This is a genomic window from Clostridium sp. ATCC 25772 (genome assembly GCF_001573875.1).
Taxonomy (GTDB): domain Bacteria; phylum Bacillota; class Clostridia; order Clostridiales; family Clostridiaceae; genus Clostridium_J; species Clostridium_J senegalense.
On record NZ_LFRG01000004.1, the window covers coordinates 1 to 57,671 of the forward strand.

General features: G+C 26.3%; 59 protein-coding genes, 2 pseudogenes and 1 other annotated feature. Of the genes and pseudogenes, 51 read left to right on the plus strand and 10 right to left on the minus strand.

All coding sequences use genetic code 11. The features are described 5' to 3' along the window. The first annotated feature begins 521 nt into the window (after positions 1 to 521). From AZI32_RS01890 to AZI32_RS01930, 11 genes and pseudogenes are all read left to right on the plus strand, one after another. On the plus strand, positions 522 to 1,358 hold the full coding sequence (locus AZI32_RS01890; protein ID WP_061994229.1) for a hypothetical protein: 837 nt from the start codon (positions 522 to 524) through the stop codon (positions 1,356 to 1,358). A gap of 1,374 nt (positions 1,359 to 2,732) precedes the next feature. After that, on the plus strand, positions 2,733 to 3,086 hold the full coding sequence (locus AZI32_RS18785) for a hypothetical protein (protein ID WP_061994230.1): 354 nt from the start codon (positions 2,733 to 2,735) through the stop codon (positions 3,084 to 3,086). Between the two features lie 203 nt (positions 3,087 to 3,289). Then, on the plus strand, positions 3,290 to 3,445 hold the full coding sequence (locus AZI32_RS18225) for a hypothetical protein (protein ID WP_157450823.1): 156 nt from the start codon (positions 3,290 to 3,292) through the stop codon (positions 3,443 to 3,445). Positions 3,446 to 3,615: 170 nt separating this feature from the next. Then, the gene (locus AZI32_RS01900) at positions 3,616 to 4,383 is read left to right on the plus strand and encodes a DUF2089 family protein (RefSeq protein ID WP_061994231.1); all 768 of its coding nucleotides are present in this window, start codon (positions 3,616 to 3,618) and stop codon (positions 4,381 to 4,383) included. A 194-nt stretch (positions 4,384 to 4,577) separates the two neighbouring features. Continuing rightward, positions 4,578 to 4,928, plus strand: a complete 351-nt coding sequence (locus AZI32_RS01905; RefSeq protein WP_061994232.1) for a hypothetical protein — start codon at positions 4,578 to 4,580, stop codon at positions 4,926 to 4,928. Positions 4,929 to 5,092: 164 nt separating this feature from the next. Then, positions 5,093 to 5,602: pseudogene (locus AZI32_RS01910) on the plus strand (HNH endonuclease); the annotation flags it as partial. Between the two features lie 102 nt (positions 5,603 to 5,704). Continuing rightward, positions 5,705 to 6,469, plus strand: a pseudogene (locus AZI32_RS01915) (DUF4351 domain-containing protein); the annotation flags it as partial. A 217-nt stretch (positions 6,470 to 6,686) separates the two neighbouring features. Beyond that, positions 6,687 to 6,824: a hypothetical protein gene (locus AZI32_RS18230; RefSeq protein ID WP_157450824.1), complete on the plus strand. Its 138-nt coding sequence runs from the start codon at positions 6,687 to 6,689 to the stop codon at positions 6,822 to 6,824. Between the two features lie 285 nt (positions 6,825 to 7,109). After that, positions 7,110 to 7,709, plus strand: coding sequence for a sugar O-acetyltransferase (locus AZI32_RS01920; RefSeq protein ID WP_061994235.1), 600 nt, complete (start codon positions 7,110 to 7,112; stop codon positions 7,707 to 7,709). Positions 7,710 to 8,186: 477 nt separating this feature from the next. Next, on the plus strand, positions 8,187 to 8,774 hold the full coding sequence (locus AZI32_RS01925) for a DUF523 domain-containing protein (protein ID WP_061994236.1): 588 nt from the start codon (positions 8,187 to 8,189) through the stop codon (positions 8,772 to 8,774). Positions 8,775 to 8,855: 81 nt separating this feature from the next. Next, complete coding sequence (locus AZI32_RS01930) at positions 8,856 to 10,070, plus strand: FAD-dependent oxidoreductase (protein ID WP_061994237.1); 1,215 nt, start codon at positions 8,856 to 8,858, stop codon at positions 10,068 to 10,070. Between the two features lie 435 nt (positions 10,071 to 10,505). On the opposite strand, the gene AZI32_RS18720 is transcribed toward AZI32_RS01930, so the two are convergent. After that, on the minus strand, positions 10,506 to 10,679 hold the full coding sequence (locus AZI32_RS18720) for a hypothetical protein (RefSeq protein ID WP_010297230.1): 174 nt from the start codon (positions 10,677 to 10,679) through the stop codon (positions 10,506 to 10,508). Positions 10,680 to 10,968: 289 nt separating this feature from the next. Here AZI32_RS18720 and AZI32_RS01935 point away from each other — a divergent pair, with 289 nt between their 5' ends. Together AZI32_RS01935 and AZI32_RS01940 are read left to right on the plus strand one after the other, a co-directional pair. Further along, positions 10,969 to 11,538, plus strand: a complete 570-nt coding sequence (locus tag AZI32_RS01935; RefSeq protein WP_061994238.1) for a TetR/AcrR family transcriptional regulator — start codon at positions 10,969 to 10,971, stop codon at positions 11,536 to 11,538. Between the two features lie 264 nt (positions 11,539 to 11,802). Continuing rightward, positions 11,803 to 13,596, plus strand: a complete 1,794-nt coding sequence (locus AZI32_RS01940; protein ID WP_061994239.1) for an oleate hydratase — start codon at positions 11,803 to 11,805, stop codon at positions 13,594 to 13,596. 416 nt (positions 13,597 to 14,012) lie between these two features. Here AZI32_RS01940 and AZI32_RS18725 read toward each other — a convergent pair whose 3' ends face one another. Next, positions 14,013 to 14,186, minus strand: coding sequence for a hypothetical protein (locus AZI32_RS18725; protein WP_010297230.1), 174 nt, complete (start codon positions 14,184 to 14,186; stop codon positions 14,013 to 14,015). Positions 14,187 to 14,494: 308 nt separating this feature from the next. Between AZI32_RS18725 and AZI32_RS17815 the strand changes: the two genes are divergently transcribed. From AZI32_RS17815 to AZI32_RS02080, 33 genes are all read left to right on the plus strand, one after another. Further along, positions 14,495 to 14,668, plus strand: a complete 174-nt coding sequence (locus AZI32_RS17815) for a DUF255 domain-containing protein (RefSeq protein ID WP_206406622.1) — start codon at positions 14,495 to 14,497, stop codon at positions 14,666 to 14,668. Positions 14,669 to 14,879: 211 nt separating this feature from the next. Continuing rightward, positions 14,880 to 16,022: an HNH endonuclease gene (locus tag AZI32_RS01945; protein ID WP_061994240.1), complete on the plus strand. Its 1,143-nt coding sequence runs from the start codon at positions 14,880 to 14,882 to the stop codon at positions 16,020 to 16,022. Positions 16,023 to 16,534: 512 nt separating this feature from the next. Further along, complete coding sequence (locus tag AZI32_RS01950) at positions 16,535 to 17,068, plus strand: N-acetylmuramoyl-L-alanine amidase (protein ID WP_082761103.1); 534 nt, start codon at positions 16,535 to 16,537, stop codon at positions 17,066 to 17,068. A 101-nt stretch (positions 17,069 to 17,169) separates the two neighbouring features. Beyond that, complete coding sequence (locus AZI32_RS01955) at positions 17,170 to 17,718, plus strand: hypothetical protein (RefSeq protein WP_061994241.1); 549 nt, start codon at positions 17,170 to 17,172, stop codon at positions 17,716 to 17,718. A 203-nt stretch (positions 17,719 to 17,921) separates the two neighbouring features. Continuing rightward, positions 17,922 to 18,119: a hypothetical protein gene (locus tag AZI32_RS18875; RefSeq protein WP_061994242.1), complete on the plus strand. Its 198-nt coding sequence runs from the start codon at positions 17,922 to 17,924 to the stop codon at positions 18,117 to 18,119. 30 nt (positions 18,120 to 18,149) lie between these two features. Continuing rightward, positions 18,150 to 18,437: a recombinase family protein gene (locus AZI32_RS18880; RefSeq protein ID WP_061994243.1), complete on the plus strand. Its 288-nt coding sequence runs from the start codon at positions 18,150 to 18,152 to the stop codon at positions 18,435 to 18,437. 22 nt (positions 18,438 to 18,459) lie between these two features. After that, positions 18,460 to 18,696, plus strand: coding sequence for a recombinase family protein (locus AZI32_RS18885; RefSeq protein ID WP_242865250.1), 237 nt, complete (start codon positions 18,460 to 18,462; stop codon positions 18,694 to 18,696). Between the two features lie 42 nt (positions 18,697 to 18,738). Next, positions 18,739 to 19,074 (plus strand): recombinase zinc beta ribbon domain-containing protein, encoded by a 336-nt coding sequence (locus AZI32_RS18890; RefSeq protein WP_242865247.1) that lies wholly within the window; start codon positions 18,739 to 18,741, stop codon positions 19,072 to 19,074. Positions 19,075 to 19,264: 190 nt separating this feature from the next. Continuing rightward, positions 19,265 to 19,489, plus strand: a complete 225-nt coding sequence (locus AZI32_RS01975; protein WP_061994244.1) for a hypothetical protein — start codon at positions 19,265 to 19,267, stop codon at positions 19,487 to 19,489. Between the two features lie 5 nt (positions 19,490 to 19,494). Continuing rightward, positions 19,495 to 21,393 (plus strand): hypothetical protein, encoded by a 1,899-nt coding sequence (locus AZI32_RS01980; protein ID WP_061994245.1) that lies wholly within the window; start codon positions 19,495 to 19,497, stop codon positions 21,391 to 21,393. Then, positions 21,377 to 22,243 carry a hypothetical protein gene (locus AZI32_RS01985; protein ID WP_061994246.1) on the plus strand — a complete coding sequence of 289 codons (867 nt, stop codon included), beginning with the start codon at positions 21,377 to 21,379 and terminating at the stop codon, positions 22,241 to 22,243. Before AZI32_RS01980 ends, AZI32_RS01985 begins: the two co-directional genes overlap by 17 nt. Next, complete coding sequence (locus AZI32_RS01990) at positions 22,240 to 23,334, plus strand: DUF6339 family protein (RefSeq protein ID WP_061994247.1); 1,095 nt, start codon at positions 22,240 to 22,242, stop codon at positions 23,332 to 23,334. Before AZI32_RS01985 ends, AZI32_RS01990 begins: the two co-directional genes overlap by 4 nt. Positions 23,335 to 23,505: 171 nt before the next feature. Beyond that, positions 23,506 to 24,021, plus strand: a complete 516-nt coding sequence (locus AZI32_RS01995) for a TnsD family Tn7-like transposition protein (RefSeq protein WP_082761104.1) — start codon at positions 23,506 to 23,508, stop codon at positions 24,019 to 24,021. Between the two features lie 91 nt (positions 24,022 to 24,112). Continuing rightward, positions 24,113 to 24,577, plus strand: coding sequence for a DUF4365 domain-containing protein (locus AZI32_RS02000; RefSeq protein WP_242865248.1), 465 nt, complete (start codon positions 24,113 to 24,115; stop codon positions 24,575 to 24,577). 30 nt (positions 24,578 to 24,607) lie between these two features. Next, positions 24,608 to 25,492: a hypothetical protein gene (locus tag AZI32_RS02005; RefSeq protein WP_206406623.1), complete on the plus strand. Its 885-nt coding sequence runs from the start codon at positions 24,608 to 24,610 to the stop codon at positions 25,490 to 25,492. A 398-nt stretch (positions 25,493 to 25,890) separates the two neighbouring features. Next, positions 25,891 to 26,757, plus strand: a complete 867-nt coding sequence (locus AZI32_RS02010) for a HEPN domain-containing protein (RefSeq protein WP_061994249.1) — start codon at positions 25,891 to 25,893, stop codon at positions 26,755 to 26,757. Beyond that, positions 26,754 to 26,954 carry a HEPN domain-containing protein gene (locus AZI32_RS18245; protein WP_345968949.1) on the plus strand — a complete coding sequence of 67 codons (201 nt, stop codon included), beginning with the start codon at positions 26,754 to 26,756 and terminating at the stop codon, positions 26,952 to 26,954. The genes AZI32_RS02010 and AZI32_RS18245 overlap by 4 nt, the downstream gene beginning before the upstream one ends. A 592-nt stretch (positions 26,955 to 27,546) precedes the next feature. Then, a complete protein-coding gene (locus AZI32_RS18730; RefSeq protein WP_345968950.1) occupies positions 27,547 to 27,630 on the plus strand; it encodes a hypothetical protein in 84 nt (27 codons plus the stop codon). After that, the gene (locus AZI32_RS02015) at positions 27,627 to 27,833 is read left to right on the plus strand and encodes a hypothetical protein (protein WP_061994250.1); all 207 of its coding nucleotides are present in this window, start codon (positions 27,627 to 27,629) and stop codon (positions 27,831 to 27,833) included. Before AZI32_RS18730 ends, AZI32_RS02015 begins: the two co-directional genes overlap by 4 nt. A 309-nt stretch (positions 27,834 to 28,142) precedes the next feature. Further along, positions 28,143 to 28,265: a recombinase family protein gene (locus AZI32_RS18900; protein ID WP_275934968.1), complete on the plus strand. Its 123-nt coding sequence runs from the start codon at positions 28,143 to 28,145 to the stop codon at positions 28,263 to 28,265. Positions 28,266 to 28,714: 449 nt separating this feature from the next. Further along, a complete protein-coding gene (locus tag AZI32_RS02020; RefSeq protein ID WP_061994251.1) occupies positions 28,715 to 30,496 on the plus strand; it encodes a thioredoxin domain-containing protein in 1,782 nt (593 codons plus the stop codon). 168 nt (positions 30,497 to 30,664) lie between these two features. Further along, on the plus strand, positions 30,665 to 31,519 hold the full coding sequence (locus AZI32_RS02025; protein WP_061994252.1) for a DUF4438 domain-containing protein: 855 nt from the start codon (positions 30,665 to 30,667) through the stop codon (positions 31,517 to 31,519). A 247-nt stretch (positions 31,520 to 31,766) separates the two neighbouring features. Then, the gene (locus AZI32_RS02030) at positions 31,767 to 32,669 is read left to right on the plus strand and encodes a YafY family protein (protein WP_061994253.1); all 903 of its coding nucleotides are present in this window, start codon (positions 31,767 to 31,769) and stop codon (positions 32,667 to 32,669) included. A gap of 110 nt (positions 32,670 to 32,779) precedes the next feature. After that, positions 32,780 to 33,013, plus strand: a complete 234-nt coding sequence (locus AZI32_RS02035) for a zinc ribbon domain-containing protein (protein ID WP_010297217.1) — start codon at positions 32,780 to 32,782, stop codon at positions 33,011 to 33,013. Between the two features lie 18 nt (positions 33,014 to 33,031). Beyond that, positions 33,032 to 33,916: a radical SAM protein gene (locus tag AZI32_RS02040; protein ID WP_061994254.1), complete on the plus strand. Its 885-nt coding sequence runs from the start codon at positions 33,032 to 33,034 to the stop codon at positions 33,914 to 33,916. Between the two features lie 123 nt (positions 33,917 to 34,039). Then, positions 34,040 to 36,235 carry an alpha/beta hydrolase gene (locus AZI32_RS02045; RefSeq protein ID WP_061994255.1) on the plus strand — a complete coding sequence of 732 codons (2,196 nt, stop codon included), beginning with the start codon at positions 34,040 to 34,042 and terminating at the stop codon, positions 36,233 to 36,235. A gap of 311 nt (positions 36,236 to 36,546) precedes the next feature. Beyond that, positions 36,547 to 36,927 carry a hypothetical protein gene (locus tag AZI32_RS02050; protein ID WP_061994256.1) on the plus strand — a complete coding sequence of 127 codons (381 nt, stop codon included), beginning with the start codon at positions 36,547 to 36,549 and terminating at the stop codon, positions 36,925 to 36,927. Positions 36,928 to 37,176: 249 nt separating this feature from the next. Then, positions 37,177 to 37,401: a binding site (T-box leader), on the plus strand. A gap of 432 nt (positions 37,402 to 37,833) precedes the next feature. After that, positions 37,834 to 39,741, plus strand: coding sequence for a threonine--tRNA ligase (gene thrS, locus AZI32_RS02055; RefSeq protein WP_061994310.1), 1,908 nt, complete (start codon positions 37,834 to 37,836; stop codon positions 39,739 to 39,741). 308 nt (positions 39,742 to 40,049) lie between these two features. Next, complete coding sequence (locus AZI32_RS02060; protein ID WP_061994257.1) at positions 40,050 to 40,310, plus strand: FeoC-like transcriptional regulator; 261 nt, start codon at positions 40,050 to 40,052, stop codon at positions 40,308 to 40,310. A 33-nt stretch (positions 40,311 to 40,343) separates the two neighbouring features. After that, complete coding sequence (locus AZI32_RS02065) at positions 40,344 to 40,565, plus strand: ferrous iron transport protein A (protein ID WP_010297200.1); 222 nt, start codon at positions 40,344 to 40,346, stop codon at positions 40,563 to 40,565. Between the two features lie 14 nt (positions 40,566 to 40,579). Next, positions 40,580 to 40,801, plus strand: a complete 222-nt coding sequence (locus AZI32_RS02070) for a FeoA family protein (protein WP_010297197.1) — start codon at positions 40,580 to 40,582, stop codon at positions 40,799 to 40,801. Between the two features lie 59 nt (positions 40,802 to 40,860). Further along, a complete protein-coding gene (feoB, locus tag AZI32_RS02075; protein ID WP_061994258.1) occupies positions 40,861 to 42,870 on the plus strand; it encodes a ferrous iron transport protein B in 2,010 nt (669 codons plus the stop codon). Positions 42,871 to 43,059: 189 nt separating this feature from the next. Beyond that, on the plus strand, positions 43,060 to 44,820 hold the full coding sequence (locus AZI32_RS02080) for a peptidoglycan-binding protein (protein ID WP_061994259.1): 1,761 nt from the start codon (positions 43,060 to 43,062) through the stop codon (positions 44,818 to 44,820). Between the two features lie 55 nt (positions 44,821 to 44,875). Here the strand turns inward: AZI32_RS02080 and AZI32_RS02085 are convergent, their stop codons facing one another. After that, entirely contained in the window at positions 44,876 to 45,733 is an 858-nt protein-coding gene (locus tag AZI32_RS02085; RefSeq protein ID WP_061994260.1) for a DMT family transporter, read from the minus strand. 403 nt (positions 45,734 to 46,136) lie between these two features. Between AZI32_RS02085 and AZI32_RS02090 the strand changes: the two genes are divergently transcribed. The 3 genes from AZI32_RS02090 (at position 46,137) to AZI32_RS02100 (ending at position 48,844) form a co-directional block, all read left to right on the plus strand. After that, entirely contained in the window at positions 46,137 to 46,730 is a 594-nt protein-coding gene (locus AZI32_RS02090) for a hypothetical protein (RefSeq protein WP_061994261.1), read from the plus strand. A 257-nt stretch (positions 46,731 to 46,987) separates the two neighbouring features. Beyond that, positions 46,988 to 47,485 (plus strand): GNAT family protein, encoded by a 498-nt coding sequence (locus tag AZI32_RS02095; protein ID WP_061994262.1) that lies wholly within the window; start codon positions 46,988 to 46,990, stop codon positions 47,483 to 47,485. 492 nt (positions 47,486 to 47,977) lie between these two features. Next, complete coding sequence (locus tag AZI32_RS02100) at positions 47,978 to 48,844, plus strand: hypothetical protein (RefSeq protein WP_061994263.1); 867 nt, start codon at positions 47,978 to 47,980, stop codon at positions 48,842 to 48,844. A gap of 222 nt (positions 48,845 to 49,066) precedes the next feature. Here the strand turns inward: AZI32_RS02100 and AZI32_RS02105 are convergent, their stop codons facing one another. After that, entirely contained in the window at positions 49,067 to 49,555 is a 489-nt protein-coding gene (locus tag AZI32_RS02105; protein WP_061994264.1) for a hypothetical protein, read from the minus strand. Positions 49,556 to 49,740: 185 nt separating this feature from the next. On the opposite strand from AZI32_RS02105, the gene AZI32_RS02110 reads away from it, so the two are divergent. After that, positions 49,741 to 50,544 (plus strand): M55 family metallopeptidase, encoded by an 804-nt coding sequence (locus tag AZI32_RS02110; protein WP_061994265.1) that lies wholly within the window; start codon positions 49,741 to 49,743, stop codon positions 50,542 to 50,544. 176 nt (positions 50,545 to 50,720) lie between these two features. Here AZI32_RS02110 and AZI32_RS02115 read toward each other — a convergent pair whose 3' ends face one another. Next, positions 50,721 to 51,137, minus strand: a complete 417-nt coding sequence (locus tag AZI32_RS02115; RefSeq protein WP_010297164.1) for a hypothetical protein — start codon at positions 51,135 to 51,137, stop codon at positions 50,721 to 50,723. A gap of 797 nt (positions 51,138 to 51,934) precedes the next feature. Between AZI32_RS02115 and AZI32_RS02120 the strand changes: the two genes are divergently transcribed. Beyond that, the gene (locus tag AZI32_RS02120; protein WP_010297161.1) at positions 51,935 to 52,426 is read left to right on the plus strand and encodes a deoxyuridine 5'triphosphate nucleotidohydrolase dUTPase; all 492 of its coding nucleotides are present in this window, start codon (positions 51,935 to 51,937) and stop codon (positions 52,424 to 52,426) included. 83 nt (positions 52,427 to 52,509) lie between these two features. Here AZI32_RS02120 and AZI32_RS02125 read toward each other — a convergent pair whose 3' ends face one another. The 5 genes from AZI32_RS02125 to AZI32_RS02140 all read right to left on the minus strand — a co-directional run bounded on the left by AZI32_RS02125 (position 52,510) and on the right by AZI32_RS02140 (position 57,617). Next, positions 52,510 to 52,935, minus strand: coding sequence for a hypothetical protein (locus AZI32_RS02125; RefSeq protein WP_061994266.1), 426 nt, complete (start codon positions 52,933 to 52,935; stop codon positions 52,510 to 52,512). A 130-nt stretch (positions 52,936 to 53,065) separates the two neighbouring features. Beyond that, a complete protein-coding gene (locus tag AZI32_RS02130) occupies positions 53,066 to 55,015 on the minus strand; it encodes an oligopeptide transporter, OPT family (protein WP_061994267.1) in 1,950 nt (649 codons plus the stop codon). A gap of 157 nt (positions 55,016 to 55,172) precedes the next feature. Continuing rightward, positions 55,173 to 56,150: a tyrosine recombinase XerC gene (locus AZI32_RS02135; RefSeq protein WP_010297152.1), complete on the minus strand. Its 978-nt coding sequence runs from the start codon at positions 56,148 to 56,150 to the stop codon at positions 55,173 to 55,175. Between the two features lie 194 nt (positions 56,151 to 56,344). Next, positions 56,345 to 56,512 carry a hypothetical protein gene (locus AZI32_RS18250; protein ID WP_155844777.1) on the minus strand — a complete coding sequence of 56 codons (168 nt, stop codon included), beginning with the start codon at positions 56,510 to 56,512 and terminating at the stop codon, positions 56,345 to 56,347. Positions 56,513 to 56,699: 187 nt separating this feature from the next. Continuing rightward, entirely contained in the window at positions 56,700 to 57,617 is a 918-nt protein-coding gene (locus AZI32_RS02140) for a type II CAAX endopeptidase family protein (protein WP_061994268.1), read from the minus strand. Positions 57,618 to 57,671 lie beyond the last annotated feature (54 nt).

The window sequence follows — 57,671 nt, forward strand, 5'->3', positions numbered from 1 at the left end:
ATATCTAATAAAACTAATTAGCAAAACTGTACATAAGAATATTGGCACAATCATACAAAAAAATATTGACATTAATAAACAGGGAATTTGGGTATAGAGAATATTATATTAATATTGTAGGTAAAACTACTAAAAAATAAAAGAATATATAGCAAATCAATTGCAAGAAGATAGGTTGTCTGAACAATTGAAACTTAGTGATTTTGACCAATTTACGGATAGCAAGTTATAATTAATCGCATGTGTCAAATTGATATACTGAATTTAGGCGATGCTATTAAACAAGAGATCTGTACGAAAATGAAAAATTACCGGTTAAGCTGGAAATTATGAAGTATAATATAATTATAATTTATTCAAGGAACTAATAGTAAATAGTTTATTATGTCTATAATGTAATGTTTATTATTGAGACAAACTTAATTAATTAAAGTGTTTTGTAAAAGATATAAATAATTTATTAAAGGCAGAATGCTTGTACACAGAAAATAATATTACAATAGCTACGAGGTGAAAAGACAATGCAATATTTAGAATTTGAGAGTCTCTACAAGTTTGTGATTTCAGTAGGTATTATATTAATATTATCGCCGTTTGTTGTTTTTTATTTACTATTTAATAAGAATGTTGATTTACTTATTAGAAAAGAGGAATTTGATAAGTTAACGCAAACATCACAAGAAATTATTAATATTAAACAAAAATTATTTTTAGATCTTATTAATAGTAATAAGTGTTATATGATAGCAGGATTTGCAATAATAATAGGACTAACACTAATAGCATTTGGAATTTACGGATGGAAAAAAGCTCAAGGGCAAGTAGATTTAAAATCTGTTTTAGAAAATGAAAAGTTAAAGAAGGAAATTGGCATTTCTTCAGAAGAAAAGAGAATTAAAATTGAAAAAGAAATAAGCAACGATAAAAAGATTCTTGGAAATATCAAAAGTAGCACGGTACACGAATATATGGAGATAGAAAATAAATTATTCATAAGGATTAATAAAAAATTTGGAAATACACATGAAATAGTACAAAATGTTAAAATTGGAGCTTTTGAATACGATATCATTGCTACTAGCAAATATCTTTTAAAGAAAGATTATATATTCGAGATTAAGTATATAAAAGGAAATATTAATACTGAATGGATTAATAAAGTATTGGCAAACATTGATAAACAAACTAGCAATTACTCGGAAAATACCAATCGTATACCATATCGTATATTAATAATTGTAACTGAAAATGAAAATTATAATATGGTAAATAATAAAATTAAGCAAATTGATAAAAAGAATAATTTTAAAAGCATTGTTGAACAAAAATCTAAAATTAAATATTTAAAATTAGATTAAATTTTTAAAAGAATAGTCAGTTTGATATATAAGTTTTGCTTGGGTATAAATTCAAATTTAGGGAGGTGTTGTATAAATTGTTGTTGAAAGAAAGGGACGTTTCATATGTTGAGCAGTAAAGAATCTGATCAAAAAATGTATGTTGATAACTTTTAAGAATTTAAAAATGAATTTCAACAGACAAGAAATTTTTTGAAAACTTAAATGTCAAAATGAAATATGATAAAATGCAATTAAAATTCTCCGATTTTTACTTATTTAATAAAGAAATAAGAATAAAGTTTCCAACATATGAGATTAGAATTGGTAACAATGAAATGAGTCATGACAATTCGTAGAGATTTTTAGGAAACGAATATAGATATCCAATCTATGATGAATCTAATGTTGTTATGTTTTCTTCATTAAATCCAGTAAAGTTTAATGCAATTACTTTCCTAGAAATAAATTTAGAGAGAAATACACATGACACTAAGGAAATAGAAAGAGATTGAAAGATAATAATATTCATACACAAATATGTGTGAATTTTGAACATTACTGCATTCCAATGAAAGTAGATGGAGAAGGACATAGTACAGTTACTAGAACTAAATTGTACACTGAATGTTAATGGTATTAAAGAGGGTGTTTAAGAAAAGTTGGTATAGATATTGTTATCCAAAGAATGCTGTTAGTAAAATGAAGGATGAAACAGTAAGGTTACAAAAAAATATTTTTAGTAGATAACATGTTAATAGAAGTAACGGGATTTGTTTGTGAGAATTTAATGTATATGAAATTTCCCATTTACAGAAACTTAAATGGATGAAGTTGATAATAGAATTATTATACTTTATATTCATATATGAAAAAAAATCATTAAATAAAAGTAAAATAGCTATTGTTTCAAAAGATATTGCATTTAATTTAAATGTATAGATTTTAAAAGAGCTGAAATATATATAAATCAAGGTATAAAAATAAGATTAATAAAAAATATTGGGATTTTGATATATATGGTACGGCAAGAGCAAAAGAAATTAATGGAAAAGACATCACAATAAAAATTAGAATATATAATATAGATGAGCTTTTTGGAATTTAATAAAGTTTACTCAGTATTATTTTAAAGTTTATAATATGATGTTATGAAAGTATGTCTAAAGATTGTTATCATAAATACAAAAATAATTAGGTAGATAAATCATATGTTAATTCCAGTAAAAATAAAATATTCTATAGAAATTGAAGATATTGAAATAGAAAATACAAACTTTAAATCTTTAAACTTAAGAGAAGAACATATAGAGGAGTTTTAAAGAAAAAACATATATATTATATTTGAAGATGAAATTTTTCTTGTGGTTGGAAAACAAGTTGTAAATAAAGAAAATGGAAAATTTTTATGTTGAGGTGGATAGTAAAAAGGTATCTAAATATAAGAATATAAATTATACATCTATAACTAGAACTATACCTCCTGGTATGGATAAGTTATTTCAGTGGGGAATTATTAAAAGTGGAAACATTGTAGTAATTAAGAACAGAGATAATTCAGACGCAACGGTTATTAAAAGTAAGTATGTTAATTTTAATGGTGAAAAACTTACTTTTAATAAATGGGGACAAAAGGTAACAGGGTGGTCTAGTATTAGAATTTATGACTGGGCTATGATTAAAGGTAATAATAAAACTTTGCATGAATTACGTGAAGAAAAAATGTTATATTTAGAAAGTGAAATATAAAATAACCTAGCAATTGCAATAAAATGTTTTTTTATTGTTAGGTTATTTGGCTACGGATTTCTACTTTTCAGCACTTAGATTTGTATTTAAGTATATTATTTTTACTCATTTTACTTTGAATGATAGCAATAAATCAAGAATGAAGCTATCTTGATAGCCAATCACAGAATAAAACTTTCTTTGGGAAATATGAGTTCTATAAAATGGAATTAACATTAGAAGATGAAGTTATAGAATCACTTAGTTTTTCTTCATCAAACTATGAAAGGGTTACAACAAGCAACATTTCAGATAAAACCTGTAAAATAGCTTTAATATATGATGAAGTTGTAAAGAGAATGAATAAAGAAAGGTATTGATAAAATAACAGAGATGTTTGATTTAGCAAGGCTAGTGAGTTAATTACTGGTCTTTTTTGATTAAAAGAAGATATATATTGAAAATATTAAACTAGATATTAAAAATATTAATAACTATATTGATATTTTAAAATACTAGTAATACTATATAATATATAGGAGGGATAATTATGGAAAATAAATTAATAAGATATTGTCCAAGATGCAATAATAAATTAATAACAACACGTCTAGAATGTGATAAATGTGAACTAGAGCTAACAGGCAAGTTTGAACTTAGTAAATTTGATTATTTGTCTAATGAAGATATAGATTTCATATTTCTTTTTCTAAAATATCAGGGGAATTTAAAAGCCATACAAGGAGATATAGGCATATCTTATCCAGCAGTAAAAAAGAAACTAGGAGATATTCTTACTAATTTAGGAATTGAAACTTACAAAGAAGATAAAGATGAGGTGTCAGAAATGTCTAATATTAAATCTTTATCCATAGAATCTAATGATAGTTTAATTATAAGAAAAATAAAGGAAAAACTAAATGGATGTGGTGGTAAAACATCAGTACCACTTTTTAGTGGTAAACCATGTGAGATATGGTATGATAACAATGGAAATGGATTAATTTCTCCTAAAATTCCAGTTGCTAATCATTTAACTTGGGAAGTATTTGATGCTGCTGTTGAGATAGTAATGAAAAATGGCGGTAAAGCAGAAAAAGGTAAGGCTCAATCAGGTGCTAAATTGGGTAGTGATAAACTTCCATTGAATTCCGTAGAAGGATATATTGCAAATAAAGTTCATGCAGTAGAAGAAGGTAAATCGGCATTTGGACCAGGTTTTGTAGTTTGTGCTATTTTAGACTGGGCAGGTATTTGTAAAAATGAAAGAGGGTATCTTTCAATCGAGCATAGATTTTTATTAGAATATAATAAGTAAATTTTAATTATTGTGTATTGAATTTGGTTAGTTATAGGTAAGACAACAGTCATAAAGAACACCGTAGCTGTCCATTGAAAATACTGTAAAAATCATGATATAATGTGAAATTTAGAAAGATATAAAGATACAATAATAGCCTTGAGAGATAAAGCTCTTGGGGTATTTTTTTATGAATGTATTAGGGGGGGCATATGAAAAATAATGATGAAAAAAATAATAGTATAGTGCAAAATGAGCTGAAAAATAAATTGTTAAATTGTAGCAATTCAATTGAATTTGAAAAAGTTATTAAACAGATGTATTTTAAAAATATGAATGTACAAAAATATATAACTACAACTGTATATAGAATATTAATTTTAAATAAACACGATTACAAAGGTTATGAAAGAATTGCAAAGCATTATGGAGTTTATTACCAAAATCAAGCTAAATATATAAAACAATCAAAGAAGAAAAAGAGTAAATGTACTGGAGATAGCAGGTGTACAATCATATCTGATATAAAAAAATTTGATACATTTAAAAACATAATTCGGTAGACAAACAAGAAAATATGTTCCATAATTTTAGTAAGATAGAAAAAATAAGTGAAAATACTACCCCTAATAGAAAAACTATTAAAATAAAAAAAATAGTTAGATCACAGAAATTGGTTTATAAGTTAAAAATCATATATAAAAACAGATGACAAGTTTGTGGGGATAGGATAGATATAGGTTATGGGAAATACTATTCTGAAGTACATCACATACAACCTTTAGGTTATCATGAAGATCCTGATATTTTATATAATATGATAGTTTTATGTCCTAACCATCATCTTTTATTTGATAAGGGTGTTATAACAATAAATTTAAAAGAAAGAAAAATAGTTCATTATGACAAAAATAATGTATTAAATACTAAGAATTTAATAATTAAACACAATATTAATGAAAAGTATATTAATTATCATAATAAAAATGTTTTTATTGGATTTAAAGATAATAAAGACATTAAAAGTTCTGATACTATTACTTGGGGAGCAATAGTTATATTGCAAGATATAGAAACAAATGAGAAATTTGAATTGAAATTAGAAGAATGGTATCAAAAAGAGTTTATGAATGATTTAGGAAAGAAATTAATTAATAAACAATTAAATGATATAGTTAGATTTAATGAATTCTCATATAAAATAGTTGATATATCATACGATAATAACAAAATCTAAAGTAATAAAAGATAGATATTTCAAATTAACAGGGAATTTAAATTACCCTGTTTTTTCTTGATTAAAATTCAGAAGGAGATTGATAATTTTGAAAGCATCAGAACTAAAAATATGTTTATGGACTACACCTTTCTAATGGAAGATGACACTTTTATACATTTTGAATTTCAAACAACGAATAAAGGTAAATTGGATTTAAGAAGATTCAGAGCCTATGAAGCATTATTAAGTCATCAGACTGGAAAAGATGCAGTTACATATGTTGTTTATTCAGGTAATATAAAAAATCCAGAGAGTACTTTAGAAACTGGAATAAATGAATATAAAGTTAAATCCATATCTATGGCGAGTAGAGATGGAGATAAGATATATAATGATATTGTAGAAAAAATAAAATTAGGTAAGGATATTAAAAAACAAGATGTAATATCTTTAACATTCACTCCTATTATGGGAGGAAATATAAGAATAGCAGATAAAATAATTAACGCTATACACATAGTAAAAGATATAAACAATGATTATAAGTACGATGTGGAATCAATACTATATGCTTTTGCAAATAAATTTTTAAGTGGAAAAGATTTGGAGAAAGTAAAGGAGGAATTGCGAATGACTGAATTAGGTAAAAGTTTAATAAAAGAAGGCATGGAAAAGGGAATAAAAGAAGGCATGGAAAAGGGAATAAAAGAAGGTAGAGAAGAAGGAAAATCTGAACTTTTAATTAAAATGTTAATTAAGAAATTTAAAAAAGTACCTGATGAATATAAGAAAAAAATAAAATCACTTCCAGAAGAAACTTTAGAAGTAATTGCAACGGATATATTTGAGTTGAATTCAATAGAAGAGTTAAAACAATATTTTTAGAATAAAGTAATATATAGAGTTTCAAGTTGACTTTTAGAATTATCTATTCTAAAATTTGGATACCTAAAATAGTGAGACATGATCCTAATCATCTACAATTCATTTAGATTGGATATTGTTTTCCTATATAACTAGCTTATTGTATGTATCAGTAGGCTAGTTTTTCTTTGTTTAATAAACCCGTACTTGACATATTTTTAAATTAGCTCCAGTTGTTTTGGCTATAATACAAGAAATTATGGTAGAAAAAATGACAGTGCTTGATGGAACAGATATAGAAGTAGTAAGTAAATATAAAAATGAAAATAGAAGTTATTTGTGGGTTCATAAAACAATCCTAACTGGATTTTTTTAGTTAATGTGTGTAAAATAAGAGTAATATATATAATATGTTTTTATAAGTAGAACTTTAGAATGAAATTGTATACATAATATTTTAGTGGGAAATATTATGGAACTAATGAAGTATAAAGAATAATTATTTTCTTTTTTATATATACCTAGAGCAAAACGAATTATAGAAAGTGAAGAATTTTATTTTGAGAAGGCTATTGATAAATTTATATTATTGAAAAGTAGTATACATAATGATTATTAATACAATTTTTAAACAAATATAACTTTGAAAGGAATAAGATTAATGGATTTTACAGAAATTATGAGACAAAATAAAGGATATTTTTCAAATCATAAAGATATGCCATCACAATTACAACAAAAGGCAAAAGAATTATGTTGGAGATATAATCAAACGGGACCATCTGAAGGTGAAAAGAGAAGTAGTATTTTAAAAGAATTACTAGGGACCTGTCATCCATTAACGTTTATCGAGCCATCATTTCGTTGTGATTATGGGTTCAATATACATACCCACGGACTTGCTGTAATTAATTATAATTGTGTGATATTAGATACATCTCCAGTTCATATTGGTGCTAATGCATTTATAGCTCCTGGAGTTTGTTTAGCCTGTTCTGGTCATGCTATACTTTCAAGACAAAGAGCAGAAGGAATCGGAACTTCAAAACCTATTACAATACAAGACGATGTGTGGATTGGTGCTAATGCAACTGTATGTGGTGGAGTTACTATTGGAAAAGGTAGCATTATTGGGGCAGGAAGTGTGGTAAATAAAGATATTCCAGAAGGTGTGATTGCAGTAGGTAATCCTTGCAAAGTATTGCGAGAGATTACAGAAGAAGACATAATTAACCTATCATATGAGCAAGAGAATTTCTAAATATGTAGGGAGTAGTATACTGTGCTATTCATAAGAATTCTAAAACTTTATTTAAAACTTAAACTTCTTAAAACAACCAATATTTTTTAATAAAGTAATATATAGGGTTTCAAGCTGACTTTTAAAATTATTCATTTCAAAACTTGGACACCTAAAATAGTGAGACAAGCTTCTAATTACATAGAATTCAAAATTGTATCTTTTATAAAAATATTTTAAAGTTATTGAATAAATTTAAATTGGAACTTGTTTCTCTATATAACTAGCTTATTGTATTTAACATTAGGCTAGTTTTTTATTGTTTAAAACTATTTATTTTAAAATTTCAATACACAAAATAGTGAGCCTAATTCATTATAGATTTATACAAGTTTACAATAAAAAGGTAAACCTATATTTTAGTGTTTTAAGAATATAACCATATACTTTAGGAAAAAATAAATCTTAAAATATAAATAATTAAGAAGGGATTATAATATGTCTAAAAGAAAGCGTTATTTCATAATAGTTTCACACTGTTTATTGAACCCAGCTACTAGGGTTCATTTATTAGGAAAAAACTTTATTTTTTCTCAAAAAATAATAGATTATTTTTTAGATAAACACATTAGTATTATTCAATTACCTTGCCCAGAGTTTACGGCAATGGGTTACTTGAGAAATCCACAAGGAAGAGAACAATATGACAATATATTTTTTAAAAAACATTGTAGAAAAGAACTTCAATCTTATGTGGATATGGTATGTGAACTTAGAAACAATAATAATACTCCTCTATGCTATATCGGAATACAAGGAAGTCCAACTTGTAGTATATATTGGGGTAAGCATAAAGTAAACAAATATAATACAGAGTCTATGATGCCAGATTTAAATGGTGATCAAGTAGAAGGGACTTACGGAGTAATGACGGCAGTGTTAGATGATATGTTAAAAGAGAATAAAATTAATATACCTTACTTAGAGGTTCCAGTAAAAGAGAATATTGATTCTGAAAAAAGTATTAAATTTTTTAATGATTTATATGAATTATTGGGTGTCCCTGAAAAAAGTAGAAATACTTAAGAAATTCTAGAGGATTAATTACAAAAGCATAAGAAATATATTTTTAATATTGAAATTATACATAAGGATAGGTGTTTTAATATGAATACACAATATGTACAAGGTGATTGTATATTTACAAGAATTAATAAAACTATAAAACAATATGAATATTTAACAGAAGATATAGATACAGAAGTAATAATAGTAGGATGCGGAGTTACTGGAGCAATTTTAGGACACTACTTTAGTAAAAATAATATTAATTGCGTTATTTTAGAAAAATCAAGAATAGGTCATGGTAGTACTAGTATAACAACATCATTGCTTCAATATGAACTTGATGATAATGCTATGGAGCTAAAGTCATATACAAGTATAGAAAATATAATAAGATCATATAATCTTGGAATAGAAGCATTAGATGAAATTGAAGAGTTTATAAATGAACATGGTAATAAATGTAATTTTAAAAGAGTAGACAGTTTTTTATATACAGATAAGAAACTAGAAAATAAGGAAATGAAAGAAGAGTATTATATAAGAAAAGAAGCAGGATTACCTGTAGAATTTATTGATGAAGATAATAATCCATTTCTATTTGATGTAAAAGGAGGTGTAATAGGTAAAAATGGAGGAGCTGTATTGGACCCCTATAAATTTACTCAACATCTAATTGAGGTAAGTTGTGAACAAGGATTAAGAGTATACGAAAATACAGAAGTTTTAGATGTTCAATATTCAGAAAATGATGTTACTGTAGAAACTGTATATGGTTATAAAGTTAAAGGTAAAATTATTATTGCAGCTACAGGCTACAATACAGGAATTTTTACTAAAAGAGCCTTTGGAACCAAAACTACTACATTTAATCTTGCAACTAAACCAATAGATAATATTGAGAATATTTATAAAAATGTTATTATTAGAGATAATAAAGATCCTTATACTTACTTTAGAGCAACTAAAGACAACAGATTAATAATTGGTGGTGAGGATATAAACTTTATACCAGATATATATAATAAAGAACTATGTAATAAAAGTTATGAAACGTTAGAACAAAGGTTAAAAAGTTTATTTCCAAATTTAAATATAGAAATAGAATATAAATATTGTGGAGCATTTGCATCCACTCAAGATAATTTAGGTTTTATAGGAAAAGATCCGACTAATTCTAAGTTATGGTATTGCTTAGGTTATGGAGCAAATGGTATATTATTTGCTATGTTAGGTGGAATGATGTTAAGTAAATTATATTATGGAGAAGTAGATAAAGATATAAACTTATTTAAAGTAGATAGATTTGATCAATAATATTAGAGTTAAAAAAGTACAGGATTAATAAATTTTTTGTAAAAAAGATAATATAATTATTGTAGAAAAATGGGCTGTTGCAAAACTAACTTAAGGTTAGAGGAGCAATAGCTTGTTTTGTATATGTAATTTACTTAATATATGATTAATTACAAGAAAAAATTTAATAATGTATATGAAGTGGTTTTACTATTAAATTTAGAGGGTTTAATACCAAAAGATGATTATTTTCTTAGGTTATAATGTCAGAAATAATAATGTATGAATGTTAAAATTGCAGTTATTACTAATATAAACAAAAATGTACCTAAATAAATCATAATGGTAAAATGAAGGTATATAAAAATTTAACAAAAACATATTTTTATTGAATAGCAAAAAAGGAGCGTCGCTCCTAATTATTTTAATTATTTTGCGACAGCCCCTTTTTTAGTATTAATCTTGAAAATTAGATAATTGTTGACATGCAGAATTAAGTGAATCTATTGCTGATTGAATTTTAGTCTTATTTTCTGCTTTTTCTGCTGAAGTAAGTGCTTTTTCTAATGATGAAACTGTATTTTGCACATTTGTCATACTTTGATCAACATATTGTTTAGCTTTTGCCATGAGTAATACCTCCTACATATAAATTTCACTAATAGTATGGTCATAATAATAAAAAATATGTATTCAATAAAATTAGTGTTTAACTATTAAAAGAATGTGTATTTACATTTTCAATTAGAATATAATTTAAACTTACATATAAAACAGCATAGTACCTTAGTTTTTTCGCGTTCAAAATTGTTTAGAATATAGATGATAAGGTTATAAATCATATGATGATGGATTATTTAAAAATAACCTACCCTATGTTATAATTTTCAATATAGATAAAGCATTGGGGGGTGGAAATTTGGCTAAGCAATATACTAGAAAAATGATTCGTGAGGTATTTATAAAGATGCTGAATGAACATCCACTTAACAAGATTACAGTTAAGGATATTGCTACAGCATGTGAAATAAATAGAAATACTTTTTATTATTACTACACAGACATATATGCACTTTTGTCAGAGATATTCCAAACAGAACTTCAGACAATAATTGATGAATATAATGATACACTTTCCTGGGAGGAGAGTTTTATTGTAGCTACCAAATTTGCTTTAGAAAACAAAATAGCCATTTATCATGTATATAATTCTATGCAGCGAGAAGAACTAGTGAACTATATATACAATGTATCAGGAAATGTGATGATTCGGTATATTGAAAGAGTAAGCGATGGTATCTCAGCTTCTTTGGAGGATATAAAATTGATTGCTTCATTTTATCAGTGTGCCCTTACTGAAATGGTAATACAATGGATTGCTGTGGGGATGAAAGATGACCCTGATACTATAATTAGAAGAATCGGACAGCTTTTCGATGGGAACATTGAGTTATCTCTTAAAAGAAGTGCTGATTTAAATAATGTATAGTTGGAATCAATAAGGAAAATCCTTTTTATTAGACACTTTGACGTAGATGCCTAATAATTAGATAAATAAACTGCGGTGTTTAAATTTCGAACACCGCAGTTTATTTATCTAATGAAAAAAATACAAAAAAACTATATTATAGATTTATAGAGATCTTACAGATAATAAGTATCCACAAATTTAAAGGAAGACTTATATATTCACTCTAAATATAATAGTAGCATTTGCAAAACTATTAAAAAATTAAGAAAGAGGGGGATAATAATGAAATTAAAGACACATGATGATAGACTTACCCTTACAAATGGAAGTTATCATGCTCTAGTAAATGCAAGAAAGCCTAAGGGAATTGAGGATAAAAAAGCTTATTTAATTGGTACTGGAATTGGGGCTTTAGCTGCTGGTTGTTTTTTAATTCGTGATGCTCACATGGATGGCAGCAAAATTACCTTCTTAGAGCAATTAGACATTCCTGGGGGATCTATGGACGGAGAGGTTCGTCAAAATATGGGTTATGTAGCACGTGGTGGACGTGAAATGGGTCACCATTTTGAAGTTTTATGGAGCTTGTTTAGTTCATTACCATCTACAGAGGATCCTAATATGACCGTTTTAGATCATTTTTATTATACAAACTATGATGATCCAAACCATAGCAATTGTCGTATTACTAAAAATCAAGGTAAACGTTATGACAATGGTAAATTCAATTTGGGTCAAGATTTAGCAAAAGAATTAGCTACTTTTGTAAATATACCAGATGAAGAACTTGAAGATAAATCTATTGAAGATATTTTCTCCGAAGAACTTTTAAAAACTGATTTTTGGACATATTGGAGAACAATGTTTGCTTTTGAAAATTGGCATAGTGCTTTAGAGATGAAATTATATATGACTCGTTTCATTCATCATGTTGGGGGATTGCCAAACCTTTCAGCTTTACAATTTTCAAGACATGATCAATTCACTTCATTTATAAAACCTATGGTTAAATATTTAGAAGACAATGGTGCTAAATTTCAATATGGAGTTACTGTTAACAATGTTGAATTCTCGATTTCAGATGATAAAAAGGTTGCAAAGAGAATGGTTGCAACAAATAAAGCTGGAAAAGATATCTCTATTGATTTAACAGAAAATGATTTAGTATTTATTACTAATGGTTCTATGACTGAAGGTTCAGGATATGGTGATGACAATACTCCTGCACCATTTAATAGAGAACCAAAAGGATGTTGGAAATTATGGAAAAATATATCATCACAATCAGATGAATTTGGAAATCCAGACAAATTCTGTACAAATACAGAAAAATCTAATTGGGAATCTTGTACAGTAACTTGTCATGATGAACGTGTTCCAGAGTACATTGAAAAAATCACAAAACGTTCACCATATGGTGGACGTACTGTAACAGGAGGAATAGTTACAGCACTGGACTCTTCATGGTTGATGAGTTGGACAATAAACCGTCAAGAACAATATTATGGACAGCCAGAAAAAGATGTTCTAGTTTGGGTATATGGTTTATTCTCTGATGTTCCTGGAGATTATATTAAAAAACCTATGAGAGATTGTACTGGTAAGGAAATCACAAAGGAATGGTTATATCATATAGGAGTTCCTACAGATAAAATTGAAGAATTAGCAGAATCATGTAGCTCAATTCCTGTTATGATGCCATTTATAACATCTCAATTTATGCCTCGTGCAGCTGGGGATCGTCCATATGTTGTACCAAAGAATGCAGTAAATTTTGCTTTCCTTGGACAATTTGCTGAGACATTGGATGATCCAGGCCGTGATACTGTATTTACTATAGAATACTCAGGCCGTACAGCTATGGAAGCAGTATATGTTTTAACTGGAGTTGAAAAAGGAGTTCCTGAGGTATTTTCTTCAAGATATGATATTCGTTATTTATTAAATGCAGGTGTATGTTTATTAGATGGAGAAAAACCAAAACTTGATTTACCACCAATGACTAGACGTAAAATTTTAAAACAAGTAGCAGGAACAGACATTGAAAAGTTATTAAAAGAATATGGAATTGTTTAATGACATCTACAATTAGATAATTGGACTATACTAGACATTTTTGAATTAAAATTAGTAGAGCTGGAGAGCAATATTTTTAGAATAAAGTAATATATAACTAGCTTATTATATGTAACAGTAGGCTAGTTTTTTCTTTTTAAAAAGTGTTTAAAATGGAGATGACATAGGATTGCGAATTGACCTTTAAAATTATTCATTTTAAGATTTGGATACCCAAAATAGTAAAGCATAGTTGGAAATGCTTTAAATTCAATAAAAATCTTTATGGAGAATATAATAAAGTCATTAGATAAAATTGAAGAGTGAATTACTTATGAATGGATAAGAACTCTTATAGAAAATAATAATGTTAATTGTAAGTCAACTATGAGTAGAAAAAAATCCTATGCTTATTTAAAACATAGGATTTTTTAGTATTAATCTTGAAAATTAGATAATTGTTGACATGCAGAATTAAGTGAATCTATTGCTGATTGAATTTTAGTCTTATTTTCTGCTTTTTCTGCTGAAGTAAGTGCTTTTTCTAATGATGAAACTGTATTTTGCACATTTGTCATACTTTGATCAACATATTGTTTAGCTTTTGCCATAAGTACTACCTCCTACCTATAAAATTTCATTAATAGTATGGTCATAATAATAAAAAATATGTATTGAATAAAATTAATGTTTAATTATTAAAAGAATGTGTATTTATATAAAGCATATTTAAAGTAATTTATAAAAGATTAGTGGCTGAATTTATATTAGAAAACTTTGTAGTTAAAGAATTTAATAACTAACTACTTAGAAGCCTATCAAAATATAGATAGGCTTTTTAATATTTTAAGGATCAAAGGGTATATTATTAGTGTAATAGCAAATAGAAAATGAATTTATAGTTATTGGAGATGATATTATGGTAACAAATCAGAAAGTACCTAATAATTTAATAAATGAAAAATCCCCTTATCTTCTTCAACACGCTTATAATCCTGTTAATTGGTATTCATGGTGTGATGAAGCTTTTGAAAAAGCTAAAGATGAGAATAAACCTATATTTTTAAGTATTGGTTATTCTACTTGTCATTGATGGCAGGTTCACAATGGATACTACGCATTAAGTCCAATAGTATAAATACATATATAAATAATTTATTTAAAATAAATTCAATTAATTTTAAATACAATAAATGAGTATAGTTATAAAAATATGGATATAATTAAATGATAACATTTATATATTCTTATATTAGAGTTTATATAAAATTTAAAATGATAAAATATTACGGAGAGAATAATTTGTGATTGATTTAATATTAGAAAAGATTATGTTAAACAAAAGAAAAGGTATAGATTCAAATTTATTAATGCACATATTAGTAGAAACTAAAAATTACAATGAAGTAAAATCTATAATAAATAATTTAAATCTTTGGGATAAAAAAATCAAATTGGGAATGAGTTACATTATAATTTTTTTTATAGAAGATTATAATGATGCCAGGAGGATATTTAAAAATTTCAATAACTTTAGAAATACTAAATCTACTAAAATTAGACATAGTTTAAGATATTTAAATTTACTTGAAATAGCAAATAAAGATGAGGAAGTAGAAGATATCGTTTTGGAGATGAATGATAAAGAAATACCAAAGTCAATTGCTTTTTATATTAAACTGATAGAAAAGCAAAAAAATTATAAAAATGCAAGAAAAATTTTTGAAAATAATATATTTTTAACAGAAAAAAGTAGAATAAATCAATGGACTAGAGATGATATAGATGATGGATTAAAAGAAGTCTATGGCATTATGTATTTAAAAGCTAAAGAAGAAAATGAAATAAATCAAATTGTAAGTGAATTAAAGAGTTTTAATATGTCTACTAATATAGCTGATTATCAATATCTAAAAGAAAAAAGTTATGTTAGAAGAATAGAATGTTTAAAAAAACAAATATTGAATAATCAAAATCATAAAAAAATATTAATTGATTATATTACTGAGAGTAAATATTGTACTGATGAGAGATTGAAAAAATTTTATTTCAAAAACAGTGAAAGAATTATGCAAATAAACACAGTATATAAAAGAGACAGAACTTTAGTTGAATACATTAAAGATTTCTATTCAAACACTTGTCAAATTTGTGGACAAAAAATTGATTTAGGAGATAAATTTTATTCAGAAGTTCATCATATTAAGCCTTTATATTTAGGAGGACCGGATGTATTAGAGAATATGATAGTAGTATGTCCTAATCATCATGTACGCCTTGATAAAGGTGGTATAAGTATTGATTTAAATAGTAATGTTGTAGAATATTTGAACTTAAAACGAGAAAATATTATACTAATAAAACATAATATAAGTAATGAATATATTGAATTTCATAATAAGTATATTAATAATAAAAATAATAATTTTAATTTAAATCTAAAATAATTGTTTTTGAGCAAGTAAAATTTTACATTTACATTTTAGTTTAATATATTTAAATGATATTACAAGTATAGATATTAGTGAATATTCACATGAAATAATAAAGAAAGAGTGGCTTGAAAATTAAATGTTTTAGGATTTTAAAGAAATGTAGAAATATAATTATTTTTATTCAAAAATATATACTAGGAGATTGATAATAAGTTTATTTGTAAAATTAAGGTAAGTATAGGGAAGGCATGTAATTTTCATGATTATATGTTTCCATATACACTACACGTGGAGACTGTAGTGAAGATATCAAAGAAATAGCCTGATATCAAAGGCTTTGAAGGATTTTAACTAAATATTAATGTGTATTTTATGTTCCTTTATACTACGGTTTAAGGGGATTTTAGGGTTAGGGAGTTTTACAAATACTCACAAGTAGAAGAATTGTGTTAAGGTATCAGATTTATAATAAAGTGTAGTTTGCTAAATTATTTGTATATTGGGAATAAAAGGAACTATTGTGGATGACTACAGTAAGTTTGAAAGAAAGGTGCCATCTTGAAAATAAAAACAACTATGATTATTTCATATCTTTTCATAGAAATGCTTTTAAGCTAGAAAAAGCTAGAGGTGCTAAAACTTATATTTATTTAAGTGCAAGTACAAAAGCTAAAGCACTGGCAGAAAAAATACAAGCTGGATTTGTTAATATAGGAGTAAAGACCGCTGACTATCATGTACTAAGAGAAACTAGATGTCCAACGGTTTTAATTGAAATTGGATTTATTGATAGTACAAATGATAATATTTTATTTGATGGAAAAAGAAATGAAATTATTATAGAAATAGCTAAAGCTATATTATCTCAGCTAGGTATAATTTATAAAGAAAATAAATCTAATAAAGCAATAGCTCAGCAAAAGCAGCAAGCCACAAGTGAACAAACTCTTTATAGAGTTATGGGAGGATGTTATACGGTAAGAGAAAATGCAGAAAAGCAAGTGCGGAGGTTAAAGGTATTAGATTTTGATGCAACGATTATGGTATGTAATAGATGATTCAAGTGGCAAAATCATATTTAGTATAATAACCTTCATAAGTATAATATTGAGTGTAAATACTTATTACATTTATAAAATTAATTTTATGGAGGTGCTAAATGTTAAATATAAAAAAATTCATATCAAGAAAGGAAAAAAACAAAACTAACATAGTAGAAACTGTAAATGATGAAATAGATTTAAATACACTATTTTATGTAGCTAAATATGGAGATGTAATTAATCTGAAAATCAATAATAATGATGCATATGAAGGCGGGGAATTTTTGGCTTTAGGAAGAACTTTGGAATTAGATGGTATAAGAGTAGATATATCGCAGTGGGCAGATTGGACAATTACAATAACACTAGTTCATAATGGGAAGGAATTAAAAGTTGCTGAATCAATAATAGCAAATGAATATATTAATTGGGATGAAGATAGTGATTTTGTAAAACTCTATTCAAAATTAAGGTGGGTAGAGAAAGGAAATTGGTGTAAAGAGATTTATGATAAAATTAATTATTTAAATTGTGAGATTAATAGTAAGAGAAAAGAAATAGAACGAGAAATAAATATGAAAAAAGCTAAAGAAGAAGCTATAGAGGAAGAGCAAAATAAGAAAAAAAGATCTTATTTTGAAAATATATATAATAAGAATAATTAACAAGAATAATAACTTGTTTAATGAGTTTAATAACAATTTATATTCTTATTAACAGTATAGGTATTTTTGATTAAAGGCGGTAGTGTAATTTCTACTACCTTTTTATTTTAATAAGTAGTTTTTTATAACTCTAAAAACCTTGACTTCTATCACCTTTAGAGGGATATATAGTAGTATAAATTTGATATAAAGGAAGATTTACAGTGCTTGTAAGAATTATTGAGCCTAATTTAAAATTGCAAAATCAAAAGAAAAAAGTATGTGCTTATGCAAGGGTTTCAAGTGATAGTGAAAAGCAAGGTGAGTCACTAGAAAATCGAATACAATATCATGAAAATCTTATATTGGCTAATCCAGACTATGAGTTTATAGAAGTATTTGCACATATAGGACTAACATGAACTACTGAAGAAAGACCAGAGTTTCAAAAGATGCTGAAGATTGCAAGGAATAGAAAAGTGGATTTGATTATAACGAAATCTATATCAAGGTTTGCAAGAAATAATACTATAGTTTTGAAAACTGTAAGACAACTTAAAGATATAGGTGTTGAGATGAAATTCGAAAAAGAAAATATAGAAACCTTATCAGGGGATGGTGAGTTAATGCTCACTGTCCTTTCTTCTTTTCCTCAAGAGGAAAGCAAAAATGTAAGTGATAACATCAAATGGAGAATGAGAAAGAAGTTTCAGCAAGGAGAAATGATTATAAATAAATGAAAAGTACAAGGGAGATGTACTACTGCAAAAAACTTACACAGTAGATTTTCTTACCAAGAAAAGGGCAGAAAACAATGGAGAAGTTCCACAGTATTATGTGGAGGAAAGCCACCCAGCAATTATAGATAAAGAAATGCATGCCTCAGTACAGCTTGAGATGGAGAGAAGAAGAATTTTTGCTAAAGAACATGATATTGTAAAAATAGATTATGCTACAGTAACTAATCTTTTTGCAGGAAAAGTTATTTGTGGACACTGAGGCAGTGTTTTTGAGAGAAAGGTTTGGAACTCCACAAATGAATTGAGCAGGAGAATTGTTTGGAGATGTAATAGAAGATATATTAGAAAAGGTAAGAAAGTCTGTAATAATAAACATATAGATGATAAGGTTTTATACCAAGCTTTCATAGATACCTTCAACGTAATGATTGAAAATAAGGATTACTTTATGGAAAAGTGGAAGGAACATTTAAAGAGTGATGATGTTTTAGTAAGATATAAGGCAAAGCAGTTCATTGGTATTTTAAAAAATTCAAAACCAATAAAACAATTTGATGAGGATTTATTTTTTAGGATAGTGGAGAAGATAATTGTAAACTTATTTTATGGGACGGATATTGAGGTTGTAATTGAATAAATTATTAATATGCCGGTTGGGGTGAAGTCACCTTGACCGTTTTTTTGTTTGTATAAATTCAAATAGATAAAAATTATATGGCCTATATTTTTAATATGTAAAAAATATAATAAAAATAATGTTGGCATATACATAATATATACTGTATAATAATTACATATTAAACATATATTTAAAGAAGGTGAATTTTATGGTCGAAAGTAAGCATGATAAATTTGTAAGAATAGCTGAAAATAGAACAAATAAAATAATTGATATTCTTAGACTTCTAGGGAATTGCTCTAATAAGGCAGTATATGAGTATAGTGATGCAGATATTAAAGCAATCTTTAATGCCATAGAGTTTGAATTAAGAAATACTAAGAACAAATTTCAAGACAACGAATTAAAAGAAAACAAATTTAAATTGAGGTGATTTGTATGGGAATAGGTTGGAAGTTTCCTGAAAATAATTTTGGCTCGTTAACAGGTATTAGTGAAGCTGGGATTGAAACATTTAGAGCAAATATATACAATTCATTGGCTCGTGAGATATGTCAGAATTCACTAGATGCACGTTTGAAAGATGATGAACCTGTTATAGTGGATTTTCAAAAGATATATATTGGTAAAGATAGTATACCGGGATATAATGATTTTTTAGATGTATGGACAAGGTGTTTAGATTTTTGGATTGCAAGAAATAATAAAAAAGCTGTTGATTTTTTAAAAAATGGAAGTAAAGTTTTGGATAAAGAAAAGTTGTGTGTATTGAGAATAAGCGATTTCAATACAACAGGTCTTACTGGTTCAGACAAAGAATATGACATTACGCCTTGGCAAAATCTTGTGAAATCATCTGGCGTCTCGGATAAAGGTGATTCCGATGGAGGTAGTTTTGGTATAGGAAAGTCTGCACCGTATGCCTGTTCTAATTTAAGGACTTTAATTTATAGTACTTTTGATAAAGATGGTCTTTGTGCTACACAAGGTGTTTCAAAACTTGTTTCTTTTAAAAATAATGAAGGAAATATAACTCAAGGTACTGGATATTTTGGACAAACATCAAGAAATTCAGCAATTAATTATGAACTGGGTATTGATTCTACATATTCTCGAGGAAATAATACAGGAACAGATATATATGTAATGGGATTTATTGATGAAGAAGAGTGGAAAACTGAAATTGTTAAATCAATTTTAGAAGGGTTCTTAGTTGCTATTTATAACAACAAAATAGTTATTAAAGTTGGGAATATTGAAATATCGCAGAAAACTCTTCCGCTTGTTCTAAATGATTATAAAAATCATATTAAATGGACCTATAATTATTATCATGCCTTAACTGAAGGAGAAACTTTTATTACTGATTTTTCCGGTCTGGGTGAAATAGAATTAAAAGTGTTAATATCTCCAGAATTACATCGGAGAGCCTTATTGTGTCGAAGTAGTGGAATGAAAATATTTGATAAGGCTAATATATCAAGCACTATACCCTTTGCAGCAATACTAACTTTAAAAGGGATAGAAGTTAATAAATTTTTTAGAGAAATGGAAACACCTCAGCATAATGCTTGGGAGCCAGGTTTTCATTCAGATAAAAAGAGAGCTAAAAAAATAAGAACTGAATTATTCCGGTATATAAAAGAAGTTGTAATACAGATGGGAAGAAATGAAGAAACTGATGAAATAGATGCTGATGGTGTTGGCGAATATTTGCCTGACGAGTTATTTATGGTACAAGATCAAAATCAAAATGATAAAGAGGAAACTATTACAGATAAAACAAAGAATATAGAAATTAAAGTTATTGAAAAGGTTAAGATACCTAAAGGAATATCAAAAATAAATGGGGATTCCTTAGATGAGGAAATAGATGCGTATGGAAATATAGCAATTGATAGCGACGATATTGATGGTACAGCGAGGACTCATAAAGGAAGAAAAAATAATAGTTCTGGTGGTAATGGTACACCTACAGGTGCAACCGGAAAAATTGATGGAACTAATGGGATTAAAAAATGGGTAGAGATAGGATTAGTTCAAACTCGACTTTTCAACACAGGGACAAAACCTAATGAATATAAATTGGTGTTAACACCAGAAAAAAATGCTCAGAAAGGATACGTAATGGTAAAACTTTCTGGCGAACAGAGTAATTTTAATGCTTCAATAAAATCAGCAAAATTAGAATCTAACAGAAATCAAAAATTACACTGTAATGATGGAAAAATATTTCTAAATTCTTTTATAGAGAAACAAAAACTATCAATAATATTTGAGCTAGAATATGTAGAAAGTTGCTCAATGGAGGTGGCTTTATATGGATATTCGTTATAAGTTATATCCTTATCCGGTACTTAGTTCTTTTTCGGATGATTACATAGATTGTTCATTTATCTCTGATATAAAAGTTGTGCGAGACATACGAGATATTGTTATTAAAATGAATGTGTTTATGGATAATGCTGAATTACAAAATCTTATTAAGTTAAATAAAGCTGAGTATTTATTTCATATTGAATGTTCACAAACATCATATCGTTCTATACTTAAAACATGTGATACTGAAAATATAAAAAGAATAGCTGAATCAAAATTAAACGGTAAAGTATCTATATGTTCATTTATAGTTGCTAAAGAAAATATTCCTAATTATATTAATTCTAAATTAAATGAAGATTATGCAAATATGATGTTTAATATTTCAAAAGGTAGTATATTAGGAATTGGTGGACAAACTAATATTGATATAACAAAAGAAATGAATGAAATGTCAAATATACCTTCAATATTTTCAATTTTAAGAAGAAATGCTAATGATAATCAAGGAATGCAAATAGATATTAATGGTCATAAAATCAAGATTTGGCTTTCAAACGAGGACTTTTATAATTATAAAAATGTTTGCAATAGGCCCTTGTATCTTCCAGTGTTACATTCAATGATTATTATGCCCGCTTTACTTTATGCATTTGAAATATTAAAGCAAAATGGTACAGATGAATATGAAAGTTATAGATGGTATAAATCTATCGATAGAACTTTTAAAAAATCCCAATTGAGTTTGGATAGTGAATGTTTGGAAAACATACCTACATATCAGCTTTCACAAAAATTATTAGATTTACCAATCAAGAGGGCATTATCTTCAATGATAAGTATAGGAGAGGAGGATGAAGAAGTATGAAATTGTATTTTTTAAAACAAGATGCACTAGATACACTTCGAGGTAATTTGGAAACAAATACAAGAAAATATATGAATCAAACCAATGATTGGATAATGGAATTTTTCAACAGAGAATCTCCTTTTGTGGAATATAAAAAAGAGTTTGATGAATTTACATTGGATATGTCAAGTGATAAGCCTAATACAACTGATCTTGAAAATGTTAAACGAATATATGCTGCAATGAAAACTTTAAGTGAAACAGATGCTAGTGATGAGAGATTATGGGCTGGATTAGCACATGGACAATTGTGGGAATTTATGCGTTATAGATGGCACTATGATAAAGAGATTCCCATTGCAAGGAATATTGAAACGCGTTATATGTTTGGTTATGGGATAAGAGCTAGTAATTATCGTAATACTCTTTCTAAATTATGGTGGATAGGTAAATTAACATATGATGAAAGCAGAAAAAATCATTTTGAGTTAACAGAAGTATTAAAAAGAGATTTTACAACAAGAGTTAATGATTTACTTTATAGTAATATGTATTCATCAAATCCTATGATTTGTAGGAGTTTTTTGTCCGCTATAAAGTTTCATGAAGATAGAGGTGCTTCTGTAAACGGAGAGATTTTTAGAAAAGCAACACAGTATTTAAATGTTCTTGGAGGTACATATATTCTAGATTATTTTGAGGAATATGCTTTGAAAGAGAAAATTATAAATGAAATTTATCGTTTGCTTGGAGAAAAACAAATGGTATCTAATAATAACAATATTGAAAAGGAAAAAGAAACAAGTGAAGTGTTGAATGGAGATGAAAATTTTACAGTATCAACTATTAAAAATAATAATGTTGTCCAAATTAAAATGTCGCAAATTATAGTTGATGAACATATATTTCATATAGAACCGCACATAGGTAAAGTCAATGAACTAATTGAATATTATCAAAAACATAAAACTTTAGACAAACCAATCGTAGTTATTGAAAATGAAGATAAATATTTGTTGTATGATAAATATCTTAGGTATTATGTGGCAAAAAAATTAGGATTGTCAAAGATAGATGCAATTGTTGAATTAAATAAAACAGTATCCTAATTATGAAAAAATTAAATTCTTAAATAACTCCTTAACAAATATTTAATTTAGAGTAATTACTAGATTACTATTTGTTAAGGAGGAATAGCAAAATGACGAATGAGGAACGATATCAAATAATATTATTGAGATGCAAAGATTTATATAACACCTAAATTAGATAAATATATCATGAGAGAAAAGTGGTTGAATATTATAAAAAATAATTCAAATAAAACAAGGGCTGAATTAAAAGAAATAGGTAAGAGAATACATACATGGATATATAAACATGATACAAACTGGTATCATGAATTAACACCAAGGATTAAAAGAAAACCATTAAGAGCAGAGACTATTGATTGGAAAAAAAGAGATAATAAATTTTTATTGTTGGCAAAAAATTCAGTAAAGGAACTATTAAATCAAGAAGGAAAACCAATAAGAATAACAAGACAAGCTGTTAGAAGAAAGCTTGGAACTACAATAGGGTTTAATAATAAAAAGCTTGTAAAAATACATCAATATATAAATGAAGTTGAAGAGGATATAGACTCTTATAGAATTAGAAAAATTAAATGGACTATTGATCAGATGATATTGAAGGGGATAAATATAACTGCATATAAGGTTCAACTGTATGCAGGATTTGGTGGAAATAATAAAACTATTAGAAGAATTATAGAAGAGGTTTTAGGAAACTTATAGGAAATAAAGAAATTTTATTACATTTTGTGGAAAAAGATTATATGATATAAGTATCGCAATATTAATTTATTATAATCACAGGGAGAAAAATATGCCAAATACAAATTGGAGTAATTTAAATTCATTACAGTTGGGAAGATATGCCGAATATTTTGCTAAGATGGAATTTGCTTCATATGGGTTAGAAGTATATACTACAGAAGTAGATGACCATGGTATAGATTTTATTGTAAAAGATAAAAAGGGGCGTTTTTGTGAAATTCAAGTAAAATCTAAAACTGAAAAAGGTTATGTATTTATGCAGAAAAGTAAATTTGATATAAGTAATAAAAATTTATATTTAACATTATTAGTATTCCAAGATGGAAAATCACCTGATATATTTTTAATACCTTCAGAGGCATGGGAAGTTCCAAATGAAGTATTTGTTGATAGACCATATGATAAACCAGGGCAAAAAAGTGCTCCAGAGTATGGGATTAATATTTCTCAAAGGAATTATGATATATTAGAAATATTTAAATTTGAAGAATCAATAAAAGAATTTATTAAATAGCATAAACTTTTGAAACATTAGGGAGGGAACATGCCATATAGATATAATGTTATAATTAATTTTAAACAAGATTGGATTAGTCGATTAAAAAAAGAGCTTGAATCATATGGATATATTGTAAAAGAAACTGGAGATGATATATGCTTTAGTTATTTTAATTTAAGGAAAAGATTAATACAGCCAATTCCCAGAAAAGTAATGATTTCTAACCAGTTTAAATGTCCTAAAGAATTTAAAAAAGCATTAAACTTGTTAAAAGATAAAATTGAAAAAGGCGAAAATATATACCCATATCTAAGTAAAAGGATTTTAAATTTAAGTTATCATGATGACTTACTTAATGATTGGGGCATATATCACTTACATTTGGGTACTGAAATAGATAAAAATACAAAGTTTATAAAGAGAACAGCGCCATTATTATTTGCTCGTTTTGATGAGGGACATGCATACTTTATAAATATATATAAACATGGAGCGTGGACAAAACAAAAAATGATAAGAATATTACATGAAAATTGGCCAGAGTCTATAGGACAATTTAGAATGAAAGAAATAGAGTCTGTGACTCCTAAGCTAACAGATAAACAATATGCAATGTTAAGAAAATCACATGTAACAACTATAGTTGAAGTAGAAAAAGGAGTTGTGTATTTCCCTATAGGGATGGGCTATATGTCATCAGGTCACAGTATGGAAGTAATTAGATTATGTGAACACTATTCAAATGTTTTGTATGATTATGAAAAACATATTAAAGATAATATTGTTGCTATAGTAAAACTAATAAAAGATAGGGGCGGAAATATATCTAATAAGCTTCATTTTCACCTTTGGTTAGAAAAGAATAAAATATTTGCATATGAATTATATTCAAATTCAAAGATAGAATTAGGGACATTTTTTAATGAATAGAAAAGTAGCATGAGGTGGTTTGCAAAAGTTTATGAAAATAATAGAAATTTATTATATTTTATAAAAAAAATTAATTATATAATTTAGGACATAAAAACTATGACTAATTAGAAAAAGGGGGAGAAGATTTTGGAAAACATTAAAGAATATATAGGTTACTAGTGGTTTCCATTTAATGAAAAGAATAAGTTATATGGAAATTTAAAGATTTATAATGATGATAAGTTAAAATTACAATTATATGGAGTGTTTGGAGAGTTAAAAGAACACTTTAAGCATAATAATATTAATACAATAAATGGATTTACCCAATGTGAAAAGAAAATTACATTGATAGAGTGTTGTTAAAATAATTTTAGTATGCCGGTATACCAAATAAAAGTTAGACTCTTCAATATATGATAATTGATGAACACTTTGCTTCTGTTAATGATATTAAAATTAGCTCTGCAAGTTCAAGGTATACAGATTCAAGTAAACAGATTAGAATTGCTCCTTTTGAAAGAAAAATTCGTAATGAAGATGATGATAAGGAATTTGTTTTAAGATATAAACTACTAGCGCAAAAGGTATATAGGTTAACCGACCCTACGGTTAAAATTAGTTTTAATGCAAATATGAATGGAGATTCTCTAAAACAATGTACAACGACTCAAAGTACAGATATAAAATTTGAAGATTTAAAAGAAAAATTATTTGAATCAACTTTAGATTTAATTTATGATTTTTCAGAATTTTTAACTTTATGTATAGGTGAAAAAGTTAATACATATAATATAGAAGTTCTAACTAAAAGTGGTAATAAAATTTTAATATCTTGGAAGGGCATGATATTAAATGAGGATTCTGATAAAACATTACATAAAATATTAGTCCCATACCAATTTATTCAAGATAACTTTCAACAATGTTTAGAAAGTTGGTATGAAAAAAATGAGAAATTAAAACCTATAATAAATTATTTAGTTGAAGCTTATGAAAAAGTATTTTATATACCAATGTCATTTTTAAAAGTAATACAAGCATTTGAGGCTTTTTCGATAAGAATGAGAAATAATTATAAGATAGATTCAGAGGAACATGAAAAAAGAGTAAAGTATATTATTGATAAAACTGATAATGAAGAATATAAACCTTGGTTAGAAGAAAGATTAAGATATTCTAATGAACCAAATTTAAATAGTAGAATTAAAGATTTATTTACAGAATTAGATTTTATAATACATATGAGTAGTGAAGATAAAAAAGGAATGCTAACAAAATAACACTTACAAGAAATTATTATACTCATTTTGATGATAGTAATAAGGAAAATGTAATGAGTGCTGATGAAATATTTTATATAACTAAGTATATGCCATTGGGTTTAAGAGTTTTAATAATGATGGAGTTAGGAGTGGAAAAAGAATTTATAAAATCTCAAATAGATAATGTAAATGAGTTATGGTTTTTAATCATTTAAGAGATGAATTTAAATTAAATAGTGGATATGTTGAAAATAGCACAAAGCAGTTAGAGGAGTTTATTAAAAAAATATATATAAATGAAGAAATTAAAAAATTAAGCAAACAGAATAATTAGTATATTGGATTAATTTTATCTATTAGTGTAATGAAAATTTGATTTAAGAGCTCACAGGCTATGCTAGTGGGCTTTTTGCATACCAAAAATGCAAGTGAAAAAGGTTGAGAAAATGAAGGAGAAAAGAGGTTGATAAAAAGGGTGAATTCTTTGATTTTCAAGGGGTCAGAGGGATAAAAAGGAGATGGGGAAACGAGAGGAAATGCTTGAAAAAAGTATCAAATAGAGGAGAAATGCTTGAGAGAATAAATTGAAAAAAAGTAAGAGTTTATTTTAATTGTACAGTAGTTTTAATTTGTTTTCATATTGCTGTTTTTTATGATGTTTTAGTATATTAACAAGTGTATTTCCAATTAGAATGGTTCTATGAGAACTTTTAGTTTTAAGGGTTCCAAAGACCCATTCTTTATTTTTATATGTTTTGAGTCCAAAAGCAAGGAAAGATAATAAATGCTACAGTAGTTGATCATATTATTACCAATAGAGGAGATTATAAATTGTTTTGGGATGAGAGCAACTGGCAACAGCGTTGTAAGATATGCCATGATAAAAAATAATATCAGAGGCTAATCAAAATTTTTCTAGAGTTGCAAGAATGGTAGATGAAAATGGTGCAGCTATTACATTAAAGAATAATGCACCGAGATATGTTTTAATAGAAGTTTTACAGGAGTATAGGGGACGCATCTCTAAAGAGAACATGCTAAAGATCGCAGCCCTCTCACGTGTCAATTTTAGAAGAATTAAACAATTGGGATAGGTAAAAATCGCAAAATATAAAGTTTAAATTAAGTAGCTACAAGCGTTGTGGTTATTTTTTTTATTATGTAAAAGTTTTAAGCTACGTTCAAATAAATAACTAGTCAGTATGCTAGTTTATGAGCAACTAGATATGGCTAATAGACCTACAATGAAACAAATGATAGAAAACAACATGAAAGAATAGCAAAACTAGAAGAACAGATAAGGGGGGCTTAAAAAAGGAGAAATTACAGGTTGTTTAATAGAAAAAAATATTCCGGGAAGCCCTAAATATAGATATACATATGACGAAAATGGATAACTTATTATAAATGAAAAGCAGGCTGAAATAGTTAGAAGGATATATAAAGAATACCTAGAGGAAAAAGGTATAAGAGCAATAGAAAAAGGTCTTGAAGAGGATAATATGAAGTATAGAAAGAAATTATAACAACAACAAATAAATTACTTTTGTCAATAGATTTTCTGAAAGTTGGAGGTAAGTTGGTGAGCTGATAGTAACTTGTCAGTATTTTTATGATATACTTTAAACTATGGAAATAAATAAAGCCTCGTAGTTAACTCTAGGGGGGTGAATTATTAAATGATATTATAGCTTCTAAGGATATTGCCTTGGGAGCTTTTTTTATTTGGAGCAATAAATATGGCTATTCATAAATGTAAAAAGTGCATTTGGAGTAATAAAATCAGCAACAGCCTTTTGTACTGTATTTTTCCAAGGTGCATCATGAATAGATATTAATACAGAAAAGCTAATAACTAGCTACTTAGAAGCCTATCAAAATATAGATAGGCTTTTTAATATTTTAAGGATCAAAGGGTATATTATTAGTGTAATAGCAAATAGAAAATGAATTTATAGTTATTGGAGATGATATTATGGTAACAAATCAGAAAGTACCTAATAATTTAATAAATGAAAAATCCCCTTATCTTCTTCAACACGCTTATAATCCTGTTAATTGGTATTCATGGTGTGATGAAGCTTTTGAAAAAGCTAAAGATGAGAATAAACCTATATTTTTAAGTATTGGTTATTCTACTTGTCATTGGTGTCATGTTATGGCTCATGAGTGTTTTGAGGATGATGAAGTTGCAAAAATTCTTAATGATAATTTTATATCTATAAAAGTTGATAGAGAAGAGCGACCTGATGTTGATAGTATTTATATGACAGTTTGTCAGGCATTTACTGGCAGTGGTGGTTGGCCGCTTACTCTATTTATTACTCCAGATCAAAAGCCTTTTTACGCTGGTACTTACTTTCCTAAACATGCAAAATATAATGTTCCAGGTTTTATGGATATTCTAAGTAGTATAAGTGAGCAATGGAAAAGTGATAAAGAGCTTATTACAGTTGCAAGTGAAGATGTTATGATGCAGATTCAAAATGCATTTCAGCCAACAACTACAGATGATGAAATAGGAAAAGACATTATTGAAGGTGGCTATTTATGGTGTTTAGAATTTTTTGATGTTGTAAATGGTGGATTTGATAAAGCCCCTAAATTTCCTACACCTCATAAACTCATGTTCTTACTAAAATATTATAAGTTAGAAAATGAACCAAAAGCTTTAGAAATGGTTGAAAAAACTTTAAACCAAATGTATAGAGGTGGTATTTTCGATCATATTGGATATGGTTTTTCTAGATATTCTACTGATGATAAATGGCTTGTTCCACATTTTGAAAAAATGCTTTATGATAATGCATTATTAACTATGGCATATTTAGAAACTTATGATATAACTAAAAAAGAAATTTATAAGAATGTAGCTGTAAAAACTATGGATTATGTTTTAAGAGAACTTACAAGTAATACCGGTGGTTTTTACTGTGCACAGGATGCAGATAGTGAAGGTGATGAAGGTAAATTTTATGTTTTTAATCCTCTTGAAATTTGTGAAGTGTTAGGAGAAGATGATGGAAAGTATTTTAATAATTACTTTGATATAACTACTTCAGGAAATTTTGAAGGAAAAAGTATTGCAAATCTACTTAAAAATAATTCCTTTGAAAATGATGATGAAAAAATAAATGATTTAAGGAAAAAGGTTTTCAATTATAGACTTGAAAGAACTACTTTACATAAGGATGAAAAAGTACTTACTTCATGGAATGCTCTTATGATTACAGCCTTCGCTAAAGCTTATTCTATATTAAAAGATGAAAAGTATTTAAAAGTTTGTAAAGATGCTATAGCTTTCATAGAAAACAATCTAATAAATAAAGATAATAGGCTTTTAGCTAGATATAAGGATGGTGATGTAGCTTATTTTGCTTATTTAGAAGACTATGCATTTTTAATATGGTCATTTATAGAGCTTTATGAAGGAACTAATGAGAAGGAATATTTAGAAAAAGCAATATCATTAAATAGTGAAATGATTGATAAGTTTTGGGATGAAAACAGTTCTGGATTTTTCCTATATGGTAAAGATAGTGAAAAACTTATTGCAAGGCCAAAGGAAATTTATGATGGAGCAATTCCATCCGGTAATTCTGTAGCAGCCTACGTCTTAGTCAAATTAAGCAAAATAACTAAGGATAAAATTTTAAAAGATATTACATATAATCAGCTTAAATATTTCTCAAGTACTGTTAAAAACTCTCCAATATCATACACTATGTATTTAATTGCACTTATGAATTATCTATAATAAAACCTCTACTACTTATTTATAGTGGTAGAGGTTTTTATTTTGAGTTATCATATATCTTTTATGAATAATTTATTAAAAAGTTTTTGTTTTGTTGTAAAATAAAGGATTTATTAAGAAGTCACTAGAATTTAATAAATATGAAAATTTACTAAAGGAGGGTTCGGTTTGGTTAAAACTAACAAAGATAAAGTTGTAATGCAAAGTGTTCAAGGTAAAATTCATCATCCAGCTTTTCCACCATCTCCTTATAGAATAAGTCATGAAGGGGAACCAATGGTTTTACCTGCAACCGGTGGAATTTGTTATAATGTTAAGATTGGTGACAGTGCCTTTGGTTTATCTGGAGACCATATAGAACCAGGTGTTTCAATAAAAAATCCAGATTCTAGAGAAAATAATGCTCTTACTACCCTTTCATGTATAGGAAATGTTGCAAAGGTAGTTTCTGGTGATGGAAAAGGCGGAATTGGGTATGTAACAGGAATGCATGGTGGAATAGATCATGTTTTAATACATTTTGAAGATGATATTTTAGATGATTTAGCTGTTGATGATAAAATTTTAATAAAAGCATACGGTCAAGGGCTTAAGCTTTTAAATTACGAAGATATAACGGTTATGAATATAGACCCAAATCTTTTTGAAAAATTGCCTATAAAAGAATATGATGGGAAACTTATAGTTAATGTTGCCGCTATAATACCACCTTATTTGATGGGGTCAGGTATAGGTGCTTCAACTTCTTTTACTGGTGATTATGATATTATGACAGCAGATATATCTGAAGTAAGAAAACATGGAATAAATAAATTAAAATTTGGCGATTTAGTACTTTTAAAAGATTGTGATAATACCTTTGGAAGGGGATATTTATCAGGATCAGTTTCTATAGGTGTTGTAATTCATAGTGATTGCATTAAGATGGGTCATGGTCCAGGAATCACTACTATATTAACAAGTAAAAAGCCAATAATAGAAGGTATGATAAGTGAGAATAGTAATATAAAAGATTTTATTTAATGAGTTTTTATAAAGAGTTCCTATTTACATATATAAAATGGATTATATATTTTGAACTCTTTATATTTATTGGAATTATATGTAAACATATACATTGCCTTTAGATTTAAATTTAAAGTTTACATGTTATATATACTTATAAGTGTTATTAAAAAATATGTTACATAAGTGAATAAGTTAGAAATTCAGCTTGTAACTCTATAGTTAAATTAAGTTTAAGTGTGTTAATATTACTTTAGGTGATGTTATGAGAATAAATAGATTAGTTGAAATAATTATAACCCTTTTAAATAAAAAAGTAGTTACTGCAAAAGAACTAGCAGAAAAGTTAGATGTATCTACTAGAACGATATATAGAGATATAGAAGAGCTTTCATTATCAGGTATTCCTATATATGCAAGCAAAGGTACTGGTGGTGGAATATCTTTAATAGAAGAATATACCATTAATAAAGCTATGTTATCGCAAAAGGATAAAGAAAGTTTAATGTTAGCATTAAGTACATTAAAAGCTACGAAAATTCCAAATATAGATAAAGTTTTAAATAAGCTTGGAGCTATATTTAAGAATATGAATGTGAATGATTGGGTTGCTGTTGATTTTTCTAACTGGGGAAATAAACTAAATTCAGATTATAATTTTGAGGATATAAAAGGTTCTATATTAGAAAAGAAGATAATTGAGTTTAGATATATAAATTCTACTGGAGTTAGTAGCATAAGGAAAGTACATCCATATAAACTTATCTTTAAAAGCAAAGAATGGTATTTATGGGGCTTTTCTATTGAAAAAAAGGATTTTAGAATATTTAAACTTAGTAGAATTAAAAATTTTAAGATTAAAGACGATACATTTATACGTAAGGAAGTAGATTTAAATTTATCACGTGAAATGAATTTTGAAGTTATAAATTTAAAATTGCGTTTTAGTAAAGAAGTTTTATATAAAATTTATGATTTTTATGATGAAAATTCTATAATAAAAAATCAAGATGGAACCTATGATGTTACTGTAAGCTATCCAGAAGGTGAGTGGGTTTATGATCATATATTATCTTATGGTAATAATGTTACAGTTTTAGAGCCTAAATTTGTTAGAGATGAAATTATTAGAAGATTAAAGAAAACTTTAATGAATTATAATTTCTAATATGACAAACAGTTGTCAACTATTCTTTGATAATATCATATTAAAGCAGATAATAAAATTTATAGGCTTACAAAAACAACTTATTTTATAAATTGAAAGGATGTTTTAATATGAATTTTTGTCAAAGTTGTGGAATGCCACTAGTAAATGAAAATGAGGTTAGTGATAATAAGGAATATTGTGTTTATTGTTATAGTAATGGAAAGTTTAAGGCAGATATTTCATTAGATGAAATGATAGAGGCTTGTGTTCCTCACCTTATGAATGCACATAAAGATTTTAGTGAGGAAGCTGCTAGAGAAAATCTAAAAAGTTTCTTACCTACTTTAAAAAGGTGGAAATAAATTAATTGGAGAAGAATAATGGAATCTATACCCTGTAAGACTATTATTACAAAAAATGCTCATCCAAACTATTGGTTTGGAGCAGATTATACAATGAATATATATAGAGGTTGTTGTCATGGTTGTATTTATTGTGATTCTAGAAGTAGTTGCTATGGAATTGAAGAATTTGATAAAGTTAAAATAAAAAAAGATGCACTAAAAATAATAGAGGGTGAATTAAAATCTAAAAGAAATAAAGGTGTTATTTGTACAGGAGCAATGAGTGATCCTTACAATCCTTTTGAAAGAAAATTAAACCTAACTAGACAATCGTTAAAGTTATTAAATAAGTATAACTTTGGTGTAGCAATAGCCACTAAAAGTAATTTAATAACTAGAGATATAGATATATTAAAAAATATTAATGATATTTCTCCTGTATGTGTAAAAATGACTATAACAACTTTTGATGATAATATGTGTAAAAGGATAGAGCCAAATGTTAGTTTATCTTCTCAAAGATTTAAAGCTTTAGAGGAACTAGCAAATAACGGTATATATTGTGGTGTTTTAATGATGCCAATTTTGCCCTTTATAAATGATAATGAAGAAAATATAAAAAGTATAATAAAAAGGGCAGAAAATTGTGGAGCAAAATTTATATATCCTTATTTTGGAGTAACTTTAAGAGATAATCAAAGGGAATATTTTTATAAGAAATTAGATAACAACTTTCCTCATATAAAAAATAAATATGAAACAAATTTTAGGTTAAAATATAATTGTCAATCATTAAATAGAAAAATTTTATATGATATTTTTAAAGAACACTGCGATAAGAGCAATATAATTTATAATATGAATAAAATCATTGATGATTATAAATATGACAGAACATCTCAATTAAGTTTTTTTGACTAATGTTTGATTATTTTTTAGGAATCTAAATCTTTTAATTAAATGTTGATTTTAGATTCCTATATTTTAATTTTAACCTAAAAATAAAAGATACAAATTTAGTATCCACATATTAGGAGGATTGATATGTTTAAAAAATTTAAAATGAATCTTAAAAATTATATACATCATACATATTTTGATAAATATAGATATGTAAAATTAATCTTTATGTTATTGATTTCATTAATGGTAGGATTGGAAATGGCCTTTTTAGGAACTGGTCTTCCTAAAGTTTTAGATTTTATAGTATTTACTGCCGCTACTTTTTTAGGTTTGATAATTCTTATTGTTATTTTACAGTTAGTATCTTTAATTATAAAAAAAATACCTATAAAAAATCTTCCTTTTATAATTGGATTGTTTATAATTTCTTATACATTCGTGACAAATTTCTTTATAGACACATCATTCGAGGCGGATGTTTTTATAGCTATTACTATTGGAATTATACAATTAATATTTATATATAGTATTTTAAAATTATTAAGTAAAAGCAAAAAAAATGGATTTATATGGTCAATATTTATATTTTCATTATTTATGAATATTTCTATGATATATTTTATTGGATTTAAAGGATATGATGAGAATCTTACTGAAAAGTATTTATCATTAAGGGTTGAAAATAATAACGATTCTTCTATCTTTAGTGAACTTATTAGAAAAGGGGATTATTCAGTAAAGAAGTTAAGTTATGGTTCATCTGATAAATATAATTTAAAAACTTCAAAAGTAAATTTATCACCATATGTTTCTGATGAAGAAGGAATTATAGGTAAACTTAGAAATATATATTGGGGATTTGATTCTTATTCTGTACCTATAACAGGGGATGTGCTTTTTCCTGAAAAAGGTGAAAAACTGCCACTAATTTTAATTGCTCATGGAAATCATACTATGACTACACCGTCCCATGAAGGTTATGAATATTTAGCTAACCACCTTGTAAGTAAAGGATATGTTGTAGCTTCTATAAATGAAAATTTTTTGAATTTTTATATAAATTCAAATTTAGCTGATGAAAATGATGCTAGGGCAGTTATGATGCTAAATAATATAAAAGAATTTGAAAAATTTAATAATGATAAAGAAAATCCACTTTATAATAAAATAGATATGAATAATATTGCACTAGTAGGACATTCAAGAGGCGGAGAAGCAGTAGCTATCGCTGCATTATTTAATAAATTAAGTTACTATCCTGATGATGGAGATATAAAACTTAATTTCAACTATAATATAAAATCTATAGTAAGTATAGCACCTACTTATAATCAATATAAACCTTCCGGTAAGTCAGTAGAATTAGAAAATATTAATTATTTTTCAGTTCATGGTTCTTATGACCAAGATGTAACAGAATTTGATGGAAGAGAGCAATATGATAATGTTAAATTCACTGATGGCAAAGATTATTTTAAAAGTTATCTTTATATTTATGGAGCAAACCATGGTCAATTCAATAGTACTTGGGGACGATATGATCTTAACAAACCAATGGGATGGTTTTTAAACACTAAGCCAATTATTAAAGATGAAGATCAAAAAAATATATTGAAAGGATATTTAACTGGTTTTTTTGATTGTACTCTAAAGAATAAAAATAAATACAAAGATATGTTTATAAACTATAAAAGTATTCAAAATGATTTACCTAGAACTGTATATGTAAATGAATATGAAGATAGTAATTTTAAAGTTATAGCTAATTATGAAGAAGATTTAGATTTAAAAACATCGTCTTTAGAAGATAGTTCTATATTTGGAAAGAATTTTACCATATGGCGTGAAGAAAAGGTCAGAAGAAGGGATGGTTCTTCTACTAGAAATACAGCGGTTAGACTTAGATGGTATAAGGGTTCTGGAAGCTTTTATAGTATATCACTTCCAGAGAATGATATTTATTTAGAGAATATAAATAATAACTCAATACTGCAATTTTCAGCATGTAGAATGGATAATTACGATGTTTTAAAAAATGAATTTAATGATGTAGATTTTACAATTCAATTGGAAGATGTTAATGGAAATGTTTCATCTATTTTATTAAAAGATTACTATACGTTATATCCTCCATTAAGGTCTAATTTATATAAAAACAACTTTTTAGTTAAAAACAATACAATAGAACATGAACTTCAAAATTTTACTTTTCCAATAGAAGAATTTGTTAAAAACAATTCTAAATTAAATATTAAAAAATTAAAAACTATAAAGTTTGTTTTTGATAAAGGAGTTAAAGGAGATATTCTGCTAGATAATATTGGAGTATGTATTTAGGGACATTTTTTATTATTTAAATAAAAGTTAGTTATGTTTGAACTTTCTAGGCTTACTTATTTATGTTTTAAACAATATTATATTAATTATATTTTTTAGTTGGAAATATAATAAAACCAGTACTTAATAAAATGGTACTGGTTTTATATTTAAATTTTTTAAAATTATAATCCTAAAAAGCATTAAACTTTTTCTACGTGTCCTGTAGCTTTTACTTTTTTTATTATTATTTTATACTTAATTGAAAATAATTGTACTTTTTCTCTATAGTTGGTATAATTTAGACAAATTTATTTATAGGAGGCTTTTAAATGGCTAAAACTAAAGAAGAAATGAAACAAGAACTTAATGATGCTAAGATTTATTTAAAAGAAGGTATTGAAAGAATAAATGAAGAGCAAAAAATAAAAAAAGAAGAAAAAATAAAGAATGTAGAAAAAAATGCACAAACAGGAAAGGTAAATTATTTTCATCGAAGTGCATGGGATACAATGAGTGAAAAGACTCTAAAGATATTTAACGTATTTTTTAGATGTATTGGAATATTTTGTCTTACAGGAGGTTTAATAGTTTTCTTTGCCGCAGGAGATAAAGTAGGACTTATACCTGGAATACTTGGTTTATATTTTACATTACTTGATGTTAGAAAATTTACTAGTTCATATAAAACCGAAAAAAAAGCTAGAAAATAAAGCTTGGTAATGTTTAAATACAATTACTATATAGTAATATTTATTAGTAAATCAATAAATGAAATGTTATTTTATACAGTTTTTTAAAATATTGAATAAATCATAAGTACAATTTAAAAAACTATAAAAAATTTTCAGAAATGTGTTTACAAAGTAATTTTAGTATGATACTATAAGTATAAATTATTAATCTTTTCTGAAAAGGTTATATATTTGAATTTGTGCACAAATAAATGCAAATTAAATATTAAATAAACTATGATAGGAAGAGTATTATAGGTTACAGTTTACAGAGAGGGAATATCACTGGCTGGAAGTATTCCCAAATATGACTATAAGAAAACTACCCTGGAGTTATGGCTTATTAGCTTTTAAAGTGAAATGTCATCGGTTAGATGCCGTTATTAAAACGAGAAGAATTGAATTTTAATTCAATTTGGGTGGAACCACGAATATACAGCATTCGTCCCAACAGGGATGGATGCTTTTTGTTTTACCCAAAATCAGTAATGATTTTAAATTAATAATAAAATAATAAATTAAGCTAAAGTTTTACATAAAATTATTGAAATGCAAAAACAAAAGTTCTCTTAATATTAAAACAATTACAAACTATGTGTAATATTAAAATTTATAATTAAAATATAATTTTAAAAGTGTACATAGAATTATAATATTAAGGATTTATTATCAAATGAGAATAGAAACTTTATTATAAAATAATTAAAAATGTTTTATGGCGATACTTAGAAATGACGTATTATATAGCTTTACAATAAAAAATAATAAACATAAATCTTTTTAAAAAATAAATTTATATTTTCAATTGATAAGGAATTTTTGAAAATTAAACATTAAAAGTTTGAGAATTTATATAAAAAATATTTTGGAGGGATAACAATGAAAATGATAAATATAACATTAAAAGATAATTCAATAAAAGAAATAGAGGAAAATATTAGTGTATATGAACTTGCTAAATCAATTAGCAACAAATTAGCAAAAGTAGCTATAGTAGGGAGAGTTAATGATGAATTAGTTGATTTAAGTTATAAATTAAAAGAAAATGATAAAGTTGAAATTTTAACATATGAAGATAAAGAAGCTATAGATGTTTTAAGACATTCAACTACTCATATAATGGCACAAGCAGTTCAAAGACTTTATAAAAATGCTAAATTAGCAATAGGACCTTCAATCGACAATGGATTCTACTACGATTTTGATGTTGAAAAAGCTTTTTCAGAACAAGATTTAGAAAAAATTCAATGTGAAATGGATAAAATAATAGAAGAAAATCTTCAATTTGAAAGAATAGATGTATCAAGAGAAGAAGCGATAAAATTAATGGAAGATAAATGTGAACCATATAAAATAGAACTTATTAAAGAGTTACCAGAAGGAGAAAACATTTCACTATATAAACAAGGTGATTTTGTTGATCTTTGCAGAGGACCACATATTCTATCATCAAAATATATAAAAGCTTTTAAATTATTAAGTGTAGCAGGTGCATATTGGAAGGGTAATGAAAAAAATAAAATGCTTCAAAGAATTTATGGTACAGCTTTTGAAGATAAGAAAGCCCTTGATGCATACTTAAATAACTTAGAAGAAGCTAAAAAAAGAGATCATAGAAAGTTAGGTAAAGAGCTTAAATTATTTACAGTTATGGAAGAAGGACCAGGATTCCCATTCTTTTTACCAAATGGTGTAGTGTTAAAAAATACTTTAATAGATTTTTGGAGACAACTTCATATAGAAGATAACTATATAGAAATAGAAACACCTATAATGTTAAATAAAAAATTATGGGAAACTTCAGGACACTGGTATCACTATAAAGAAAATATGTATACTTCTGTTATAGATGAAGAAGAATTTGCATTAAAACCTATGAACTGTCCTGGTGGAATGCTTGTATATAAATCAGAAGCACATTCATATAGAGATTTTCCAATGAGAGTTGCAGAACTTGGAAGAGTTCATAGACATGAACTTTCAGGAGCGTTACATGGACTTATGAGAGTTAGAGCCTTTACTCAAGATGATGCCCATATATTTATGTTACCAGATCAAATAAAATCAGAAATCAAAGGTGTTATATCACTTATTGATAAAGTGTATTCAAAATTTGGATTTAAATATAGTGTAGAACTTTCAACAAGACCAGAAAATTCTATGGGTAGTGATGAAGAATGGGCAATTGCAGAATCTTCATTAAGTGGAGCTCTAGATGAAATAAATATGGAATACAAAATAAATGAAGGTGATGGAGCTTTCTATGGTCCTAAAATAGATTTCCATCTTGAAGATAGTATAGGAAGAACTTGGCAATGTGGTACAATCCAATTAGACTTCCAACTTCCACAAAGATTTGATCTTAACTATATAGGAGCTGATAGTGAAAAACATAGACCGATAGTTATTCACAGAGTAATTTTAGGTAGTATCGAAAGATTTATTGGTATATTAATAGAACATTTTGCTGGAAAATTCCCAACATGGTTAGCACCAGTTCAAGTAAAGGTACTTCCTATATCAAATAAATTTAATGACTATGCAATGGAAGTAACTAAAACTCTTAAGGATAATAATATAAGAGTCCAGTTAGATGATAGAGATGAAAAAGTAGGATACAAAATTAGAGAAGCTAGCAATGAAAAAGTTCCTTATATAATAGTTATAGGTGAAAGAGAAGTTGCTGACAAAACAATTTCACTTAGAACTAGAAAAAACGGTGATCAAGGAACTGTTGCTTTAGAAGAATTTATTAAAAATATTAAAGTTGAAATTGAAAATAAAGACATATAAAATTTAATTTATAATAACTAAAATGTGCTATTAACAACTTAAAAAGTTTGTTAATAGCACATTTTTATTCAATGAAACTTCAAATCAAATATTATTGATAATCACTTGCAATTAGAATATGAATGTGTTAATATTACTTTGGAAAGCAAATATGTAATATAAGTAAAATATTTCATTGAAATGTAATTTTAGATATATTGTATGATTTAAAAATTAAGTTTATTTATACGTCGTATTTTTGAAAATCAGAATAAGTAGTACATGCTTAACTGCTTTAAATATATATAATTAAAGAAAGAGGTGATATTATGTTATATAAAGTTTTGAACTTTTTACATAAGGAAGGAAATTTTTCAACTAAAGCTATATCTAAATCACTTAAATTGCCTGAACCTATTATTGATGATTTAAAAGAAAAGCTGATTAATATGGGGTATATAAAAAAAGCAATTTGTGATGTATCTATGTGTGAAAAATGCTCCTGTGGATGTAACAGTAAGAAACTAAATGATAAAACTGATTGGGAAATAACTGAAAAGGGAATCAATTTATTAAAAAAAATTAGTTAATATATTTAAAAGTAATATACTAGGGAGGTTATTATGAACACATTGGATCAATTAAGCATTGGTGAGAAAATTAAAGTGAAAAGTATAGAAAAAGATAGTGCTGTAAAAAGAAAGCTCTTAGATATGGGTATAACACCAGGTGTAGAACTTAAAGTAACTGGTAAAGCGCCTTTTGGTGATCCACTTGAGATTTTAGTAAGGGGATACAAATTAACCCTTAGAAAAGATGAAGCTAAAGTTATTAGCGGAGAATAAAAAGAGGTGATTTTATGATAGTACCTATGAATTTAGCAACAGAAGGTAATACAGTGGAAGTGAAATCTATATCTATGAAAGATGGACTAAACAAAAGACTTGGAGAATTAGGAATTATATCAGGTAATAAAATAAAAATAATTAAAAATGATGGAAGAAGTCTTATAATTTCCATAGAGGATAGTAGATTTGCTTTAGATAATAATATAGCTAAAAATATTATGATAGCAACTTAAAGAAAATTTTTTTAAAATTTTATTGATAATAACTTTCATTATCAAAGAGGGGGATTAAAATGAAGACAATAGCATTAGCAGGTAATCCTAACTGCGGAAAGACTAGTTTATTTAATATATTAACTAAAGCTAGACAACATGTAGGAAATTGGCCAGGAGTTACTGTAGAAAAAAAAGAAGGTATTTTAAAATATGAAGGTAATGAGTATAAAATTGTAGATTTACCAGGCACTTATAGTTTAGGTGCCTATTCAGAAGATGAAGTTATAGCAAGAAATTACATAGTAAAAGATAATCCAGATGTAGTTATAAATGTAATTGATGCTACCAATATAGAAAGAAACTTATATCTTACACTTCAATTAATAGAAATGGGAGCTAAAGTAGTTATAGCTTTAAATATGATGGACGAGGCTGAAAGCAAAGAAATTTCTATTAAAATAAAAGAACTTTCTAAAAAACTAGGGATAGATGTTATACCAACAGTTGCTGTAAAAAATAAAGGTATAGATAATCTTATAAAAGCTAGTATAAAGGATAATATTAATACTTCAAATATAAAAATTAATTATGGTGAAGATATCAATAAAGAGTTAGAAGGTTTAGCAAAATCTATTGAAGAAAATGTTAAATATAGCACTCTTTCTTCAAAATGGGCTGCATTAAAACTTTTAGAAAATGATTCTCATATAAAAAGAGAACTTAATATCGATGAAGATGATAAGTTGAAAAAGCAACTAGAAGGATGTTACAAAGGAATTGAAGAAAAAGTTGGATTTGAACCGGAAATGGCTATTGTAAATGAAAGGTATTCTGTAATATCTGAAATTGTATCAGATACTGTAACTAGAAAAGAACAATCTAAAGAAACTTTTTCAGATAAAATAGATAAAGTCGTAACTAATAAATTTTTAGGAATTCCTATATTCGGAATAATTATGTATTTATTATATCAAATTACATTTACTGTTGGTGCAGGAATTCAAGATTGGACTGATGGTCTTATTGCATCATTAGGGGAACATACCGGTGCTTTCCTTATAAATGTAGGAGCTCCAGAAGTTTTATCAAGTTTTGTTAGCGATGCAATTTTTGGTGGTTTAGCAGCTGTAATAGCTTTCCTACCTTTAATTATGGTGATGTATTTCTTAATTGGTATATTAGAAGACAGTGGTTATATGGCTAGAGCTGCTTATGTTATGGATAAATTAATGAGAGCTTTAGGTCTTCATGGAAAAACCTTTGTTTCTATGCTTGTTAGTATCGGATGTAATGTTCCTGGTATAATGGCAACAAGAACTCTTGAAAATAAAAAAGATAGAATGATTGCAATACTTATAAATCCATTTATTTCTTGTGGTGCAAGACTTCCTGTATATTTATTATTTATAACAGCATTCTTTGAGAAAAATCAAGCTTTAATATTATTCGGACTTTATGCTGGTGGACTTCTTGTGGCACTTTTAATGGGAAAAATATTTAGTAAAACGTTATTTAAAGGTGAACCTTCTTATTTTGTAATGGAACTTCCAAGTTATAAAGTACCATCAATCAAAAATGTTGTAATGTTAATGTGGGATAAAGCAGGTGCCTTTATAAAAAAAGCAGGAAAAGTTATTTTACCTGTAATGGTAGTTCTTTGGGCACTATCTAACTTCCCACTAGGTGTTGAACCTAATAGTGAAGAATCACTTCTTGGAATTATAGGTGGTTTCTTTGCTCCGTTATTTACTTTAGCTGGTTTTGGAACATGGCAAGCAGGTATATCTCTTATAACTGGTATATTAGCTAAAGAAACTGTTGTTGCCACAATGGGATTAATTTATGCTGGTGTAGAAGAAGGTGTTGCAGTAACAACTGCAATTCAATCAATATTTACTCCACTATCTGCCTTATCTTTTATGGTAATGTCTTTATTATATACACCTTGTTTAGTTGCTCTTGGTGCGGTAAAAAGAGAAACTAACTCTTGGAAATGGACATTATTCACAGCGGTTTATACATTTGTAGTTGCATGGATAGCGGCAGTACTTGTATATCAAGTAGGTTTATTACTTGGATTTAAATAATAAAATCTAAAATTAATAAAATATCTATAAACTAAACACTTTTAGTTTATAGATATTTTTTATTTTGAAAAATATATTCAGTATTTATAGAGACTTTTATAAATCTATATTCTATAAGTAAGTTTTCCTACATATTTAATGTAATTATATCATATATTTATATTAATAGAACTTTCTAAAGGAGATTTTATGGCTACAGGATATATAAGGGTTCAAGTTTCTTTTGCAAAAGAAGCTATGCCAGTTCAAAATTGTAAAGTCACTATTCGTAAATTTAACGATGAAGATATATCCTTTGAAAAAGTGTTGTACACTAATATTAGTGGAATAGCAGAAACAATAGCATTAGAAGCGCCAGCAGAAGAATTTTCACAAACAGCTCAAAATGAGGTAATACCATATAAACTTTATACTATTACAGCAGAGGCAGAAGGGTATATACCTACGGTTATAAATGGAGTTCAGATTTTCCCAAATGTAACAGCTCTTCAAAAGATAGAAATGTTTCTTCAAAATCCTAAAAGTAATATAAAAGAAAACATATTAAATATTCCTCCACATCAACTTACTTTAAGTGAGCCAAGGAATAAACAAGTAGGGCCAAAAGTAGCGCAGTATCTTTTAAAAGAGACATATATTCCTAAATATATAACTGTTCATTTAGGAGAACCAAATGCATATGGGGAAAATGTGACAGTAGCTTTTCCGGAGTATATTAAAAATGTTGCTTGTAGTGAAATTTACCCAACTTGGCGCAGTGAAGCTTTAAAAGCAAATATTCGTGCTCAAGTTTCTTTTGCATTAAATAGAGTTTATACCTCATGGTATAGAGATAAAGGATATAGTTTTGAAATTACTAATTCTAAAGCATATGATCAATGTTTTGAATTAGGACGAAATTATTTTACTAATGTAAGCCAAATGGTTGATGATATATTTAATCAATATATATCTAAAATAGGATTACTTGAACCATTATTTGCAACATTTTGTAATGGTATAACAGTTACTTGTAACGGCTTATCCCAATGGGGATCTTTGGATTTAGCAATTAGAGGCTATGACGGTTTTGGAATATTACAACATTATTATGGATATGATATTTCACTAATTATGGCTAATAATATAGAAGGTATGTTAGCGCCTTATCCTGGAAACACTTTAATGCTAAATAGTAAAGAAGAAGATGTTAAAATTATACAGTTAAAATTAAATGAAATCAGTAATAATTATACTGCTATACCTAAAATTCCAAAAGTGGATGGGTTCTTTGATGTTGCTACTGAAAAAGCAGTTATTGCATTTCAAAATATTTTCAATTTAATACCTGATGGAATAGTAGGTATTTCTACATGGAATAGAATTTATTTTATTTATGCTGCTGTTTTAAATTTAGAAGAAGTAGAAGCACTTAGTAGTACTGATGAGTATAAATATGTTACTCTTAAAGAAGGCTCTACAGGGGATGAAGTAAAACTTTTACAATATTATTTATTAATTATATCTAATATTTATAACGAAATACCAAAAGTTAAAATTACTGGAGTTTTTGATGAAGATACTAAAAATGCAGTTTTAGCTTTTCAAAAGTATTTTAATATGTTAGTTGATGGTATAGTAGGACGAAATACCTGGGAAAAGCTTATTGAAATATATTATGAAATTGAAAGTACATTCCCTAAAAGCAATAAAAACCAATTGACTTCTAACTATATGCTAAAAGAAGGATCTATAGGAGATGAAGTAAGGTTACTTCAATATCATCTTGCTGTTATTTCAGATATATATCCAACTATATCTAAGCCTAAAATTACCGGGGTATTTGATGCCGAAACTAAAAAATCTGTATTAGATTTTCAAAGATACTTCGGGCTTGATGAAACTGGAAATGTAGATTATAATACATGGAATAAAATACAAGGGGTATTTGATGGATTAAAACCATTTTAAAAAGAATAAAAGAAAAGAGTCATATCACTTTTAAATTGGATATGACTCTTTTCTTTTATTTACTAGATTTTGAAGAGTATATATTAATTATAGATACTACAATAATAATTCCATAACCTATTAAAGATAGGTAGTCAGGTATTTCTTTAAAAAGAACAAATCCATATACTGCAGCAAATAAAAGACCAATATAATCAAACATAGATATTTCACTAGCTGGAGCATTTTTATATGCCAATGTTAAAAAGATTTGTCCTAATGTAAATGAAAGCCCTCCTAATATTAAAAATGTTATATTAGTTAAGGTTAAAGCACTTGTGTTAACAAAAATCCACGGGCTCATAGTTATAGTTGCTATACCAGTAAAAGACAATATAACTGTAAAAAAGCTTTCTTTATTACCTAAAACTCTTATCATTGTATAAGCTACACCAGCACTCAATGCAGAAATAACACCCATTAATGCTGGTATTATAGCTGCATTAAATTGGGGCTTAATAACAAATAAACTTCCTATAAAAGCTAACAATAAAAATATAAGTTGCTTTTTAGTGATTCTTTCTTTTAATATAAAAAATGAAAATATTATTGTGAAAAACGGACTTAATTTAGTAAGTATCGTTGCATCTGCAAGCAATAAAGATTCTATAGAATAATATAAGGTTAATATAGAAATTGTTCCCATAATACCTCTTAAAAGCAAATATTTTCTATTTTCTCTTTTACCTAAAAAAGAATCTTTTCTCTTAAGTATTATTATAGAAATTATAATTGTTGCTACTGCATTTGAAATAAAAGTTTTTTGATATGGGCTACATTCAAGTGCTAATTTTGCAAAAAGGTTCATAGTTGCAAAAGATAAAGAAGCTAGTATTATATAAATAATTCCTTTGATTTTGTTGTTACTACTCATGTCTTTTCTCCTTAGTTACATTTAGTTATATTTTAAAAGTACTAAACAATTATATATTAAATTTATATTTTTTTCCACTTTTCATAGTTTAAGTACTTTAAAATGCTTAATTTATATTTTATTAACAGGGATTATACAAGTGTTTGTAGAATTAAAATAATATACTATTTACATTAACAATGATTAATATATTATTTATAAGTTTTACTAATAAAAAACATACTAACATATATGACTTTATAGAATTCTCTTATCTTTTTAAAAATTCATTTCAAAAATAGGCAAAATTCTAAATTTAGCTTCTTTAATAAATTATTAAAATCCCCTAGTTTATTTAACATATATATGTTAAAATTCATATGGTTTTAAAATAATTTACATTTTATGTACAAAGGAGGCCAATATGCTTAATGTTAGTTTAGTATTAGGTATACTTGTTAGTTTTTCTACGTTTTTATTAATTTTTTTAAAAAGAAAATTTATTATAAAGTCATATATAGAATCATTTTATGTTATGACATATTTTAATTTATGTTATTTAGCTTATGCTATAGAGTATCATAGTTTAATTAGTTTTAAAAGTTTATTTGTATTAGCACTTATGGGAATTTTGTATTATATTTCTTTTGATTACGGAAAATATAGTTATAGCATTTATGGTGAACGTGGCTATTCTGTTGATGATTTGATTTTATACTATTTAAGAAAAAATAACATAAAATTCAAAACTGTTAATAATTCGTATATTTTATATTTTTATGATGAAATATTAAAAATAGAAGTAAATTCATTAAATATATGTAGCAATATCTCGCTAAACACCAACGCTAGTAATACCAACAGATTAGACGCTCTTGCTGAAGATATAAATTCATATTTTAATACACAACGTAAAAAGCATTCTTTAAAATCTAAAATGTTATATTCAAGTTTTTTATTCATATTTGTAATATTGACAGTGGCATCTATTTTACAATTAAATAATATATTAATATAAGAGGGCATACTTTCCCTCTTATATTAATATATTAAGTTTTCGGAATTTTCTACACTTTAAAATTGAATTATATTTTATTAGGTTTATAATTTACATCTTTACTAAGATTAAGTAAAAATATTTATTAACCAATATTTAGTTCTTTAATTTTAAATTTAAATGTGTATTTAAGCTTAATTTTGGATTTTTATATCTTATATATAGGAGATTTTGATTTCTAATTTATTTTAATATATGTTTTGTAAAGGGGTGTTTTTATGAGTTTTAAAAAAATTAACCAACCGAAAACTATATATATAAACGATAGATTAAAACTAACGAAAGTCACGAAAGACAGATATAAGTTGGCACTGCCCTGGTACAGCAATCCAGAGATATTATATTATTCTGAAGGTAGGGATATAGCACCCTATGAAATAGAAAAAATAACTAAAATGTATGATTATTTATCGTCAATTGGTGAATTATACTTTATAGAAATTTTAGAAAATAATTCTTGGAAAGCTATAGGCGATGTAACTTTATCACAAGAAAATTTACCTATAGTTATAGGGGATAGCGATTATTTTGGAAAAGGTATTGGAAAACAAGTTGTATCTACATTGATAAATCGTGCTAAAATCTTAGGGTTAACAGAACTTCATATACCTTTAGTTTATAAATATAATATAAGATCTCAAAAGCTTTTTACTTCTCTTGGATTTACTCTTCTACAAGAAAATGATGACTATTACTCATATGTACTAACTTTATAGTTTATCTTGATTTTGAAATTATATAATTTATAAAAAATAGAGCTTAAAAAATATTATTATTCATTGATAATTATTATTCAACTTCAATTTATACAAATTAAATTCTTTTAAAATTAAATTCATAGGTGAATTGTACAAGTGGGTGAAAGTTTTTTACTCACTTTTGTTTTTTTATTTCAATGTGTTTGCTACCTCTTTTTAGGTTATTTTTTCTGTTTTTCATCACATTTATTATTATATAGTTAATTACTTCCTCTTTTTAAGATTTATTATTTTAACTTATATTTTATATTTAAGCTTAACTCAATATAATAAAAGTTATATTGAGTTAAAAATATTTTCTATAATTATCAACAGTTAATCATTTATTTGTTTACCAATTTATGATATAATTTATAGTGTAAACATTAAGTTTACGTTGAAAACTTAATGTTTACACTTAATAAGCATATATAGAAGTAAACAAATTTTATAGATTTAAGGAGAATTTTTATGGATACGACTTTTAGTGTAAGAATAAGTGATGAATTAAAGGAAAAATTTAATGATTTAGCACAAAAACAAGGAATAAACAACAAAGAATTCATGGAAACTATGGTAAAATTCTATGAGTTAAATTCAATTAAGGATGATAACTTTAGTATTAATGATGATATTAAAGAATTGCAAAACATTACAGGAAGAATTGTAGACATTTTTATAAATTCTACAGAGCGAAATAAAATAAAATTTCAAGAAGTAACTAATTTAAATAAAGAAGCTAATGTATTGAAAGAAGAAGAGATAAATAATCTTAAAAAGGAGATAGCTACATTAAAAGAAGAAAATAATAAATTAAAAGAGCTTAATAAAGAAATTGATAAAAGAGATAAGAAAATAAGTTCTTTAGAAGGTGATTTAAATCAATTAAAAAACTTTAATGTTATGTTAGAAGAAAAAAATAAAGATATGGAAAAATCACTATATGAGTTTAAAAGCATAAAAGAGGTCGATGAAAAGAAAAATAAATTGATAAATGATTTAGAAAAAGAAATTTTAACTTTAAAAAATCACTTAAAAGAAAAAGAGCTTAAAGTTGAAAATATCGAAGAAAAACTTACTATTTTACAAAATAATTATAAAAAAGAGGTAGAGGAGTTAACTAATAAAAATATATATTTAAGTGAAATGGAACTTGAAAAAATTAAACTTGAATATGAAAGAAAAATGTTAACTTTAGAAGAAGGATATAAAGAAAGATTAAGTAGTAAAGAAACAGAACTAAATAATAAAATAATGCATCTTATGGAAAAACGTGAGGAAGACGGGGAAGTTATACGTAAGCTTATAATGGGAACTCAAAAGAATAACGAAAAATAATATGTTATAAATAATAGGTTTAAGAATTGGTGATAATTATTTAAATACACATTCCATTTATGTTTTAATAAGTAAATATAGAGAGAAAATTTACACAACAAAAACATTTTACAAATATTCATTAAGGTGAGTGGAGACCATTTTATCACCAATTCTTATTTCAATTATTGACTTTAGTACAATTTTTATGCACTTTACAAAAATAATTTTAAAATAAATAAATTAAGCTGAAAAAAAATCTATGTGATTTATATTATCATTTCCTTTTACCTTTATATTAAGGTGTCCGCCTGCATTTTCACCAATAATTCTAATAAAATATTTATCACTTTTAGGTATATTAATTTCTATATCTTCATCTTCATTTTCTTTTACTTCATTTTTTTTAGCTACTATGTTATAGTTGGAATCTAATACTACAATGTAAAATAATCCCTTATTAATCTTAGTTTTATCTTTTATAACTATTTTTGTATCTTTATCACAAAATGCCTCCATTAAAGACCACTTACCTGTAAATTTATCAAAATCAAAACTCTTTCCATCCTGTGAATCTATTACATTTGTCATATGATAAATACTTTTATCAGATTCATCTTTACTAGATAAATACATATCAGAATTAATATAAAAGGAACTATTTTTATATAAACTAAGTCCTAAAATTAAAAAAATTATACAAATAGCTATTAATTTTTCACTCTTCTTCATTTCATACCTCCATTTAATATTCTGTATAGAATAAATATAAAATGTATATATTATACATTTTATATTTATTTACTTTTTAAGTCAATTAATCCATAATATTAAAATAGTATGTGAATATTAATTAGCTATAAATAAACAATTATATGATAAACTCTATAGTATATACAAATAAAAGAGGTGTTTAAATGAAAATTTTTATAAGTGCAGATATTGAAGGGGTAAGTGATATTTGTCATTGGAATGAAACTACAAAAGGACATGAAGATTATGAAGAATTTAAGATTCAACTTACAAGAGAAGTTAACGCCGTTTGTTTAGGTGCATTGAAGAATAATGCAGCTGATATTTTTATAAAGGATGCACATGAAAGTGGAAGAAATATAATTCATAGAGACTTACCTAGAGAAGCCAATTTAATTAGAGGGTGGGCTTATCATCCTTATCTAATGATGGAAGGACTCGATAAAAGTTTTAATTGCAGTATATTTATAGGTTATCATAGTGCTGGTGGAACAAATGGAAGTCCTTTAGCTCATACAATGGACCCTAATAAAATTTTATATATAAAAATAAATGATGAAATAGCTAGTGAATTTAAAATTAATTATTATACTTCATTATATATAGGTGTTCCTGTTGTTTTAGTAACTGGAGATAGAGCATTGTGTGAAGAAGTTAAAAAGGTTAATGAAAATATTAAGACTATTGTAACTAAAACTGGAGTAGGAGGTTCTGCTGTAAATATCCACCCTATGGAAATAGAAGATACAATTTTAAAAACAACAGAAAATTTAATAAAAGAAGCTGTTTTTGATAAATTTATAGAACCCTTACCTAACAGTTTTAATGTGGAAATAAGTTATAAAAATCATAATGATGCCTATAAAGCTAGCTTTTTTCCAAAAGTTGAGTTAAAAGACAGCAACACTATAACTTTTAAATCTAAAGATTATTTTGAAGTTCTACAAGCATTTTTATTTTTAACATAAATTTAGTAGTTAAAGCAATTTATAAACTAATAAAACTTAATTTTATATACCTAAACTTTGGCAATAAAGACTTTTAAAAGTAACTTGAAACTTTATAAGTCTTTATAAGTAAATATAAAAAAGTCTATGTGAAGATAAAATATTAATTAATTCTATCTCACATAGACTTTTATGTTTCAAACTTCATCTTTATAAACAAATATCCCTATAAAACTTAAAAAAATCATAACAACTAAAACTACAAAAATAAAATTGCATAACACAGTTTTAAAACCTGCCTTCCATGGTATGGTAACTGCATTTATTAAAAAAGTGATCGACCAAAGAAATATTATTAAAACATTTGATACTCTAATATTCTTTTGCTTCTTCTGACCACTTAACATATATCTGTTAAATTCTTTAACATTTACTAATTCTATAAATTTTTCATGAAAATTCAAATCTCTTCTTAGTACAATACATAAAAATAACAATAATAAAGCTAGTGTAAAAAATATTAATTTAAAACCAACAAGCTTGCCAACCAAGAGTGCTGTTATTGCAAGTATATACATAGAAAGGTATTTTTGAAATATTTCACTAAATAGCATTTTACAACAACTCCTATAAAGTTAATAAAAATATGTAGTTTAAAATAATTATTCTTTATATTAATATACACATTGATAATAATATTGATATAAAATATTATTTTGAACTGTTATGTAGATTAATTTTAACATATATTTTACCATTTTTAACCATGTTTTTCTTACTTTTCTGTTAATATTCTGTAATAAATATATAAAGTAATTGAGTAAATTTATTTTATACAGTAATATAGATTTATTTGTTCAGGTTAATATTTATAATTCTTATCAAAATACTAATAAAATATGCAAAAATGATAATTTTAACTATAAAAAGAAACTTTTTATATACATATTCTATATAACTGAATTATATTTGTTTTATACAATAATTGAATTTATAATATTTACAAATTTCATTTCAAAAGTGAAATTCTTGTATAGACTCGGGAATTTTTTTAATAATCAGCTCCGTTTTGAATTTTTTCACTTTAAAAATTTCTTTTTATAAATAAAAACATATATTATTTTAAACTTTTTCATTCTATATTTTGGAATCTTAATAAGTTTTAATAAAATCTTAGTGCCTACTTGTATAAATTGTATATTTAATCTTTAAATTAAAGTATATTTTGAATTTAAAAACATGTTTTAATTTCATTTTTTATGGATTTTAAATATATATCCTCGGTAAATTTTATAATTTCAACTATATATATGAAATATATCATAAAATTTCTTTCATATCTCTTTAAAGTTGTTAATGGTATTTTATTTATGTATAATTATGTTATATCTAAAGAAAAGGAGACTTTTAAATGAATAAAAAAAGAACTAGAGGCTTTGAAAAAATTTCTATAAATCAATTTGAAAAAGATTTTCAAGATTTAAATGTATCTTATGATGAGTTAAAATTACCTAAAAGAGCTACAGCTAGAGCAGCAGGCTATGATATATATTCTCCTATAAGTTTTATATTGAATCCTAAAGAGGATATCATAATTCCAACTGGATTCAAATCTTATATGCTTAACGATGAAAGTTTAGACATATATCCTAGAAGTGGAATGGGATTTAAATATTACATAAGACTTGCAAACACTATAGGACTTGGTGATAGTGATTATTATAATTGTGATAGTAATGAAGGTCACTACTTTATTAAGTTAAGAAATGAAGGTAATAAACCTTGGATTATAGAAAAAGGCGACGCTATAGGTCAAGGAATCTTTAGAAAATATCTTTTAGCAGATGACGATGATTTTATTGGCAGTGAAAGAATAGGTGGCTTTGGTAGTACTGATAAATAATAAAATTAAAATATAGCTTTTAAAATTATATGTTATATAAAAAAACCTCGACCCTTATTAAATTAGAAAGGTAGAGGTTTTTATTAATGTTTATCTTTTATTATATCATCTGATATAATAAAAGAAATCCAACCTTTTTTACTTACATATCGCAAAAACATTATAAGTCTTTGATAGATAGGGTGACATCCATTAATATAATCTTTTTCTGTTGTATTTTCATATTCCTTTTTTAAAATAGGCATTTCAAGTAAACATTGACCTAAATCATAAACATTTTTTCTACCATCTATATTCATCCAAACATTGCTACCTATTTTGTCAAATTTAATATCACTAATAGCAGGCCTTTTTTTGTTAATCTTTCTTAAAAATCTTTCTGCTAATTTATTATGATAGAATATTAAATATACAATATCATCTTTTATTTTATAATCCTCATGTTTGATAACTGGTATATATCTAAGAAAATTATCTTGCTCTTCATAATTTCTTTCTTTTTTTATCACTATACTCACTCCTTATATTTAAAATTATTACACATATATCTAAATTTAATACAAATTCACTTTAAAAGTAAATGAAAATTAAAAAATATATAAAAATAGGGTAGAGTACAAAACTCCACCCATAACAATATTAAGCTTTTTCTTCTATTCTAATTGAAAATGCATATACCCAATATGCTAATAATATAAAGGCTACTAATGCAGTCCAAGGGCTGTTAGCAATTGACGGCATAAAATTTGTTCCAATAGATATTTTTTCTGATAGAGGAGTACCTCCAATTGTAATTGTTGAAATAATTGCTACAAGTATTCCTGTTAATGCATCTCCAGCAACCAATCCTGAAGATAACAGTATACCTCTTTCTGTTTGAAGTTTACCTTGTTCTTCATTAGTTTTAAATTTCTTAGTTACAAAAGTTCTTACTATTCCACCAGTTAAAATTGCCGTAGTTAAATGTATTGGTAAGTATAGTCCAAGTGCTACTGGAAGTATTGGAAGTCCTGCCAATGCACAAAATATTCCTAGAATAGCGCCTACAACAACTAGTGTCCATGGTAATTGTCCAGTCATAACACCTTTGATAACCATAGACATCAATGTAGCTTGTGGTGCTGGAACAGCTTTAGATCCAATTCCATAACTGTTATGTAGCATTAGTAAAACACCACCAGCTGCAAAAGAAGCTAAAAATAAACCTAAATACATGCCCCATTCAACTTTTTTTGGAGTACCACCAATTATGTAAGTAGTTTTTAAACTTTGAGCAACTCCACCAGCAACAGCTATAGCTATACATACTACAGCTCCTGAAAGTATTGCAGTATTCATACCAGCTTGCTCTTCATATCTAAATAATTTTAAGATTCCTGTAATAAACAGTAGGGTAGCAATAGTCATTCCTGATACTGGATTATTAGATACCCCAATAATTCCTGCCATCCTTGCTGAAACTACAGCAAAAAAGAATGCAAATAATACTGCTAAAAATGAACCTAAAGCACCTAGTTTTAAACCTGGTAGGAACCAACCAAGGATAAATACTAAAATTGCTGCACCTAAAACCCAGGTTAATGGTGTATCTACATCAGTTCTTTTTACTATAGTAGTTTCACTATTTCCACCAAGTCCTTGTAGTGCTGTTTTAAAAGATTTTATTATTGTTGGTAATGACTTACCAAGACTAATAAATCCACCAGCCGCAACAGCTCCAGCACCTATATATCTTATGTATTGACTCCAAATGTCCCATGCACCCATTTCTGATATTAAAGATGCTGAAGGAAACAAGGGAGTCATAAGATCTGCTCCTACATATTTTATTAATGGTATAAGCCCAAGCCATGCAATTAGTGCACCACCAAACATATAAAGAGCTACTTCCAGTCCTACAATAAAGCCAACACCTACAAGAGAGGCCATTGCATTAACTCCAATTAATGTTCCTTGAAGAGGAGTTATTACCCATTCTGGTGATTCTTGCCAAATTTTAAATGCAGATGAAAAAAATTTGAATAGGGCACCAACACCAATACCTGTAGTTACAGTTTTAAGACCACTTCCACCTTCCATTCCTGTAACAAGAACTTCGGCAGCAGCCATACCTTCTGGAAAAATTAATTCACCATGCTGCTCAACTATTAAATATTTTCTAAATGGAATAACAAAAATTAGACCTAGTAGACCACCAAGGGCAGTACAAACAAAGATTGTATAAAGATTTAAAGTCATTCCCCAAATTATTATAGCGGGAAGGGTATATATTATACCACCAGCTATAGATTCACCCATAGCCGCAACGGATTGTATCATATTGGCTTCTAAAATATTATTTCTTCTAAATATTTTCTTTAAAATACCAGCGCCTAAAATAGATGCTGGTATACCTGCAGCTATTGTCATTCCAACTTGTAATCCAAGATATACATTAGCTGCTGCAAAAATACAAGCAAATATAATACCAATTATTATAGAAATTGTAGTTGCTTCTGGCATTGCTACATCAGTAGGTACAAAAGGCATATAATCTTCACCTTTAATTCCTCCATAGGCATTGTGAGAAAGCTTTTTATTTGTAGTCATTATTCTCCTCCTTACTTATTTCATTTGTTTAGTAAAATAAAGAGCATTATTTCTCCTCTTTATCTTCATTTGTTAAATAAATACCATCTTTAACTAGTTACAGATTGCATTTATATGTTTATTATTTTCTATAATATATTTTTTATTCTATTAGTATCTATTCATCCATCAATGGGTTTTGATTTATAGCTTCTCTTAAAGTGTCATTGTCTACATGAGTATATATTTGAGTTGTGGCTACATTTTCATGACCCAAAATCTGTTGTAATGTTCTAACATCAACTTTTCCGTATTTGTGCATTAAAGTAGCACTAGTATGCCTTAGCTTATGTGGTGTGTATTTATCCTTATCAAGACCTGCAAGCCCAACATATTTTTTTACTATTCTCTCTACAGTTCTTTTGTTAATTCTACCATATTTTCCACTTATAAATAGGGCGTCTTTATCTTCATTTTTAACTCTAAAATTAATTTCATTTCTAATAGGCATATAATTATTTATAGATTTTAGTGCAGCTTTATTTAAATATATAGTTCTTTCTTTGTTACCTTTTCCTAAAACTTTTAATATGTCACCTTTAATATTAGATATGTTTATACTACAAAGTTCAGATAATCTAAGTCCACAATTTAAAAATAGGGTAATGATACAATAATCTCTTTGTGAATTTTTATCTCTAGTTTTAGCGGCAGTTAAAAGATCTTTACTTTCATCTAATGTTAGATAAATAGGGCTACGTTTTCCTAATTTAGGGGACTCCAGTTCTAGTGTAATATTGTAGGGAATTAACTTAACTTTATTTACAAGATAGTTAAAAAGAGATTTTAAACTAGCAACTTTTCTTGCCTTAGCACTAGGACCATTTCCTCTAGAGTTTTCTAAATAGGAGACATAAGCATAAAAATCATTTAATGTAAGGGTTTTTAAAAGTTCAATAGAAATATCATTGATAGGGATGTTATCAAAGTAAGTATCTAGAGGTACTAAATTTTTATGCAATTTCAAGAATCTAAGAAAAAGATTTATATCTGATGTATAGGCCTTTAGAGTACTTTTTGAGACACCTTTAACAGTAGTCATATAATTTAAAAAATCATCTATGTAATAGGGTTTTTTACAATTTAATTTAGCCATAAAAAATTCCTCCTAAGGTAAAATAATAAATAATTTACATAATATATACAGTATATCATAAAAACATAAAAATGTCGTGAAACTTACATTTCACGACATAAATGTATCACTGAAAAGAGAGGTTTTTATAGCTTTATATAATAATTATATCTATAACCTATCTTTTTTACCTACTATAATTTTATAAATTTAAATTATTTTTTTATAATAAAAGTTTTAGTAATAACTTTTTTGTTTTTAGTAACTTTTTTATTTATTTTAAACTTAAAATTCTTTCCAATACCTTTTATTCTAAATCCATTATTATTAACTTTATAATCTAATTTTAAATGGCCTAAGCTCTTTATACTATTAACTATCATTTTACACCCCTAAGTTTATATAATTATATTAATCTTCTACCCATTAAATTTAACTTTATTTTCCTATATTATATCATACTCAAATTATTAAGTAATCTTTCTTTATTATTATAATTTTAAAATTAATAAAAACAGACTGAATCTTTTTCATTTCAATCTGTTCTTATTTATACTTTATGAACTTATCCTAAACCTTTTTCATTTTATTTTTTCTTATTAAATATATAAATCCTATAATGACTATTATCTCTATAAATGTGGCTACTAAACCTGCTTCTGGTCCAAACACACCACCTGACACTATTGAATTATCTTTTAATTTTAAATCTATAAGTGTACCAACTGATGTATCTAAACCACTAACTTCAAATCCAAATATATTGCCTTGTATAAAGTTCCATGCAGCATGTAATCCACAAGCCCCCCAAAGATTTCCTGTATATATTACATATAATCCAAATGTAAATCCTGATAAAATAATATTTATAATAGCTAAAACATTGATATTAGGATTAAATAAATGAATTAATCCAAAATATATAGATGATACAATGAGCCCTACTAAACCATTATATTTAGCACCTAAAATATTCATTAGCCACCCTCTTGCAACTATTTCTTCGCTAGCACTTTGAATAATCCATCCAGGTAAAATTATAAGTATGCTAGTAATAGCACTTATCCCTACATTTTGTATAGAATTCGTTTCAAGTGTAGCATAACCTAATATATATAATATAAAAGCAATTGTACACATCATTACACTTCCTAGTAAAAAACCTTTTAAATAGTTTCTAATACTATTCTCCTTATTAAGCCCTAAATCTGATATGTCTCTTTTTTCTATAAATTTTACTCTAAAAAATACTACTAGACTAATAAATAAAAATCCTGATAAATCTAAAAAGAGAATTAATAATTTATTGTCATTTGTATTTAATCCTAATGTAGTAAAGAATTTAAATAATATAATTGCAGCTATCCAGCCAAAAAATCCACCAAACTCAATCATAATTTCAGCTAGTATAGGAGTCCAAATTATATTACCAAGCTTCTTACTTTTTTTAGCTTTTAAGAATAAACTCTCATTATTATTTATTAACATTATTACACCACCCTTTTATATTTCAGTTTCCATATTAATGTTATATTAAGTAAA

What these genes read in the sequence shown, in the direction of transcription:
- AZI32_RS01990 (WP_061994247.1), top strand. Translation starts at nt 22,240, where the DNA reads ATGAAATTGTATTTTTTAAAACAAGATGCACTAGATACACTTCGAGGT.
- AZI32_RS02135 (WP_010297152.1), bottom strand. Translation starts at nt 56,150, where the DNA reads ATGGCTAAATTAAATTGTAAAAAACCCTATTACATAGATGATTTTTTA.
- AZI32_RS18225 (WP_157450823.1), top strand. Translation starts at nt 3,290, where the DNA reads ATGGAATTAACATTAGAAGATGAAGTTATAGAATCACTTAGTTTTTCT.
- AZI32_RS02080 (WP_061994259.1), top strand. Translation starts at nt 43,060, where the DNA reads ATGGCTACAGGATATATAAGGGTTCAAGTTTCTTTTGCAAAAGAAGCT.
- AZI32_RS02130 (WP_061994267.1), bottom strand. Translation starts at nt 55,015, where the DNA reads ATGACTACAAATAAAAAGCTTTCTCACAATGCCTATGGAGGAATTAAA.
- AZI32_RS02000 (WP_242865248.1), top strand. Translation starts at nt 24,113, where the DNA reads ATGCCAAATACAAATTGGAGTAATTTAAATTCATTACAGTTGGGAAGA.
- AZI32_RS02045 (WP_061994255.1), top strand. Translation starts at nt 34,040, where the DNA reads ATGTTTAAAAAATTTAAAATGAATCTTAAAAATTATATACATCATACA.
- AZI32_RS02020 (WP_061994251.1), top strand. Translation starts at nt 28,715, where the DNA reads ATGGTAACAAATCAGAAAGTACCTAATAATTTAATAAATGAAAAATCC.
- AZI32_RS02010 (WP_061994249.1), top strand. Translation starts at nt 25,891, where the DNA reads ATGATAATTGATGAACACTTTGCTTCTGTTAATGATATTAAAATTAGC.
- AZI32_RS01925 (WP_061994236.1), top strand. Translation starts at nt 8,187, where the DNA reads ATGTCTAAAAGAAAGCGTTATTTCATAATAGTTTCACACTGTTTATTG.
- AZI32_RS02100 (WP_061994263.1), top strand. Translation starts at nt 47,978, where the DNA reads ATGGATACGACTTTTAGTGTAAGAATAAGTGATGAATTAAAGGAAAAA.
- AZI32_RS01905 (WP_061994232.1), top strand. Translation starts at nt 4,578, where the DNA reads ATGAAAAATAATGATGAAAAAAATAATAGTATAGTGCAAAATGAGCTG.
- AZI32_RS02060 (WP_061994257.1), top strand. Translation starts at nt 40,050, where the DNA reads ATGTTATATAAAGTTTTGAACTTTTTACATAAGGAAGGAAATTTTTCA.
- AZI32_RS18250 (WP_155844777.1), bottom strand. Translation starts at nt 56,512, where the DNA reads ATGATAGTTAATAGTATAAAGAGCTTAGGCCATTTAAAATTAGATTAT.
- AZI32_RS02070 (WP_010297197.1), top strand. Translation starts at nt 40,580, where the DNA reads ATGATAGTACCTATGAATTTAGCAACAGAAGGTAATACAGTGGAAGTG.
- AZI32_RS17815 (WP_206406622.1), top strand. Translation starts at nt 14,495, where the DNA reads ATGGTAACAAATCAGAAAGTACCTAATAATTTAATAAATGAAAAATCC.
- AZI32_RS02120 (WP_010297161.1), top strand. Translation starts at nt 51,935, where the DNA reads ATGAATAAAAAAAGAACTAGAGGCTTTGAAAAAATTTCTATAAATCAA.
- AZI32_RS01980 (WP_061994245.1), top strand. Translation starts at nt 19,495, where the DNA reads ATGGGAATAGGTTGGAAGTTTCCTGAAAATAATTTTGGCTCGTTAACA.
- AZI32_RS02030 (WP_061994253.1), top strand. Translation starts at nt 31,767, where the DNA reads ATGAGAATAAATAGATTAGTTGAAATAATTATAACCCTTTTAAATAAA.
- AZI32_RS02090 (WP_061994261.1), top strand. Translation starts at nt 46,137, where the DNA reads ATGCTTAATGTTAGTTTAGTATTAGGTATACTTGTTAGTTTTTCTACG.
- AZI32_RS01975 (WP_061994244.1), top strand. Translation starts at nt 19,265, where the DNA reads ATGGTCGAAAGTAAGCATGATAAATTTGTAAGAATAGCTGAAAATAGA.
- AZI32_RS01995 (WP_082761104.1), top strand. Translation starts at nt 23,506, where the DNA reads ATGAGAGAAAAGTGGTTGAATATTATAAAAAATAATTCAAATAAAACA.
- AZI32_RS01930 (WP_061994237.1), top strand. Translation starts at nt 8,856, where the DNA reads ATGAATACACAATATGTACAAGGTGATTGTATATTTACAAGAATTAAT.
- AZI32_RS02115 (WP_010297164.1), bottom strand. Translation starts at nt 51,137, where the DNA reads ATGCTATTTAGTGAAATATTTCAAAAATACCTTTCTATGTATATACTT.
- AZI32_RS02065 (WP_010297200.1), top strand. Translation starts at nt 40,344, where the DNA reads ATGAACACATTGGATCAATTAAGCATTGGTGAGAAAATTAAAGTGAAA.
- AZI32_RS01955 (WP_061994241.1), top strand. Translation starts at nt 17,170, where the DNA reads ATGTTAAATATAAAAAAATTCATATCAAGAAAGGAAAAAAACAAAACT.
- AZI32_RS02105 (WP_061994264.1), bottom strand. Translation starts at nt 49,555, where the DNA reads ATGAAGAAGAGTGAAAAATTAATAGCTATTTGTATAATTTTTTTAATT.
- feoB (WP_061994258.1), top strand. Translation starts at nt 40,861, where the DNA reads ATGAAGACAATAGCATTAGCAGGTAATCCTAACTGCGGAAAGACTAGT.
- AZI32_RS02095 (WP_061994262.1), top strand. Translation starts at nt 46,988, where the DNA reads ATGAGTTTTAAAAAAATTAACCAACCGAAAACTATATATATAAACGAT.
- AZI32_RS18720 (WP_010297230.1), bottom strand. Translation starts at nt 10,679, where the DNA reads ATGGCAAAAGCTAAACAATATGTTGATCAAAGTATGACAAATGTGCAA.
- AZI32_RS18785 (WP_061994230.1), top strand. Translation starts at nt 2,733, where the DNA reads ATGGAAAATTTTTATGTTGAGGTGGATAGTAAAAAGGTATCTAAATAT.
- AZI32_RS02110 (WP_061994265.1), top strand. Translation starts at nt 49,741, where the DNA reads ATGAAAATTTTTATAAGTGCAGATATTGAAGGGGTAAGTGATATTTGT.
- AZI32_RS01985 (WP_061994246.1), top strand. Translation starts at nt 21,377, where the DNA reads ATGGATATTCGTTATAAGTTATATCCTTATCCGGTACTTAGTTCTTTT.
- AZI32_RS02140 (WP_061994268.1), bottom strand. Translation starts at nt 57,617, where the DNA reads ATGTTAATAAATAATAATGAGAGTTTATTCTTAAAAGCTAAAAAAAGT.
- AZI32_RS02085 (WP_061994260.1), bottom strand. Translation starts at nt 45,733, where the DNA reads ATGAGTAGTAACAACAAAATCAAAGGAATTATTTATATAATACTAGCT.
- AZI32_RS02050 (WP_061994256.1), top strand. Translation starts at nt 36,547, where the DNA reads ATGGCTAAAACTAAAGAAGAAATGAAACAAGAACTTAATGATGCTAAG.
- AZI32_RS02040 (WP_061994254.1), top strand. Translation starts at nt 33,032, where the DNA reads ATGGAATCTATACCCTGTAAGACTATTATTACAAAAAATGCTCATCCA.
- AZI32_RS18880 (WP_061994243.1), top strand. Translation starts at nt 18,150, where the DNA reads ATGCTGAAGATTGCAAGGAATAGAAAAGTGGATTTGATTATAACGAAA.
- AZI32_RS02005 (WP_206406623.1), top strand. Translation starts at nt 24,608, where the DNA reads ATGCCATATAGATATAATGTTATAATTAATTTTAAACAAGATTGGATT.
- AZI32_RS01890 (WP_061994229.1), top strand. Translation starts at nt 522, where the DNA reads ATGCAATATTTAGAATTTGAGAGTCTCTACAAGTTTGTGATTTCAGTA.
- AZI32_RS01940 (WP_061994239.1), top strand. Translation starts at nt 11,803, where the DNA reads ATGAAATTAAAGACACATGATGATAGACTTACCCTTACAAATGGAAGT.
- thrS (WP_061994310.1), top strand. Translation starts at nt 37,834, where the DNA reads ATGATAAATATAACATTAAAAGATAATTCAATAAAAGAAATAGAGGAA.
- AZI32_RS02035 (WP_010297217.1), top strand. Translation starts at nt 32,780, where the DNA reads ATGAATTTTTGTCAAAGTTGTGGAATGCCACTAGTAAATGAAAATGAG.
- AZI32_RS01920 (WP_061994235.1), top strand. Translation starts at nt 7,110, where the DNA reads ATGGATTTTACAGAAATTATGAGACAAAATAAAGGATATTTTTCAAAT.
- AZI32_RS01950 (WP_082761103.1), top strand. Translation starts at nt 16,535, where the DNA reads ATGACTACAGTAAGTTTGAAAGAAAGGTGCCATCTTGAAAATAAAAAC.
- AZI32_RS01900 (WP_061994231.1), top strand. Translation starts at nt 3,616, where the DNA reads ATGGAAAATAAATTAATAAGATATTGTCCAAGATGCAATAATAAATTA.
- AZI32_RS18725 (WP_010297230.1), bottom strand. Translation starts at nt 14,186, where the DNA reads ATGGCAAAAGCTAAACAATATGTTGATCAAAGTATGACAAATGTGCAA.